This window comes from Flavobacterium sp. GW821-FHT11G01 (genome assembly GCF_058808175.1).
Genome location: NZ_JBXARK010000011.1, coordinates 106,783 through 164,453, shown reverse-complemented (window position 1 = coordinate 164,453; position 57,671 = coordinate 106,783). Strand labels below are relative to the sequence as shown.

Annotated in this window: 56 protein-coding genes (1 of these 56 running past the window's edge); 26 read left to right on the top strand and 30 right to left on the bottom strand. The window is 34.8% G+C overall.

Annotated features, from left to right (window positions below; translation table 11 throughout):
- The 5 genes from AC1RRN_RS18690 to AC1RRN_RS18670 all read left to right on the top strand — a co-directional run.
- Positions 1–173: the 3' portion of a phosphoglycerate kinase gene (locus AC1RRN_RS18690; RefSeq protein ID WP_492968757.1), read on the top strand. 1,015 nt of this gene lie to the left of the window's left edge; only the last 173 of its 1,188 coding nucleotides appear in the window; the start codon falls outside the window, past its left edge; it ends in the stop codon at positions 171–173.
- A 110-nt stretch (positions 174–283) separates the two neighbouring features.
- Positions 284–2,119, top strand: coding sequence for a LysM peptidoglycan-binding domain-containing protein (locus AC1RRN_RS18685; RefSeq protein WP_492968756.1), 1,836 nt, complete (start codon positions 284–286; stop codon positions 2,117–2,119).
- 46 nt (positions 2,120–2,165) lie between these two features.
- Complete coding sequence (locus AC1RRN_RS18680; RefSeq protein WP_492968755.1) at positions 2,166–3,134, top strand: DUF4837 family protein; 969 nt, start codon at positions 2,166–2,168, stop codon at positions 3,132–3,134.
- 47 nt (positions 3,135–3,181) lie between these two features.
- Complete coding sequence (locus AC1RRN_RS18675; protein ID WP_492968754.1) at positions 3,182–3,823, top strand: DUF1579 domain-containing protein; 642 nt, start codon at positions 3,182–3,184, stop codon at positions 3,821–3,823.
- A gap of 164 nt (positions 3,824–3,987) precedes the next feature.
- Entirely contained in the window at positions 3,988–4,437 is a 450-nt protein-coding gene (locus AC1RRN_RS18670; protein WP_492968753.1) for a GNAT family N-acetyltransferase, read from the top strand.
- A 131-nt stretch (positions 4,438–4,568) separates the two neighbouring features.
- Here the strand turns inward: AC1RRN_RS18670 and AC1RRN_RS18665 are convergent, their stop codons facing one another.
- The 4 genes from AC1RRN_RS18665 to rnpA all read right to left on the bottom strand — a co-directional run bounded on the left by AC1RRN_RS18665 (position 4,569) and on the right by rnpA (position 8,335).
- Positions 4,569–5,372, bottom strand: a complete 804-nt coding sequence (locus AC1RRN_RS18665) for an OmpA family protein (protein ID WP_492968752.1) — start codon at positions 5,370–5,372, stop codon at positions 4,569–4,571.
- A gap of 6 nt (positions 5,373–5,378) precedes the next feature.
- Positions 5,379–7,016 carry a S41 family peptidase gene (locus AC1RRN_RS18660; protein ID WP_492968751.1) on the bottom strand — a complete coding sequence of 546 codons (1,638 nt, stop codon included), beginning with the start codon at positions 7,014–7,016 and terminating at the stop codon, positions 5,379–5,381.
- Positions 7,017–7,019: 3 nt separating this feature from the next.
- A complete protein-coding gene (locus AC1RRN_RS18655) occupies positions 7,020–7,850 on the bottom strand; it encodes a DUF4349 domain-containing protein (protein ID WP_492968750.1) in 831 nt (276 codons plus the stop codon).
- An 80-nt stretch (positions 7,851–7,930) separates the two neighbouring features.
- Entirely contained in the window at positions 7,931–8,335 is a 405-nt protein-coding gene (gene rnpA / locus AC1RRN_RS18650; protein WP_492968749.1) for a ribonuclease P protein component, read from the bottom strand.
- A 126-nt stretch (positions 8,336–8,461) separates the two neighbouring features.
- Between rnpA and AC1RRN_RS18645 the strand changes: the two genes are divergently transcribed.
- The 3 genes from AC1RRN_RS18645 (at position 8,462) to AC1RRN_RS18635 (ending at position 11,114) form a co-directional block, all read left to right on the top strand.
- Positions 8,462–9,202, top strand: coding sequence for a lysophospholipid acyltransferase family protein (locus AC1RRN_RS18645; RefSeq protein WP_492968748.1), 741 nt, complete (start codon positions 8,462–8,464; stop codon positions 9,200–9,202).
- A gap of 53 nt (positions 9,203–9,255) precedes the next feature.
- Positions 9,256–10,248, top strand: a complete 993-nt coding sequence (locus AC1RRN_RS18640; protein ID WP_192186584.1) for an acyl-ACP desaturase — start codon at positions 9,256–9,258, stop codon at positions 10,246–10,248.
- A 212-nt stretch (positions 10,249–10,460) separates the two neighbouring features.
- Positions 10,461–11,114 carry an HD domain-containing protein gene (locus AC1RRN_RS18635; protein ID WP_492968747.1) on the top strand — a complete coding sequence of 218 codons (654 nt, stop codon included), beginning with the start codon at positions 10,461–10,463 and terminating at the stop codon, positions 11,112–11,114.
- 148 nt (positions 11,115–11,262) lie between these two features.
- On the opposite strand, the gene AC1RRN_RS18630 is transcribed toward AC1RRN_RS18635, so the two are convergent.
- The 5 genes from AC1RRN_RS18630 to AC1RRN_RS18610 form a co-directional block, all read right to left on the bottom strand.
- Positions 11,263–11,385 (bottom strand): FeoB-associated Cys-rich membrane protein, encoded by a 123-nt coding sequence (locus tag AC1RRN_RS18630; RefSeq protein WP_072969975.1) that lies wholly within the window; start codon positions 11,383–11,385, stop codon positions 11,263–11,265.
- Between the two features lie 6 nt (positions 11,386–11,391).
- Positions 11,392–13,491: a ferrous iron transport protein B gene (gene feoB, locus AC1RRN_RS18625; RefSeq protein ID WP_492968746.1), complete on the bottom strand. Its 2,100-nt coding sequence runs from the start codon at positions 13,489–13,491 to the stop codon at positions 11,392–11,394.
- Complete coding sequence (locus tag AC1RRN_RS18620) at positions 13,491–13,730, bottom strand: FeoA family protein (protein WP_026982352.1); 240 nt, start codon at positions 13,728–13,730, stop codon at positions 13,491–13,493. The genes feoB and AC1RRN_RS18620 overlap by 1 nt, the downstream gene beginning before the upstream one ends.
- Positions 13,731–13,834: 104 nt before the next feature.
- Positions 13,835–14,500, bottom strand: coding sequence for an SCO family protein (locus AC1RRN_RS18615; RefSeq protein WP_492968745.1), 666 nt, complete (start codon positions 14,498–14,500; stop codon positions 13,835–13,837).
- Between the two features lie 131 nt (positions 14,501–14,631).
- Positions 14,632–15,555 (bottom strand): DMT family transporter, encoded by a 924-nt coding sequence (locus AC1RRN_RS18610; protein WP_492968762.1) that lies wholly within the window; start codon positions 15,553–15,555, stop codon positions 14,632–14,634.
- A gap of 201 nt (positions 15,556–15,756) precedes the next feature.
- Here AC1RRN_RS18610 and AC1RRN_RS18605 point away from each other — a divergent pair, with 201 nt between their 5' ends.
- Positions 15,757–17,817 (top strand): M13 family metallopeptidase, encoded by a 2,061-nt coding sequence (locus tag AC1RRN_RS18605; protein WP_492968744.1) that lies wholly within the window; start codon positions 15,757–15,759, stop codon positions 17,815–17,817.
- Between the two features lie 51 nt (positions 17,818–17,868).
- Here the strand turns inward: AC1RRN_RS18605 and AC1RRN_RS18600 are convergent, their stop codons facing one another.
- From AC1RRN_RS18600 to hemA, 13 genes are all read right to left on the bottom strand, one after another.
- Positions 17,869–18,318 (bottom strand): GyrI-like domain-containing protein, encoded by a 450-nt coding sequence (locus AC1RRN_RS18600; protein ID WP_492968743.1) that lies wholly within the window; start codon positions 18,316–18,318, stop codon positions 17,869–17,871.
- Between the two features lie 92 nt (positions 18,319–18,410).
- Positions 18,411–18,809, bottom strand: coding sequence for a c-type cytochrome (locus AC1RRN_RS18595; protein WP_492968742.1), 399 nt, complete (start codon positions 18,807–18,809; stop codon positions 18,411–18,413).
- 2 nt (positions 18,810–18,811) lie between these two features.
- Positions 18,812–19,810, bottom strand: a complete 999-nt coding sequence (gene hemB / locus AC1RRN_RS18590; RefSeq protein WP_492968741.1) for a porphobilinogen synthase — start codon at positions 19,808–19,810, stop codon at positions 18,812–18,814.
- 125 nt (positions 19,811–19,935) lie between these two features.
- Positions 19,936–20,823 carry a fructose bisphosphate aldolase gene (locus AC1RRN_RS18585; RefSeq protein WP_492968761.1) on the bottom strand — a complete coding sequence of 296 codons (888 nt, stop codon included), beginning with the start codon at positions 20,821–20,823 and terminating at the stop codon, positions 19,936–19,938.
- 104 nt (positions 20,824–20,927) lie between these two features.
- Positions 20,928–21,830, bottom strand: coding sequence for an oxygen-dependent coproporphyrinogen oxidase (hemF, locus tag AC1RRN_RS18580; protein ID WP_492968740.1), 903 nt, complete (start codon positions 21,828–21,830; stop codon positions 20,928–20,930).
- The gene (locus AC1RRN_RS18575; RefSeq protein WP_492968739.1) at positions 21,820–22,371 is read right to left on the bottom strand and encodes a GNAT family N-acetyltransferase; all 552 of its coding nucleotides are present in this window, start codon (positions 22,369–22,371) and stop codon (positions 21,820–21,822) included. Before AC1RRN_RS18575 ends, hemF begins: the two co-directional genes overlap by 11 nt.
- Positions 22,372–22,373: 2 nt before the next feature.
- Positions 22,374–22,751, bottom strand: a complete 378-nt coding sequence (locus tag AC1RRN_RS18570) for a hypothetical protein (RefSeq protein ID WP_492968738.1) — start codon at positions 22,749–22,751, stop codon at positions 22,374–22,376.
- Between the two features lie 11 nt (positions 22,752–22,762).
- Complete coding sequence (locus AC1RRN_RS18565; RefSeq protein ID WP_492968737.1) at positions 22,763–23,125, bottom strand: hypothetical protein; 363 nt, start codon at positions 23,123–23,125, stop codon at positions 22,763–22,765.
- A 78-nt stretch (positions 23,126–23,203) separates the two neighbouring features.
- The gene (gene hemE / locus AC1RRN_RS18560) at positions 23,204–24,229 is read right to left on the bottom strand and encodes a uroporphyrinogen decarboxylase (RefSeq protein WP_492968736.1); all 1,026 of its coding nucleotides are present in this window, start codon (positions 24,227–24,229) and stop codon (positions 23,204–23,206) included.
- A 77-nt stretch (positions 24,230–24,306) separates the two neighbouring features.
- Positions 24,307–24,981: a uroporphyrinogen-III synthase gene (locus tag AC1RRN_RS18555; protein ID WP_492968735.1), complete on the bottom strand. Its 675-nt coding sequence runs from the start codon at positions 24,979–24,981 to the stop codon at positions 24,307–24,309.
- On the bottom strand, positions 24,981–25,904 hold the full coding sequence (gene hemC, locus AC1RRN_RS18550; protein ID WP_492968734.1) for a hydroxymethylbilane synthase: 924 nt from the start codon (positions 25,902–25,904) through the stop codon (positions 24,981–24,983). The genes AC1RRN_RS18555 and hemC overlap by 1 nt, the downstream gene beginning before the upstream one ends.
- 102 nt (positions 25,905–26,006) lie before the next feature.
- Positions 26,007–26,411 (bottom strand): GxxExxY protein, encoded by a 405-nt coding sequence (locus tag AC1RRN_RS18545; RefSeq protein ID WP_492968733.1) that lies wholly within the window; start codon positions 26,409–26,411, stop codon positions 26,007–26,009.
- Between the two features lie 106 nt (positions 26,412–26,517).
- On the bottom strand, positions 26,518–27,768 hold the full coding sequence (gene hemA, locus AC1RRN_RS18540; protein ID WP_492968732.1) for a glutamyl-tRNA reductase: 1,251 nt from the start codon (positions 27,766–27,768) through the stop codon (positions 26,518–26,520).
- 227 nt (positions 27,769–27,995) lie between these two features.
- Here hemA and AC1RRN_RS18535 point away from each other — a divergent pair, with 227 nt between their 5' ends.
- The 6 genes from AC1RRN_RS18535 to AC1RRN_RS18510 all read left to right on the top strand — a co-directional run bounded on the left by AC1RRN_RS18535 (position 27,996) and on the right by AC1RRN_RS18510 (position 33,672).
- Complete coding sequence (locus tag AC1RRN_RS18535; protein WP_115887709.1) at positions 27,996–28,868, top strand: helix-turn-helix domain-containing protein; 873 nt, start codon at positions 27,996–27,998, stop codon at positions 28,866–28,868.
- A 259-nt stretch (positions 28,869–29,127) separates the two neighbouring features.
- The gene (hemH, locus tag AC1RRN_RS18530; RefSeq protein ID WP_492968731.1) at positions 29,128–30,141 is read left to right on the top strand and encodes a ferrochelatase; all 1,014 of its coding nucleotides are present in this window, start codon (positions 29,128–29,130) and stop codon (positions 30,139–30,141) included.
- Positions 30,142–30,219: 78 nt separating this feature from the next.
- Positions 30,220–30,768: a CopD family protein gene (locus AC1RRN_RS18525; protein ID WP_492968730.1), complete on the top strand. Its 549-nt coding sequence runs from the start codon at positions 30,220–30,222 to the stop codon at positions 30,766–30,768.
- Between the two features lie 131 nt (positions 30,769–30,899).
- Positions 30,900–32,315 carry an ATP-binding protein gene (locus AC1RRN_RS18520; RefSeq protein ID WP_492968760.1) on the top strand — a complete coding sequence of 472 codons (1,416 nt, stop codon included), beginning with the start codon at positions 30,900–30,902 and terminating at the stop codon, positions 32,313–32,315.
- Between the two features lie 10 nt (positions 32,316–32,325).
- Positions 32,326–33,108: an enoyl-CoA hydratase/isomerase family protein gene (locus AC1RRN_RS18515; protein ID WP_492968729.1), complete on the top strand. Its 783-nt coding sequence runs from the start codon at positions 32,326–32,328 to the stop codon at positions 33,106–33,108.
- Between the two features lie 165 nt (positions 33,109–33,273).
- Positions 33,274–33,672 (top strand): hypothetical protein, encoded by a 399-nt coding sequence (locus AC1RRN_RS18510; RefSeq protein ID WP_492968728.1) that lies wholly within the window; start codon positions 33,274–33,276, stop codon positions 33,670–33,672.
- 201 nt (positions 33,673–33,873) lie between these two features.
- Here AC1RRN_RS18510 and AC1RRN_RS18505 read toward each other — a convergent pair whose 3' ends face one another.
- From AC1RRN_RS18505 to AC1RRN_RS18495, 3 genes are all read right to left on the bottom strand, one after another.
- Positions 33,874–34,527: a metal-dependent transcriptional regulator gene (locus AC1RRN_RS18505; RefSeq protein ID WP_492968727.1), complete on the bottom strand. Its 654-nt coding sequence runs from the start codon at positions 34,525–34,527 to the stop codon at positions 33,874–33,876.
- A gap of 86 nt (positions 34,528–34,613) precedes the next feature.
- On the bottom strand, positions 34,614–36,485 hold the full coding sequence (locus AC1RRN_RS18500) for an Nramp family divalent metal transporter (protein ID WP_492968726.1): 1,872 nt from the start codon (positions 36,483–36,485) through the stop codon (positions 34,614–34,616).
- Between the two features lie 74 nt (positions 36,486–36,559).
- Positions 36,560–36,952, bottom strand: a complete 393-nt coding sequence (locus tag AC1RRN_RS18495) for a Fur family transcriptional regulator (RefSeq protein WP_492968725.1) — start codon at positions 36,950–36,952, stop codon at positions 36,560–36,562.
- Between the two features lie 93 nt (positions 36,953–37,045).
- Here AC1RRN_RS18495 and AC1RRN_RS18490 point away from each other — a divergent pair, with 93 nt between their 5' ends.
- The 6 genes from AC1RRN_RS18490 (at position 37,046) to AC1RRN_RS18465 (ending at position 43,438) form a co-directional block, all read left to right on the top strand.
- A complete protein-coding gene (locus AC1RRN_RS18490) occupies positions 37,046–37,399 on the top strand; it encodes a MerC family mercury resistance protein (protein WP_492968724.1) in 354 nt (117 codons plus the stop codon).
- A gap of 11 nt (positions 37,400–37,410) precedes the next feature.
- A complete protein-coding gene (locus AC1RRN_RS18485) occupies positions 37,411–38,319 on the top strand; it encodes an NAD(P)/FAD-dependent oxidoreductase (RefSeq protein ID WP_492968723.1) in 909 nt (302 codons plus the stop codon).
- Positions 38,320–38,601: 282 nt separating this feature from the next.
- Complete coding sequence (locus AC1RRN_RS18480; RefSeq protein ID WP_492968722.1) at positions 38,602–40,863, top strand: TonB-dependent receptor; 2,262 nt, start codon at positions 38,602–38,604, stop codon at positions 40,861–40,863.
- A 167-nt stretch (positions 40,864–41,030) separates the two neighbouring features.
- A complete protein-coding gene (locus AC1RRN_RS18475) occupies positions 41,031–41,495 on the top strand; it encodes a thioredoxin family protein (RefSeq protein WP_492968721.1) in 465 nt (154 codons plus the stop codon).
- A gap of 218 nt (positions 41,496–41,713) precedes the next feature.
- Positions 41,714–42,874: a lycopene cyclase family protein gene (locus tag AC1RRN_RS18470; RefSeq protein WP_492968720.1), complete on the top strand. Its 1,161-nt coding sequence runs from the start codon at positions 41,714–41,716 to the stop codon at positions 42,872–42,874.
- Positions 42,875–43,027: 153 nt separating this feature from the next.
- Positions 43,028–43,438, top strand: a complete 411-nt coding sequence (locus AC1RRN_RS18465) for a BrxA/BrxB family bacilliredoxin (protein ID WP_026982321.1) — start codon at positions 43,028–43,030, stop codon at positions 43,436–43,438.
- Between the two features lie 132 nt (positions 43,439–43,570).
- Here the strand turns inward: AC1RRN_RS18465 and AC1RRN_RS18460 are convergent, their stop codons facing one another.
- Genes AC1RRN_RS18460 through AC1RRN_RS18450 form a run of 3 tightly spaced genes read right to left on the bottom strand, consistent with a single transcriptional unit; the run spans position 43,571 to position 49,272 of the window.
- A complete protein-coding gene (locus tag AC1RRN_RS18460) occupies positions 43,571–44,938 on the bottom strand; it encodes an efflux transporter outer membrane subunit (protein WP_492968719.1) in 1,368 nt (455 codons plus the stop codon).
- Positions 44,931–48,104 carry an efflux RND transporter permease subunit gene (locus tag AC1RRN_RS18455; RefSeq protein WP_492968718.1) on the bottom strand — a complete coding sequence of 1,058 codons (3,174 nt, stop codon included), beginning with the start codon at positions 48,102–48,104 and terminating at the stop codon, positions 44,931–44,933. The genes AC1RRN_RS18460 and AC1RRN_RS18455 overlap by 8 nt, the downstream gene beginning before the upstream one ends.
- Positions 48,105–48,138: 34 nt before the next feature.
- Complete coding sequence (locus AC1RRN_RS18450) at positions 48,139–49,272, bottom strand: efflux RND transporter periplasmic adaptor subunit (protein ID WP_492968717.1); 1,134 nt, start codon at positions 49,270–49,272, stop codon at positions 48,139–48,141.
- 247 nt (positions 49,273–49,519) lie between these two features.
- On the opposite strand from AC1RRN_RS18450, the gene AC1RRN_RS18445 reads away from it, so the two are divergent.
- The 5 genes from AC1RRN_RS18445 (at position 49,520) to AC1RRN_RS18425 (ending at position 55,377) form a co-directional block, all read left to right on the top strand.
- A complete protein-coding gene (locus AC1RRN_RS18445) occupies positions 49,520–50,482 on the top strand; it encodes a polyphosphate kinase 2 family protein (protein WP_492968716.1) in 963 nt (320 codons plus the stop codon).
- A gap of 73 nt (positions 50,483–50,555) precedes the next feature.
- On the top strand, positions 50,556–52,232 hold the full coding sequence (locus AC1RRN_RS18440; protein WP_492968715.1) for a SulP family inorganic anion transporter: 1,677 nt from the start codon (positions 50,556–50,558) through the stop codon (positions 52,230–52,232).
- A 193-nt stretch (positions 52,233–52,425) separates the two neighbouring features.
- On the top strand, positions 52,426–53,784 hold the full coding sequence (trhO, locus tag AC1RRN_RS18435) for an oxygen-dependent tRNA uridine(34) hydroxylase TrhO (RefSeq protein WP_492968714.1): 1,359 nt from the start codon (positions 52,426–52,428) through the stop codon (positions 53,782–53,784).
- A gap of 121 nt (positions 53,785–53,905) precedes the next feature.
- Positions 53,906–55,147, top strand: a complete 1,242-nt coding sequence (locus AC1RRN_RS18430; protein ID WP_492968713.1) for a peptidase U32 family protein — start codon at positions 53,906–53,908, stop codon at positions 55,145–55,147.
- Positions 55,147–55,377 (top strand): ferredoxin, encoded by a 231-nt coding sequence (locus AC1RRN_RS18425; RefSeq protein WP_492968712.1) that lies wholly within the window; start codon positions 55,147–55,149, stop codon positions 55,375–55,377. The genes AC1RRN_RS18430 and AC1RRN_RS18425 overlap by 1 nt, the downstream gene beginning before the upstream one ends.
- A 66-nt stretch (positions 55,378–55,443) precedes the next feature.
- Here the strand turns inward: AC1RRN_RS18425 and AC1RRN_RS18420 are convergent, their stop codons facing one another.
- Together AC1RRN_RS18420 and AC1RRN_RS18415 are read right to left on the bottom strand one after the other, a co-directional pair.
- Positions 55,444–56,421 (bottom strand): PorP/SprF family type IX secretion system membrane protein, encoded by a 978-nt coding sequence (locus tag AC1RRN_RS18420; RefSeq protein ID WP_492968711.1) that lies wholly within the window; start codon positions 56,419–56,421, stop codon positions 55,444–55,446.
- Positions 56,422–56,456: 35 nt separating this feature from the next.
- On the bottom strand, positions 56,457–57,671 hold a 1,215-nt coding region (locus AC1RRN_RS18415; RefSeq protein WP_492968710.1), incomplete at its 5' end, for a T9SS type B sorting domain-containing protein.

Sequence of the window (57,671 nt, the reverse complement as noted above, 5' to 3'; positions counted from 1 at the left end):
CGGAAGCTACGCAAAATGGTGCTTTTTCATTAGTAGGTGGTGGTGACTCTGTTGCTGCTGTAAAACAGTTCGGTTTTGAAGACAAAATGAGCTATGTATCTACTGGTGGTGGGGCAATGCTGGAAATGTTAGAAGGAAAAATTTTACCTGGAATCGCTGCGATTTTAGACTAAAAAATCACAATTAACATTTTTTTGCATATTTTTCATTGGTAATCTATTTAAGTTTGCAAAAATACGATTGCTATAATTGTTTGAATTATAGGATTTTAAAAAAATGTTATATGATTATAAAGAAAATCTCCTTAGCGGTTACAGCTCTTTTTTCGATAACGATGTTTGCGCAGGAAACTGCAACAACTTCGCTGGATATAAAACCAGAAGTAAAGCTGTCGTACTTAGATTCTGTTAAAAGTTCTTTCAAAAGAGACGAAGTGGCTACAAAAGTCGATAGTCTATGGATGAACGAATGTTTGAGTTTGGATATCTACAATGAATTTTCAAAAGATATTCAGACCGTAAATACAGATCAGGATGTTAATGCCGAATTGCCAACAGAGCTTTTAAAACAGCGTTTGCAGGCAATGAATGAGAAATCTCCTTTTAATATTGAATACAACCAGGGATTAGAAAACATAATAAAGTCATTTCTTAAGAATCGTAAAAAATCGTTTTCCCGATTAATGGCTTTATCAGAATATTATTTCCCAATTTTTGAAGAAGCTTTTGCCAAACAAAATATTCCTTTAGAAATTAAATATTTAGCTATTGTAGAATCTGCTTTAAATCCTAAAGCAGTTTCTAGAATGGGCGCCACAGGTCTCTGGCAATTTATGTACGGAACCGGAAAACAATACGCACTTAAAATCGATTCTTATGTCGATGAACGCAGTGATCCTCTAAAAGCAACTGCTGCAGCTTCAGATTATTTTTCTAAAATGTTTACTATTTTCGGCGACTGGGAGCTTGTTTTGGCTTCTTATAATTCAGGTCCCGGAAATGTTACAAAAGCAATTCGTCGATCTGGAGGTCAAACAAAATATTGGGATATTCGTAATAATCTTCCAAAAGAAACACAAGGTTATGTTCCGGCTTTTTATGCGACAATGTATCTTTTTGAATATCACAAAGAACATGGAATTAACCCTGAAAGAGCTCTCGTTAAAAACTTCGAGACAGATACCGTAAATGTTAAAAGCGAAATGTCATTCAAACAAATTGCCGATTTGTTAGACATGCCGCAATCTCAAATACAACTTCTAAATCCTTCTTATAAACTAAATGTTGTTCCATTTTATCAGGGCGAAGATCATTTTATTCGTTTACCAAAAGATAAAATCGCAACTTTCGTTTCAAACGAAGATAAGATTTATGCCTACGTTAGACATCAATCAGAAAATAAAACAATGCCAAGTCGTTTGGCCTTAAAAGTTACACCAAAAGCAAAAGCGCAACTAGACAAAGCAATTTATACAGATGTTAAATTGTACAAAGTTCAAAAAGGAGATAATTTAGGTACTATTGCTGAAAAGTATGATGTTAATATCAGTGATTTAAAGAAATGGAATAATCTTAAATCAAATTCAGTTGCATTAGGAAGAACATTAAAAATCAAATCTGATGTTGATCCGGTTAAAGTTCTAAAAGAACCTAAAGTAATTCCTTCAATAGAGAAAAAATCAGAAGAAGCTATTGCTGTTGTTGATGATAAAGAAAAAGCAGGAGTTCAGTCTCAGGAATATGTGGTTGCTGCCGGAGATAATTTAGGAAGCATCGCTAAAAAATTCGGTACGACTATTGCTGATCTAAAAGAGCTTAATAATCTAACATCAAACAATATTGGTCTGGGGAAAACTTTAGTAATTTCTAAAGAAATTCCAGCGGTTGAAGAAACGGCAACAGTTAATACAGCAATTGCGTCAAACGCTTCAGTTGATTCTTTCAAAAAGAAAACAGCTTCTGCTAAAAGTATGAGCGAAGATTATTACGTTAAAAAAGGAGATTCATTATATAGCATTTCTAAAAAATATCCTGGAGTTACAATTTCAGATATTAAAAAATGGAATGGCATTAAAAACGAAGATCTAAAACCGGGAATGAAGCTCAAAATAAACGGATAATAAAAAATCTTACCTAAATTTGGGTTTTATTTCATAAATTAAGAAAATGAATAAAACCCATTTTTTATTGGTACTAATCCCGTTTCTGTTGATTTCGTGTTTAAAAAACGAAAAACAACCGCAACCTGTTTCTGGTAAAACCAATACGATTTCTGTCATTATTGACGATCAGTTGTGGTATGGAGAAGTGGGTGATAGTATTCGAAATAAATTTGCCTCGCCAGTTTGGGGACTTACCCAGGAAGAACCTCTCTTTACAATCAATCAATATCCCGCCAGATTACTCGAAGGTTTTGTTACCGATAGCCGAAGTATTATTGTGGTTAAAAAAGCGGCAACAGATAAATTCGAAATTATCCGAAGCAAAGCATTACCTCATAATACCTTTCGGATCTACGGAAAATCAATAGATGATATTATTTGCAGTATCGAAATGAACGGTTCGCAAATCATTAAACTCATTCGTGATGCCGAAATTGAAAAAATTCAACAAGACAATAGTAAAGCGCTATTAAATCCTGCAGTGCTTAAAAACAAATTTCACATCAATCTGCAAATCCCGATTGGCTATGAATATATGTTGCACAAAAAGAATTTTATTTGGCTGAAGAAAGAAATTATCAGCGGCAATACAAGTCTTTTGATTTATCAGGTTCCCATCAAACAATTGACAAAAAGCTCCGACATTGTTGGGAATATTGTTAAAATGCGCGACTCAATCGGACTTTACATCAAAGGCCGTGAACCTAATACTCAAATGATTACGGGTGAAGCTTACGCACCTTATTTCTCGACTATTTCTTTGGATGGAAAAAAGACTTTTGAAACCAAAGGAACATGGGAACTTAAAAACGATTTTATGACGGGTCCGTTTATCAATTACGCCATTGTGGACGAAGCTTATAATCGAATTTTAGTTATCGAAGGTTTTTGTTACTCGCCATCCAATCAGGAAAGAGATTTAATGCTGGAATTAGAAGCGATTATAAAATCGGTAAAGATTGACAAAAGATAGTTTGCATTTTCATACTTTTGTTTTAACAAACATTAAATCAATTAATTATGAAAAGTTTTTATTTAGGATTATCAATGTTAGTGGTGTGTTTTGTTTCTTGTAAAAAGGAAGTAAAACCAGAAACGGAAGCCGTTACAGTTACGGATAGCGTTAAAACAGAAGAACCAATTGCAGAAAAACCTCTTGACTCTGCAACGCAAATGAAATTATGGACGGCATATGCAACACCTGGAACTGCCCACAAAATGATGGCAGATGAAACCGGAACCTGGAATTGTGATATGACTTTTTGGGAAGAACCTAACGGAAAACCTAGTAAAGCGACTTCTACGGCAAATGTCAAAATGATTCTTGGAGGACGTTATCAGGAAGCAATTTATAACGGAACCATGATGGGACAGCCATTCGAAGGTAAAAGTACTCTTGCTTACAATAATGCGAGTAAAGAATTCACCACTACTTTTATTGACAATATGGGTACCGGTATGATGGTGGCAATTGGAAAATATGATGAGGCCAGTAAAAGCATGAATTTAAAAGGAGAAATAGTGAGCCCATTGAATGGTAAGAAAACACCTTATCGAGAAGTGTATACTTTTGTTGACGCCAATACACGTAAGATGGAAATGTATGACACAAAAAACGGAGAGGAATATAAGAGTATGGAAATCACAATGACAAGAAAATAAGAATTGTTGAAGTCATTTAAATCGTATAATTAAGTCCCGATTGTAACCTGCAATCGGGATTTCTTTTGTGAATTGCTTCTTAAATATTGATTTTTGAATTAATTTAGTCGTTTCAAATTAAGTTTCTTCTAATTTGGAGAAAAATAGACATAAAGAATACTAGAATGGAATTAAAATGGAAAATAAAGCCGTTTGACGCATTAACGGTTCATGAGTTATATGATTTGCTCAAAGTGAGAAGTGAGATCTTTGTCGTGGAGCAAAATTGCGTTTATTTGGATCTTGATGGTAAAGACAAGAAAGCATTACATCTAATTGGTGAATACGATGGAAAAGTGGTAGCTTATTCTCGTTTGTTCGACGCAGGAATAAGTTTTGATAATGCCTCAATTGGAAGGGTAGTTGTTGATGCCAATTATCGTGATAAAAAATGGGGACACGATTTAATGCGTGAAGCAATTGCAGGAATTAAATCAAATTATGGAAAAGATAAAATTACAATCGGTGCACAATTGTATTTGAAGAAATTCTATGAAAGTCATGGTTTTGTGCAAACAAGCGAAATGTATCTGGAAGATGATATTCCGCATATTGAAATGATTCGTGGAAAATAATAAAATGAATTTCATCTTAAAGCAATTATGTTGCGATAAAATTCAGTATCAATTATTGTTTTTATAATGCGCTTTAATACAGTGAAATAACAACTTCGTTTAAAGTTTAACTTTAAGTATTTATAAAAGGTTTATATTTTAGTAATCAAAAACTCTACACGTCTATCAAAATCATCTCCAAGTCCTAAAGGATATTTATTGCCACAACCCTGATAAGTCATTCTGTTTTTGGAGATTTTTTTAGTGGCTAGATAATTAAAAACGGTTTTGGCACGGTTCCAGGAAAGTCTTCTTTCTTTAGTGTCTTTGTCAATTCCGTCACTATAAATTTCAGGAGTGCAACAAACGTGACCTCTAATTTCAAATTGAATTTTTTTGTCCGTTTGAAGTTTTACAGCGATTTTATCCAATTCTTTTTTTGATGCAGCAGTGAGTTTTGAACTGCCAATATCAAATAATATGTTGTCTAAGTATATTTTATCGCCAACTTTTAAATTATCTTTAAAAGAGGTATAAATACCTTTTCCAAAACTATTACGTTTCACAACAATCAAATCAACACGTCGATTTTTTGAACGCGTTTCATGAAGGTTTTCGACGGTGTCTGGTCTTAAAACAACACGTCCTTTTCCTTCTAAAATAACTATTTTACTTTGATTGAAGCCAGTCGAAACCAAGAGGTTCTGAATCGTATTGGCACGATTATTTGATAATCTAAAATTATAGTCATCATTACCGCGATCATCACAGTATCCGTAAATTTGTATCGACTCAACTCTTGTGGTGTCAATACTTTTAATGAAATTAGTTACAACTTCGGTTTGTTTGGGAGTAAGATCATATTTGTCAAACTCAAAATAAATGGTTTCAATAGGTTTTTGCTGCGCCGATAAATTGTAAATAATAAACAGAAATAGGGCTCTACAAATATTCATTATTTTTTACATTTTTAAAATCGTCTTGTACTCGGTTTGGTTATTTAAAATATTAACTGCTTTTTTAATTTCTGAATTGTTTTTAATATAAAACTGATATAATCCTTCCTGATATTGGTATCTTTTGATCAATTCTTCCTGAATTAATCCTCTGATCTCTTTTTGGTTTTTATCCAGTAAGGTCGTTTCGCTTTTTTCAAGTGCTGCTAATAATTGCTGATATTCCGGAGCAATTGTTTCGTCTATTTTTTCTGTTTTGGCTGCTGCCAAAGTGTTTTTTAAAGCCACTTCGGTTTCTGTATCAAAACTGATTTTGTTCGCTTTTAAGTACTGCTTAAAGCTTGTATAATCTGCATCGGTCAGTACCGGAATCTTATCACCTAAATTTGGATTTTTGTAATAATACGTTGTTGCGTAATCAAAAATTCCGTCATTTTTCATTAATGCGGTAGTAATCGGACTCATTTTGGTTTCGTCTAATTCTATATCCGGCAAGACACCTCCGCCATCATAAACCGTTCTGCCTTTTCGGGTTTTAAAAGCATTGAAATTTTTAGCATCCGTTTTTTGAGCGACACCGTTTTTGTCTTTATGCGCATAATCTAACGCCTGAATACAACGGCCTGATGGCGTATAATAACGTGAAATAGTAACTTTTAACTGTGTTCCGTAAGTAAGATCAACAGAACGTTGCACCAAACCTTTTCCGAAACTGCGGCTTCCTAAAATAACCGCGCGATCCAAATCCTGCAAAGCCCCGGAAACAATTTCTGATGCTGAAGCACTTCTTCCATTTACTAAAATTGCTAACGGAATCTGTGTATCAACCGGTTCTTTGGTCGTTTTATACGTGTTGTTGTGCTTTTCAATTCTTGATTTTGTAGTTACGATCACTTCATTCTTCGGAACAAATAAATTACAGATATCAATTGCTTCATTTAACAAACCGCCTGGATTTCCTCTCAAATCAAGAACAATCTGTGTGGCGCCATCAGCTTTCAGTTTTTCCAAAGCTTCTTTAACTTCAGCGGCAGCTTTTCGGCTAAAATGTGCCAAAACAATATAACCTGTTTTATCATCAATTTTTCCATAAAACGGAACCGATTTGATATCAACTTCGTTCAAAACCAATTCGGTTGTAAAGGTTTTTCCCTGACGAAGGTATTTGATCTGGATTTTAGTGTTTTTTGTTCCTTTTAATAATTGCGATGCATCATCTTTAAAATCGGCAATTAAAACATCTCCAATCTGGATAATTTCATCGCCTGCTTTTAGTCCGGCTTTATCGGCAGGATAATTTTTATAAGGCTCGCGAACAATTAAACGGTCTTTTTTACGAGAGATCAAGGCACCAATTCCGGTATATTCTCCGGTATTATTGATTTTAAAATTTACAACATCTTGTTCGTTAAAGTAAACCGTGTACGGATCTAAACTTCCCAACATGCTTTTAATGGCTTTGTCCATCAAATCACCCGGATTCGTTTCATCTACATAATTGGTATTAACGGCTTTGAACAAAGTCGTGAAGATTTCGATTTGCTTGGCTATCTCAAAGAAATCGTCTTTGAAACTGGTTCCAATAAATAAAAATCCTGCGGCAACGGCTGGTATAACGAACTTCTTTTTGAGATAAGGATACATGATTTATGCTTTTTTTCTTTTTAATCTTCTTCTAATAAAATAGGCAAATACACAAAATAAGATAATAAACGGCCAAACACTTAATAATGAAATCAATAAATCAGATAAACTAAAGAATCCTGATTTAATTGCAGTCCACAGTTTTGAGCCATACGATATTTTAACACCTTCTTTTTCGGCAATTGTTTTGTAAAATTCAATAGTAATCGTGCTTTCAGAGACGCGACTTTCCAAATATTTCAGCTGACCTTCTTTGGCTTCAATCTCTTCGCGAATAGTCGAAATTTGTTCTTCAATCTCTAAAATCTCACTTACTTTGTTTGCTTTTTTTAAGATTTCAAGATAACGTTCTTCGAGTTTTTTCTTCGTTTTTAATCTGGAAGTCAGATCAATAAACTGTTCCGTAACATCTTCGGCAGATATATTTTTAACTTCAAAATAAGAAACGCCTTTAGAAATATCACTTATAAAACGATCAAAATTCTGGCTTGGTACTTTGACCGTAAGATTCCTAAAAACAGTTGCAAAATCTTTTCCTTCAGAATCGTTTATTATTCTTGCTTTATTGGTAGAAACTGCTTTTTGAATTTGATTGAAAGTAGTTTCAAGATTATCGGTTTCAAATCTTAAAGTCGCTTCTTTTATGATTTTCTGTTCGATTTTTTGTTTGATCGCCGGAGCTACAGGATCTGGATTTTTGTCGTAAGAATCTGACTCGCTTTTAGGAGGAAGTTTTACCGTTTGAATAGACATTGCGCTTACTTCCGATTCGGCAGATTTGTTGCAGCCAGAAAGAATTAAAACAAAACAGAAAAAACAGAAAATATATCTCATAAAGTTTCAATTTAGAGCTAAAACTACAATTTTTTTATAATTTTTTGTCCAATTTGATAAACAAAGTTGTTTTTTGAGATTTAGATTTCTGTTTTAGTTTCAGAATCTGTCGTTTTGTTTATTTGTTGCAGAAATTTCTCAAACAACTGAATCGTTTTGTTGTTGATTTCTTCATAAGATAATTTGTCTTTGGTCTGATAGAAAAACATCAGAGAATAAGGCTGTTCCACATTATCCCAAAGCAAATGTTTGTTTAATCGATAGGTTTCTCTAAGAACGCGTTTGAAATAATTTCGGTCAACGGCTCTTTTGAAATATTTCTTAGAAACCGAAACACCAATTTTAATTTTTTCTTCTGAATCAGCTTCCGCTTGACGGTAAACCAAACGCAACGGATATTTAGAAACCGATTTTCCTTCAGAAAACAGTAAACCAATTGTCGTTTTGCTCTTTAAGCGTTCATTTTTAGGGTAAGTGAAGTTCATTTAATTCAGAAAAAAGTTGCAATTTTATAGGCAAAGGTACAATTAAACCATAAAAGCGGTTATTGTTTTCAATTTTTATACCGCTAAAAATTTATTTATTACTTTTGGCAATTAATTTTTTTAAGCATGCAAAAGATAATTTCGTATCCCATATCCGTAATTTACTATTTATGTTTTGGATTGTGTCTGATTGTTTTTCATCCGATACAATGGATTTGCCTAAATGTTTTTGGCTATCAGGCTCATAAAGTTAGTGTTGATTATTTGAATTTTTTCCTTTTAAGATGTACCAATCTTGTAGGAACCAGATATACCATCGAAAATAGAGAGACAATTCCCACGGGAGTTCCGTTGATTTTTGTGTCGAATCACCAAAGTATGTACGATATCGTCGCAATGATTTGGTACTTTAGACGTTTTCATTGTAAATTTGTAAGTAAGAAGGAGTTAGGTAGCGGAATCCCGAGCGTATCTTTTAATTTACGCCATGGAGGATCAGTCCTAATTGACCGTAAAGACCCAAAACAGGCAATTCCGGTAATCAAAGGCTTGTCTGAATATATTGAAAAGAATACAAGATCTGCAGTAATTTTCCCCGAAGGCACAAGAAGTAAAACTGGTAAACCAAAAGAATTCGCCCAAAGCGGTTTGAAAATTCTTTGTAAATATGCGCCATCAGCGTATGTAGTACCAGTGAGTATCAACAATTCATGGAAAATGGTAAAATACGGGTTTTTCCCGGTTGGTTTAGGAAATCACCTTACCTTTACCGCACATAAAGCAATGGCTGTAAAAGATTATGATTTTGCCGAGTTAATGCAGTTGACAGAAAAGGCAGTTGTTGAAGGAGTAAACGAGTATAAATAGATTTTTGTTTTCAGAAATAAAATGAAAATAGAAATCGCAATCTTAAATAAGTAATGTCTATAAAAAACATTAGATTAGAAGTAATGCAGTTTTTGGAAAAAAACGTGGATAGCTTCGTAGAACAGTATTTAATTCCAGTAGAAAAAATTTGGCAACCGTCAGATTTTCTACCTAATTCTGAAGGAGATAATTTCTTTGAGGAGGTTAGAGAATTACGTGAAATTGCCAAAGAATTACCATATGATTTCTGGGTAACTTTAGTAGGTGATACTATCACTGAAGAAGCTTTGCCTACTTACGAATCCTGGTTAATGGATGTTGAAGGAATCAATCAGGTTGAAAATGGTGGAAACGGTTGGTCTAAATGGATCCGTCAATGGACCGGAGAAGAAAACCGCCACGGTGATTTGCTAAATAAATACTTGTATTTGTCTGGTCGTGTGAACATGCGTGAAATCGAAATGACAACACAGCATTTGATCAACGACGGTTTTGATATCGGAACTGGATCTGATCCATACAAAAACTTTGTATATACCAGTTTTCAGGAATTAGCAACCTATGTATCGCACAATAGAGTAGCCCAAATGGCTAAGAAATTTGGTGATAACAAGTTGTCTAAAATGTGTAAAATGATTGCTGGTGACGAGATGCGTCATCACCATGCTTATAGCGAATTTGTTACACGTATTTTTGCAGTCGATCCAAGCGAAATGATGTTGGCGTTTCAATACATGATGAAACAAAAAATCGTTATGCCAGCTCATTTCCTGAGAGAATCTGGTCAAAAGATCAGCTCAGCTTTCGAACAATTTTCTGATTCTGCACAACGTATCGGTGTTTACACTGCCAACGATTATGTAGATATCATGCAGAAATTAATTGACAAATGGGAAATTGACAAAGTTTCTAATTTGACAGATGAAGCAGAAAAAGCACGTGATTACTTAATGAAATTACCAGCTCGTATGGCAAGAATTTCTGAAAGATTAGTAATCCCGCAGGAATCTCACATTTTTAAATGGGTTGAACCTGCGAGACTTTAAAATTTTAGATTGCAGATTTTAGATTTTAGATTGTTGATTAACGATTTTAAAATTGATTTTTGCAATTGATATTGATATTGTAAATATTGTTGATTGCTGAGGTTTTATAAACTTAAGCAATCAACATTTTTATTTAAAATAGAAAACAATCAGTGTAAATCTGCTTAATCCGTGTTATCAGCGTGCTATCAACATTACAAGAATTACAAACTATGAATAATCCAGAATTAATAAATAAAACAATTGCGTTCGTAAAAGAAAAATTAAATGATGCTGAAGGCGGACACGATTGGTTTCATATTGAACGTGTTTATAAAAATGCCCTTTTAATTGCAAAAGATACTGATTGCGATTTAGTTGTAGTTCAACTTGGCGCTTTGCTTCATGATATTGCCGACAGTAAATTTCACAACGGAGATGAAACCATCGGGCCAAAAACGGCAAGATTATTTCTGGAGTCTGAGAATGTTTCTGAGGAAATTATTCAACATGTCGTAAACATCATCGAAAACATCTCATATAAAGGCGGAAATTTTGAAAAGAGTTTCTCCTCTATAGAATTGGATATCGTTCAGGACGCGGATCGTTTAGACGCGATAGGAGCAATTGGAGTTGCAAGAGCGTTCAATTATGGCGGATTTAAAAATCGTGCCTTATATAACCCTGAAATCGCTCCAATAACAAACATGAGCAAAGAAGAATACAAAAAGAATAATGCGCCGACGATAAATCATTTCTACGAGAAGCTTTTGCTTTTAAAAGATAAAATGAATACCGAAACCGGAAAACAAATCGCTGCTGAAAGACATAAATTTATGGAAACCTTTTTAGCCCAGTTTTATGCAGAATGGGAGGGTGTGAAGTAATTTTTATTCCACAAAGATTCGCCAAGAAAACACAAAGCTTCACAAAGAAATTTAAATCTCTGTGAAGCTTTCTGTTTTTGTATATCCCTCTGTGAAACTGTTTCCAAAACCTTTGTCCCTTTGAGCCTTTGCAACTTTGAACCTTCCTCTAAGAACATCCACAATTCCCATCACCACAATCCTTTTTCTTTTTAGATTTCCAAAAGAATTTTTTGATCAAAAAAGCGACCGCAATAAGTAATATTCCAAAGGCAATAATTTCTTGTATCATGGCCATTTATTTTAAAAGTTGATAAGCTAGAAGTGCAACAAAATAAGCTAAACCACTCATTAAGAAAAGTTGCATTGCCGGCCATTTCCATGAATTCGTTTCTTTTTTGGTAATCGCTAATGTACTGGCGCATTGCATCGCAAAAGCATAAAATAATAGTAACGAAATTCCTGAGGCAAAATTGAAAATCTTTTGACCCGTTACCGGATTTACTTCTTTCTGCATTTTACTTTTAATGGTTGCTTCATTGTCGCTGTCTCCAACGCTGTAAATTGTGGCCAATGTTCCAACAAAAACCTCACGTGCGGCAAATGAACTGATAATGGCAATTCCAATTTTCCAGTCGTAGCCTAAAGGTGAAATGGCTGGTTCAATAGCTTTGCCCATAATCCCGATATACGAATTCTCCAGTTTTTGAGAAGCTACTTCATTTTCAAATTGAACTTCATTTAAAGTTGTGTTGGCAAATCTTTCTTTTACAATTGTTTCGGCTTCATTAAAATCTTTTCCAGGTCCAAAAGAAGCTAAAAACCATAAAATCACAGATATCGCTAAGATAATTTTACCCGCACCAACGACAAATGCTTTGGTTTTCTCCACAACATTAATTCCGACATTCTTTAAAAGTGGCATTTTGTAGCTCGGCATTTCGACTACGAAATAGGTTTTAGAATTAAATTTCAGAATCTTATTTAAGATATATGCTGATAAAATGGCGGTTCCAAATCCTAATAAATAAAGCAACATCAACGATAATCCCTGCAAGTTTAAAATTCCCAGAACACGTTGATCCGGAATAACCAGTGAAATAATAATCGTATAAACCGGAAGCCTCGCAGAACAAGTCGTGAACGGTGTTACTAAAATGGTAATTAAACGTTCTTTCCAGTTTTCGATATTTCGGGTTGCCATAATTGCCGGAATGGCGCAGGCAGTTCCTGATATTAAAGGCACAACGCTTTTTCCTGATAACCCAAACTTTCTCATGATTTTATCCATCAGGAAAACTACACGGCTCATGTATCCGCTTTCTTCCAAAATGGAAATAAACAAAAACAAAAAGGCAATTTGCGGAATGAAAATCAGAATTCCGCCAATTCCCGGAATAATTCCCTGAGAAAGTAAATCGGTTAAAATACCGCTTGGCAATTCTGAAGCTGTCCAACTGCTTAAAGAAGCAAAAGTGCTGTCAATGAAATCCATCGGGATTGTTGACCAGCTGAAAATCGATTGGAAAATCACAAATAAAATGGCTAAGAAAATAACGTAACCCCAGAACTTATGCGTTAAAACACGGTCAAGTCTGGCGCGAATATCTTTTGCCATTGATTCATCAACTTGCAAACCTTCTTTTAAAACATCGTTTATGAATTGATATCTTTTGATGGTTTCTTTTTGTTGTAAACGTTTTAATTCTGAATGTGATTTGGTAAAAGTACTTCGGATTTCATTACGCTCTAAATTCAAAAAATTCACATCCTGCGTAATGACCAACCACAATTTGTACAATAATTGATTCGGAAAAGCATGTTGCAGTTTTTCAAAATAGGCAGTATCAATAATAGAGGCATTTAAGCAAGGTTCATGCGGAATCGTTTTGTATGAAACGATTAATTCTTTTAATTCCTCGATTCCATGACCTTTACGGGAACTTACCAAAGCAATTTTGGTTTTTAATTTTTCTTCCAGATATGGAATGTCTAAAGTGATTCCTTTTCTTTCCATACGATCAGACATATTGATGACTAAAATCGTCGGAATTTCAAGGTCTTTTATTTGAGTGTAAATCAGTAAATTTCGTTTCAGATTTTCAACATCTGTTACCACTACTGCAACGTCCGGATATAATTTATCGTTTTTGTTTAGCAAAAGTTCAATCACAACACTTTCGTCCATCGAACTGGCATTCAAACTATAAGTTCCGGGTAAATCCAGAATATTAGCTTTAATGTTATGTGGAAGTTTGCAGAAACCTATTTTCTTCTCAACCGTAATCCCGGGATAATTTCCAACTTGCTGATTTAAACCGGTAAGCCGATTAAAAACAGAAGTTTTTCCTGTGTTAGGATTCCCGATTAGGGCAACATTGATATTTTGAATGCTCATTACAAATTGGTTTTGATAAGTTCAACTTCAATTTCACGAGCAGTTTCTATACGAATGGCGACATGAGAACCGTTAATATCTAAATATAAAGGATCTCCAAAAGGAGCAATTTGAAGTAATTCGACTAAGCTGCCCGGCAAACAACCCATTTCTAATAACTTTAGAGGAATAAGATCGATATCAAAATCTTTGATAATGGCTTTTTCGCCTTTTTTCAGAGTGTGAATTGTATTTTGCAAGCTTATTTAGATTGAATTTAGATTGCAAAAATAGGCAATAATTCTTTATTTCAAGGCAATTAACAGTTTTGATTGTGCCAAAATTTACTTAAATAAGCCAAAATTTACTCTTGCGATAAGAAATCGATGTCTTCGAGAAGACGTTTGATTTCTTCTTTATTTGTTCCGTCATAAAATCCGCGAACACGACGCTTTTGATCTACCAAAACAAAATTCTCTGTATGAACCATATCGTACAATTGGTCAGGGCGACCTAATTTCACCGCTAAATATGATTTTCGGGCCATCGTATAAATTTCTTTTTTATCGCCGGTAACCAAATTCCATTTGCTGTCTACAACTCCGTATTTTATAGCATAAGCTTTTAAAACAGAAACGCTGTCGACCTCAGGAAATACAGTATGAGAAAGGAGCAACACTTTTGGATTGTTTAAAACTGCTTTTTGAACTTCTGTTAAATTTGTTGACATTTTTGGACAAATAGATCCGCAAGTAGTGAAGAAAAAGTCGGCTACATAAATTTTTCCTTCGTAGTTTTTTTGTGTTATAGTATCGCCATTTTGATTTACAAAAGAAAAATCAGCAATGGTGTGGTATTTACTTTTGTATTGAATCGTACTATCAACCAGTTCAGGATTTACATCAGAAGGATTGTAAATAGGTAATGTTTTTTGTGGCTTTAAAGCGGAATAAAATAGGGATATAGTAACAACCGAAAATACTATTAAAACAATAAAGAATTTGCGGTATTTGTATAGTAAAGATTTCATAAACAGAATTTGCCGCAAAAATACGAAAAGGAGTTTTTAAAAAACTAATTCTGTATTCCTTTTAACACGGTTTTAATCGCCACGAATTCACAAATTAAATAATAATAATTCGTGAATTCGTGGCGATTAATTTAAACTTTAGTTTTTCTAATAGACTTGTTTACCAGATACAATCCAATTAAAGTTACTGCTGCGCCAATTGCAATAGCCTGCGTTAGTGTTTCACCAAAAATAAAAGATCCTAAAACCATGGCAACTATCGGATTTATATAGACGTAAATACTACTGATTTCCGTTGGAAGATGTTGTAGCGTATAAATAAAAGCAATGAAAGTTAAGACTGAACCGATAATGATTAAGTAAGCAATTGCCCACCAGGAATTTATTGAGATTTTACTCAACGGAATATTGGCTCCTGCGGCTTCTGTAATTCCAAATAAAAACACACTCGAAATCAACATTTGCAATCCTAAGCTAAAATACGGATTAAAACTTGATGCTTTTTTCTTGGTTTCTAAAATTCCGAAAGCCCAGGTAATAGTAGAAGCCGTCATCAAAATGATTCCGAATTGAAAATCAGGTCTTAAAAAATCAGATATATAATCCATGAAAATGATACAGATTCCGCCAAAACTAATCAGAATTCCGAACAAAGCCACTCTGGCGATTTTTATACCATTAAAAAAATTGATAATAATAATCCAAATTGGAAACAGAGCACTAATAATGGCACCTAATCCGCTACTGATATATTTCACGCCCCAAGTGCTTAAACCATTACTTAAGGCAAAATTCAGTATAGATAAAATAATAATCGTTTTCCATTGTTTGCCTTTTGGCCAGGGTTCTTTTTTGATTAAAAAATAGCCAACATAAAGCAAGCCTCCCAAAAACTGACGTATAGTGGCTACCTGAAGTCCGGGCATATGGCTAACTGCTTCTTTTGATGCCAGCCAGGTGGTTCCCCAAAAGAAACTGACCCAGCATAAAGCTAAAATTGGAAATCCTATAGCTTCAATTTTTCCTGAAAAGGCATTCTGAATTTTTGCTCTCACTTTTATATTTTTTCTTTTGACAAATATTCCAAAAACAATTTCAAATATTCCGAAAAAACGGACATAATATTCATGAAACTTTTCGCTTAAATCCATTCGGAAATTGAATGTAAATCCTCAGGCCAATTTATTGGTAAATTTTAACATAGTAATCAAAATAATAACAATATGTTTGTGTATATACTAAAACAATAAAGAAAAATGATTAAACAGCTTACTAAACCTATGTTTTGTGTAGTTTCTGCAATGTTCACTTTTAGTGCTGTGCAGGCTCAAGATGCAAAACCAAAAGAACCAGGTATCAATATTGCTAATATGGATACTAAAGTTAGTCCAGGTGACGATTTTTTTCGTTACGTAAACGGAACTTGGTTAGAAAAAACTGAAATTCCAAGTGATAGAAATTCATGGGGAAGTTTCAATGAACTACGCCAGAAAACAGACGAAAATTCATTAGCGATTTTAAAAGCCGCTTCAAAAGATCCAAAGTATAAATCAAATACAGATCAAGGTAAGGCAATTGCTTTATTTAATACGATCATGGATACTGTCGGAAGAAATAAAAGAGGTGTTACTCCGCTTCAGCCTTACTTGAAGAAAATTGACGCTATTAAAAATGTAGCTGATTTACAAAACTTCCTTACTGAAATGCAACCTCAGGGTGGCGCTGGTTTCTTTGGAGTTTTTGTTGGTGCTGATGCTAAAAACAGTAACAAAAACACGGTAAACTTAGGTCCGGGAAATTTAGGATTATCTGATAAGGATTACTACAATTCAGACGATAAAGATTCTAAAGAAAAACGTGAAAAATATGAGGTTCACGTGGCTCGAATGCTACAATATATTGGAGAATCTCCTGCAAAAGCAAAAGAAAGTGCAAAACAAATTTTGGCTTTAGAAGTTGAAATGTCTGCACCAAGATTAGATCGCGTTGAGCGCAGAGATCGTAGAAAACAATACAATCCAACGGCCGTTGCTGATTTAAAAAAGAATACACCATCTATTCAATGGGATAAATATTTTGCCGGAATCGGAATGACAAAATTGGATTCTGTGAATGTTGCCCAGCCTCGTTACATGATCGCTTTAGAAAAAACTTTTACTGAAAAGAAAGTAGAAGCGTGGAAAGAGTACTTAAAATGGTCTTTATTAAACAGAGCAGCATCAACGTTGAGTACAGATATCGAAAATGCTAATTTTGATTTCTACGGAAAAACATTAACAGGAGCTTTAAAACAACGTCCGCGTGAGGAAGTTGCTTTGCAGGTTATCAACACAACAACCGGAGAAGCGCTTGGAAAACTTTATGTAGAAAAATTGTTCCCGGCTGAAGCTAAAGCTAAAGCTAAAGACATGATTGCAAATGTAATGCAGGCGTACAGAAACAGAATCAATGCTTTGCCATGGATGTCAGCTGAAACTAAGACAAAAGCTATTGAAAAATTAAATAAGTTAACAGTTAAAATTGGATATCCTGATAAATGGAAAGATTATTCAGCTTTAGAACTTAAAAACGTTAGCGAAGGCGGAACTTATTTTGATAACATGAGAAGTTTATCAAAATGGTCTTACGCAGAAAACCTTGCTAAATTAGGTAAGCCAGTTGATAAAACGGAGTGGGGAATGTCACCACAAACGGTAAACGCTTATTTCAATCCATCTTATAACGAGATTGTTTTCCCTGCAGCGATTTTGCAACCTCCTTTCTACAATTACCAGGCTGACGAAGCTGTAAATTATGGTGGAATTGGAGCTGTTATCGGTCACGAAATCTCTCACGGTTTTGATGATTCAGGTGCACGTTACAACGCAGATGGAAATTTAGTTGATTGGTGGACTGCTGACGATTTAAAACAATTTACAACTCTTGGAGGTGAACTTGCTGCACAATACAGTGCTTTAGAGCCATTACCAGGAATTCATGTAGATGGTAAATTTACTTTAGGAGAAAACATTGGAGATTTAGGTGGTACAAATGCAGCTTATGATGGTTTGCAGTTGTATTTGAAAGCAAATGGAAATCCAGGTTTAATTGACGGATTTACTCCGGAACAACGTTTCTTTATTTCATGGGCTACAGTTTGGAGAACAAAATCAAGAGATGAGGCTATAAAAAGCCAGGTTAAAACAGATCCACACTCTCCTGGAATGTACAGAGCGGTGGTGCCAATTCAGAATTTGGATACTTTCTACCAGGCTTTTGGAATTAAAGCAGGAGACAAAATGTACATAGAACCAGCAAAAAGAGTTAAAATCTGGTAATATAATAAGCATAAAAAAACGGCGCTAATTTAGCGCCGTTTTTGTTTTTATCTATTTAATTGCAATGAAAATATCGACTTCGGGATTTTCAGGATTTTGGGATTTCTCTCCGTAAATTTCAAAATCAGCAGTAAAACTTCTGTCTAAATCTGAGTTCCAAATCTTCATCCATTCGTTAAAAACAATGCCTTCATGAAGATTTCCTTTCGCAGTAAACTTTTCATAAGTTGCTTTTTCAATAGTTTTTCCTGTCATCTCTTCCGGAATAGAATCTAAAGAACTTACCAGACATCCTAAAATGGTTGTGTAAGGTTTTGTGTGATCTTTTTCGTATTCGGTATAAACACAATAAAGAGAATTGTCGATTTTATTCGGAATTCTTTCAGCAATTCCTTCCGTCATAAATTTGTTCCAAAGAGCCGGAATATCTTTTCCTGATTGACCATTTTCGTTAGTCGTTCGTATTGAAATTCCAATAACACTAAATTTTTGAATATCCATTTTTAGTTAAATTATTTTGTTAATTTCAAATTTACGATGACAGTGCGACAACAGTGTGTCAGCAGGAAATTGAAAAAAGATAATTTAAGCCGTTATTTTGTGTTGCTGTAAATATAAGCCTCAATTGCTTTTAATTCTTCATCAGACATCGCCTGAGTTACCGGAAAATTAGTTTTCATAACCGAAAACTGACTTGGATCAACAATTGGATCTGCATTTCCTTTTAAGAAAGTAATAATATCACCTTTTTTGTCTTTATATGTTTTTCCGATTTCCTGAATACTCGGACCAATAATTTTTTGATCCACCTGATGGCAGGAAACGCAATTTCCTTTTCCCTCAAAAATGTCTTTTCCTAAAGCTTCCGGTGTTTTGGCTTCCGCCGATTCTCCTTCTGAATAGGTTTCTGTTGAGGTTGCAGGATTTTCAGTTGTTTCCTTTTTACAAGATGCGAAAGCTAGAACGGCAGATAAGAATAATACTTTTTTCATTTTTATTTCTTATTTAATAATATTGCAGCTTCTTTAGCAAAATAAGTCGAGATAATACTAGCTCCCGCACGCTTAATGCAATAAAGTTGTTCCATCATAATTTTATCATTATCCAACCAGCCTCTTTCAGCTGCCGCCTTAATCATGGCGTATTCTCCTGAAACATGAAAAACTGTTACCGGAACATTTACGGCATTTTTTACCTCACGTACAATATCCAGATAAGCAATTCCTGGTTTTACCATTACCATATCAGCACCTTCTTCTACATCCATAAGAGTTTCTCTGATGGCTTCGATACGGTTGGCATAATCCATTTGGTATGTTTTTTTGTCTTTTGGAACTACAACATCCGCTTCTCTGGGCGCACTGTCCAAAGCATCACGAAACGGTCCGTAAAATGCAGATGCATATTTAGCCGAATAACTCATGATACCCACATTATGAAATCCTGCGACATCCAATCCCTGACGCAAACGCAAAATACGTCCATCCATCATATCACTTGGGGCTACAAAATCGGCTCCGGCTTGTGCATGCGAAACGGCCATTTTTACCAATGCTTCGTTGGTAGCATCATTGGCAACATCACCATCTTCAATGATTCCGTCATGACCATAAATAGAGTAGGGATCAAGCGCAACATCCGGCATTACAATCATTTCAGGGCAAGCTGCTTTTATGGCTTTAATGGCATTTTGCATTAATCCGTTTGAATTCCAGGCTTCTTTTCCGGTATTGTCTTTTAGTGATTCGTCTACTTTTACATAAATATTGACAGCACGAATTCCTAAAGCAAAAATTTCTTTTACTTCTTCAACAGTTAAGTCAATAGAACGACGAAAAATTCCCGGCATAGATGGAATTTCAACTTTATAATTTTCGCCTTCTGCAATAAACATTGGAAACATAAAATCACTTGGACTCAATGTTGTTTCGCGAACTAAACTACGGATAGATTCATTTACTCGCAGTCTTCTGCCTCTTTGTAATGGGAACATAATTATTTTAGATTTTTGATTGCTGATTTTAGATTTTTGATTGTGGGTATTCAGATAGTTTGAAAACACAGTCCTTAATCATTAATCGACAATCCAATTTATTAGAATTTTTAATGTTTTTATTTTTATGTAATTGAAGCGGTATAAATTGCTTTTATGGTTTTATCAAGTTTTTGGTTAAATTCATCATTAGACTGACCAGCAGAAAGACCTTCAGACAATGCTCTCGAAAAACTGGCAATTAAACCGTGGTTTTGTGTCAGCTTAGCATTGGCTTCCTCTTCGGAATATCCTCCGGATAATGCCACAACACGCACAACATGCGGATCAGACATTAATTCTCTATAAAAGTCATTCACAGTCGGAATAGATAATTTCAGCATCACTTTTACCTCTTTATCCAACAAGTCAAGCTGTTTCTTAATTTCTTCTTTTAAAATCTCTTCAGATTTTTCTTTATCAGCACTATAAATATCAACTTCTGGTTCAATGATTGGTACTAATCCTTTTTTAAAGATTTGTAAACCAACTTTAAACTGCTGTTCAACAACTTCACGAATTCCTTCCGCATTTGCTTCTTTGATAACAGAACGCATTTTGGTTCCAAAAACGTTTTTTTCTACAGCTCGTGTCAACAACTCGTCTAAATTAGAAATAGGTTTCATCAGCTGTACGCCATTGGCAATATCAGCAAGTCCTTTATCAACTTTTAAAAACGGAACTATATTTTTCTTTTCCCATAAATAATCAGCAGTCCATTGTCCGTCAATTTTGCGATCCATGGTGTTTTCAAACAAAATAGCTCCCAGAATATATTCGCTATTGAATGCAGGACTTTTAATAATACGGGTTCTCATTTCATGTACGAGCGTGTACATTTCTTCTTCATTCGAATAGCTGCTTTCCTGTACACCGTATTGTGCCAGCGCTTTTGGTGTACTTCCTCCACTTTGATCTAATGCAGCAATAAAGCCTTTTCCGGAATGCATGCGATCTAATTGTGCAATGTTCATTTCTCTTTCCATACTATTTTAAATTTTAGATTGAAGATTTTAGAGTAAATTACAATTTAAATTTATGATTACAAAGAAGTTACATGAATATTGAATTCATTTTTTTAGATCCATTCACGCGGATTTTCCAACACGTTTACTAATTTTTCTTCTTCACTTCCTGCTTCGGCATGATGATCGTAAACCCATTGCACGTGCGGAGGCAAACTCATTAAAATACTTTCAATTCTTCCGTTGGTTTTTAAACCGAATAATGTGCCTTTATCGTGAACCAAATTAAACTCAACATAACGGCCACGGCGAATTTCCTGCCAATTTCTGTTTTGAGGAGTATAGGCTAAATTCTTTCTTTTCTCAACAATTGGAACATAGGCTTCTAAGAAACTATTTCCAACTTCGGAAACGAAATTGAACCAATCTTCCATTGACATTGACTCATTTGCTTTGCAATAATCAAAGAACAAACCGCCAATTCCGCGAGCTTCATTTCGGTGTGCATTCCAAAAATAAGTATCACATTGTTTTTTATATTTTGGATAAAACTCTGGATTATGTTTATCGCAAGCCGTTTTACACGTTTTATGAAAGTGAGTCGCATCTTCTTCAAATAGATAGTAAGGCGTTAAATCCTGTCCTCCACCAAACCATTGTTCGATTACTTTTCCGTGTTCATCATACATTTCAAAATAACGCCAATTTGCGTGAACTGTTGGTGTCATTGGGTTTTTCGGATGTAAAACCAAACTTAAACCACAGGCAAAAAAATCAGCTTCACCAACACCAAACATCTTTTGCATCGCTTCCGGCAATTTTCCGTGAACGGCCGAAATGTTTACACCACCCTTTTCGAAAACTGCGCCGTTTTCAATAACGCGTGTTCTTCCGCCACCGCCTTCCGGACGTTTCCAAAGATCTTCACGGAATTTTGCAGTTCCGTCAACAGCTTCTAATCCAGCACAGATTTGGTCTTGTAGATTTTGTATGTATGCGTAAAATTTATCTTTCATGAGTATTGTATTCTGATTTAAGCAATCCGAAATAAACAGTATTCTGCAATTCGCCGTCACCATTTCTAAATTCGTCTCGTAAAATTCCTTCTTGTTTAAAATTGTGTTTTAGTGCAACTCGTTGACTTGCCAAATTAATTTCTGATGTGCAGATGAAAACTTTATTAAGATTCAATTCATTGAAACAGAAATCAAGTGCATGAGAAACCATTTTTGATGTAACTCCTTTTCCCTGAAAATTTTCATCGGTAAAATAACCTAATTCACATTTTGAAATTCGGTAATCTATAGTTTTCACACATAAATAACCAATTAAGTCATTGGTTTTAATAGCTCTTGCGAAAAAGTAAAAACCTTCATTGTTTTTTTCTTTTTCAAGATTGACAGCCATAAAACCTTCTGCTTTTTTTAAAGAATCAGAATTGGCCAGTGTTACGGGAAAAGTTTTTTGAATGTGATTTTTATTTTTATCGACTAGCGTGAAAAACTCTTCAGGAGTAACATGTTCAATTCTATCTATTTTCCAATCTGTAAAACTCATGGTTATTTGTTTTTGGCCGAGGCAATTTTGGCATTTATTCCAAAAGAAAAAATATTGCTTTCTCGCTGAATATATTGGTAAAGAGCTAAAGACTTATTTTCAAAATCATAGCTTTCTACTTTTGAAAATTCCATCAAAAAATCAGCAAATTGCTCTAATTGATTGAAATCTAAATGGCGACGTACTAATAAAGTTATTAGTTCTTCATTTTGATAATCGACTAAAGTTTCAATGTTTAAACCAAATTCTTTTAATTGATTTTCAATATCAAATTTTTCATCATCAGTTAAAGGTTGAGGTACAAAGTCAAGAGAGCGTAACGTTTTGAGAACGTTATCAATTCTGATGCTTTCTTCGTCTCTTAGGCCTTTGTTTAACATTATAAATTATTTTATACGAAATATACTCTATTGTCAATAGTTGCTAAATTATAGCAGATCGTTATTAAAAAAATTACGCTTGGAAGCCAGGCTAATCCAATAAGTTTAAAATACAATGACTGTTTTTTTATTTTGGAGTATTGAACATGAGCCAAAATATAAAAAGTATATAGCAATGGTAAAACAAATGAACCAATATTATAAATAAATATTTCAAACATTTGCTTTTCACCTGAAAGTGAATAATTACCAAAAATGATTGCACTGATTACGTTATACCACCAAATTATAAAAAGGAACAATACCATGATATTAAATCCAATGAAATTAAAACTAACTTCTTCAATTTCTGAAATATCATTCTTTTGTTTCATAGGTGCTTAAACTATTAATGTTCAGCGGCAGTTTTCAGTTTTGAAGTAAGACTGAAAACTGCGACTGATCACTGCATACTATTGATTGTATTCCTTAACCGCGTCAATAAACGCTTTAGCGTGATCAACAGGAATATTTGGTAAAATTCCGTGACCTAAATTTACAATATATTTATCTTTTCCGAATTCGTCGATCATTTCGTGAACCATTTTTTTGATGGTCGGAATTGGAGAAAGTAATCTTGACGGATCGAAATTTCCTTGTAAAGTAATGTTTCCGCCAGACAAATAACGAGCATTTCTAGCCGAACAAGTCCAGTCAACTCCTAAAGCAGAAGCTCTACTTTTACCCATTTCGCCAAGAGCAAACCAACATCCTTTTCCGAAAACAATAACCGGCGCGTGATCAGCCAATGCTTCTACGATTTGGTTAATGTATTTCCATGAAAATTCCTGATAATCAACTGGAGAAAGCATTCCGCCCCAAGAATCAAAAATCTGAACGGCATCAACTCCGGCTTTTATTTTTTCTTTTAAGTATAAAATAGTAGTATCTGTTATTTTTTGTAATAAAGTATGCGCTGCTGCTGGATTTGAAAAGCAGAAACCTTTTGCAGTATCAAAACTTTTAGAACCTTTTCCTTCAACGGCGTAACAGAAAATTGTCCAAGGCGAACCAGCGAAACCAATTAACGGTACTTCGTCATTCAGCATTTCTTTAGTCAATTTAATGGCATCCATTACATAACCTAAACTTTCCTGAATGTCCGGAACATAAACTCTGTGAACATCAGCCAATGAACGAATTGGATTTGGTAAAAATGGACCAAAATTTTCTTTCATTAAAACTTCGATTCCCATTGCTTGCGGTACAACCAAAATATCTGAGAATAAAATCGCTGCATCCGGTGCAATTCTACGGATGGGCTGAACTGTAATTTCTGCTGCTAATTCCGGAGTCTGACAACGGGTAAAGAAATCATATTTATCACGCAAAGCGATGAATTCCGGTAAATATCTTCCTGCCTGACGCATCATCCATACTGGTGGACGTTGAACAGTTTCTCCTTTTAATGCTTTTAAAAATAGGTCGTTTTTTAACATTGTTTTTTTGCTTTAGGCTTTAAGCTTTAGGCTTTAAGCGTTTGTTTGTCTTTATTTTTTTGCTTATTGCCTAAGGCTTAAAGCTTATTGCTGTATTCAACAATTACATCTTCAATTACATCTTCAACTGTAGGCTGATCAGCAATAATGATGTTTTTGGTAATTTTATTTAGAGCGTCTGCAGTGGTTTCTCCAATGCAAAAGCAGGTTTCTTTTTTGATGGTATTGTCTTTTAAATAACTTTCAACGCCAGACGGACTGAAAAATAAGATTGCGTCAACAGTAGTTTTTATTTTCTGAGGCGTTAATGATGTGTCGTAAACCTGAATTTCATTGAATTTTACATCGGCATCTTTTAATACTTTTGGCAACGTTTCTCTTCTTAGATTTCCACTAAAAAAAGTAAAGGTTTCAGAGCGATAAATCAAAGTGATAATTTCGGCTAAATCTGAAGCATAACCAGTGTAAGCCACAACATTAAATCCGCTTTCAGACAAAAGAATTTTGGTTTTTAAGCCAACGCAAAAAACGTTTTTACTTTTCAGTTCTTCCGCTTTTGGATGTGATAAAATACTGTGAACAGCATTTTGACTCGTAAAAATCAGATTATCGTTGAGGTCTTTTAATTCGAAAGATTTATTTTGAGTCTGAATGAAATCGGTATCAATAACTTCTAAATTAGCATCAGTTAATGCCTGTTTTTGTTCGCCCGACAGCTTTTTTGTAGATAATATCTGAATTGATTTTGCCATTATTTTTTTAGAGATTCTTTTATAGATGCCATCAATTCGGTTCCACCATTGTTTAAAATTTCCTGAGCGGAATGAAAACCTAATTTTTTCCATTCTGAAATATCAACTGTTTTGTTGATTTCGAGTTTTTGTTTTCCATCAACAGAAAGTAAAACACCTTGAAAATTTAAAGTGTCTTCATCTTCATTATAACGAACTAAAGCTCCAATTGGCGCCGTACAACCACCTTCTAAAGTTCTCAAAAACTGACGTTCAATATACGTACAAATTTCAGTTTCAATATGATTTAATTGCGAAACTGCATCAAGCGTAAAATTGTCATTTTCCATTGCCACAACAAGCATTGCTCCTTGTGCCGGTGCCGGAATCATCCAATCTAGATTGATATAATTTTCTGGTTTTATATTGATGCGCTCCAAACCTGCAGCGGCAAAAACAGCTCCGTCCCAGTTATTGTCTTGTAATTTTTGCATACGTGTGTTTACGTTTCCGCGTAAATCAACCACCGTATGGTTAGGATATTTATTGAACCACAATGCCTGACGACGCAAACTTCCGGTAGCAATTGTACTTGGCTGGTCAAAATTCGGATTTCCTTTGTGTACCAAAATGTCTAAAACATTGGCTCTTTCTAAAACCGCAGCCTGAACTATTCCTTTTGGCAAAGCCGTTGGAACATCTTTCATTGAATGCACTGCAATATCAATATCGCCATTGATCATGGCGATGTCAAGCGTTTTGGTAAAAATTCCGGTAATTCCAAGCTCGTAAAGGGGTTTATCCAGAATAATATCGCCTTGCGATTTAACCGCAACTATTGAGGTTTTATAACCCAAATCGTTTAGTTGTTTCTCGACATTATGCGCCTGCCAAAGTGCCAATTCGCTATCGCGAGTTCCAATTCTGATTGTTTTTTCAGCCATGTTTTATTATTTTACCATTAAGATATTAAGGTAATTAAGCTTTTCTTCGTCAAAGGACATTAAACTTAACTTTGCTAATATCTTAAGGGTTCAAACTTTTATTTAATCTATTAATCTTGCAAAATGATCATTTACAAGAGGTTTCATTGATTTTGTAATATTTATTGTGTTGAAATTGATTAATAAACCTTGAGGTCTTTGTAATAATTTCATGTACGTTAATAATTGCGCTTCGTGAATTGGCAATAAATTTTCTATCGCTTTTAATTCAACAACAACACAATCGTTTACTAATAAATCTATTCTCAGATCAGACTCTAATTCAAGATCGTAATAATCTATTTTTACAACTAATTGTTGCTTAACGTCGTATCCGTTTTGTTCTAATTCATATTTGAGGCATTGTTCATAAATGCTTTCTAAAAGTCCAGGTCCTAAAGCTTTATGTACTTTAATAGCAAAACCTGTAATTTCATAAGCCAATTGTGTAACCTCTTTTTTTGTCATAGAACTTATTATTGTTTTTACCATTAAGGTATTAAGTTAATTAAGCTTTGTGTTCACAAAAAGCTTGACTTAATTCTCTTAATGCCTTAATGGTAAAAATTAAAATTTAAGATGCTTTTATTTTGAAGACTTTTTCGATCCATTCGATGCTTTCATCGACCATGGTGTTGTCGTCTTTTAAGTGGTTTGCGAAATGAGTAGTGATTTTTTGAATGATTCGGTTGCTGATGATTTCCGCTTGTTCTTCGTTGAAATCAGCAATTTTTTTGCTTTGAAAATCTAATTCTGAGTTTTTAATGGCGTTTAGTTTTTCTTTTAAGGCGTTAATTGTTGGGGCAAATTTTCGGCCTTTCATCCAAATTAGAAATTCTTCTTTGATTTCTTCGATAATCGCTTCCGCCGCCGGAATGTGTAATTTTCTGTTTTCCAAAGTTTCATCTGTCAATTGCGACAAATAATCCATATGAATTAAAGTTACACCTTCTAAATCTTCAACATTTTCGTGAACGTTTTTCGGAATAGATAAATCCAGAATCAACAAAGGTTTTTTAAGATTTAAAATCGCTTTGTCAACTGTCGGGTTCTGCGCGCCGGTTGCAACAACGACAACATCCGCTTTTTGAAGTTCTAAGTGTAATTCAGAATAATCTTTAACAATCAAATTTAGTTTTCCAGCCAATTTCTCAGCTTTGTCTTTCGTTCGGTTGATTAAAGTAATATGTTCGTTTTTAGTGTGTTTTACTAAATTTTCACACGTATTTCTTCCGATTTTTCCAGTTCCGAAAAGCAAAATATTTTTATTGCTGATGTCCTCAACATTCTTCAAAATATATTGTACGGATGCAAAAGAAACAGAAGTAGCACCAGAACTGATCTCCGTTTCGTTTTTAATTCTTTTACTCGCCTGAATCACCGCATTCACCAATCTTTCCATGAAATTATTGGCCAATCCCATTGATTTTGAATGAACAAAACTAGTTTTGATTTGAGATATAATTTCAAAATCGCCCAGAATCTGACTATCTAATCCAGTTCCCACGCGAAATAAATGATTTATTGCTTCTTGATTTTTGTAAACGAAACCAACTCTTTGAAAAGCATCAACAGAACCGTTGCTGTTATCGCAGATAAGTTTTATTAATTGAAATGGATGTTCAGCAAAACCGTAAATTTCGGTTCTGTTGCAAGTTGAAGTAACTAGTAAACTTTCTATTCCATCGTTTTTAGCTTGTTCCAACAAACGCGTTTTAGCAATTGCATCCAAACTAAATTGACCTCTGACCTCAGCATCAGCTTTTTTATAACTCAGACCAACTGAGTAAAAATAAAGGTGTTTCGGTACGTTATTGTTTTCCATAAATTCACTTTCATAAAAGTGCAACAAAATTATTACTATAGTGTTTATAAAAGTAACGCTAAAAGTACTATTTATATCGCTGTATGTTTTTTTGAACCTAAATAGGTGTTTTTGAGTAAAAAGGACTATTTTTGTAGCAAAATCAACTCATTTGAAGTGATTTGTTTAGAGTGATTCTAAATAACATTTTGCGTTTGTTTTGATTTTCGTTAAAAAAAAATATCGCTATGAGTTCTCAAGAAGTTATAAAAATTGAAGACGACTTTACGCTGATCCGTTTTCAAAATGACAGTTTAGAGCCTTTTTCTGCACAGCACGAAATTGGTACTGGCTTGATACAGTTTCACTTCGGGATAAAAGGCAATGCGAAATTCTTATTCAATCAAGGTTCTTATGCTTTAGATTTGAAGGAAGAAAAATCGTTGCTTTTGTATAATCCACAGAAAGAATTACCGCTTAATTTAGAATTGGCTCCAAACTCGTGGGTGATTTCGGTAATTGTTTCGATTAAAAAATTTCACGCGTTGTTTTCTGCTGAAGCCGATTATATTACTTTTTTAAGTCCTGATAATAAGGACAAAAAGTATTATAACGAAGGAAATATTAGTCCGTCGATGGCAATTGTTTTGAGTCAGTTGTTTCATTATAATCTTCATCCGTCTATAAAAAACCTTTATTATAAAGGAAAAGGATATGAATTATTGAGTTTGTATTTTAATAGAACCGAAGATCCAAATGCAGAACAATGTCCGTTTTTGATTGATGAAGACAACGTGCTAAAAATCCGAAAAGCCAAAGAAATTATTATCGCCAATATGGCCGAACCGCCAGGATTACAAGAATTGGCAGATGAAATTGGTTTGAATTTGAAGAAACTAAAAATGGGTTTCAAACAAATTTATGGCGACACGGTTTATGGTTTCCTTTTCGATTATAAAATGGATTTCGCCCGAAAACTATTAGACAGCGGTTCGTATAATGTAAACGAAGTTGGATTGAAAATTGGTTATAGTACCGGAAGTCATTTCATCGCGGCGTTCAAGAAAAAGTTCGCGACAACTCCAAAGAAGTATTTGATGTCGATTAATGCGAATGTTTAGTTTTTTTAGCCACGACCCGAGCGATAGCGAACAGGCAAAGCAATTCACGAATTAATCTGTGAACATCTGCTCTAATCTGTTTGGATCTGCGTGAAAAATTTCACGAATTGTTCAAATCGATTTTAAATATTCTACAATAACTAAAAAGTAATAATTATCATATTTCTAAAAAGTACAATAGAATACTTTTGACGAAATTTTTAAAAACAAATAAAAAGCTTAAAGCCTAGCGCTTAAAGCCTAAAGCAAAAAAATAATAATGAAAGGCGTATTATTAGTAAACTTAGGATCTCCTGAAAGTCCAACACCAAAAGATGTAAAACCATATTTAGATGAATTTTTGATGGATAAATACGTGATCGACGTTCCGTATTTGTTGAGAGCTTTTTTAGTTCGTGGTATTATCCTAAGAAAAAGACCAGAAGAATCAGCGCATGCATATGCTAAAATCTGGTGGGAAGAAGGTTCGCCTTTAGTTGTTCTTTCAGAAAGAATGCAGAAAAAAGTACAACCTTTAGTAAATGTTCCTGTTTCTTTAGCAATGCGCTACGGAAGCATGACCATCGAAAAAGGTCTTCAGGAATTGCACGAAAAAGGAGTTACAGAAGTAATGCTTTTTCCGTTATATCCTCAATATGCAATGGCTTCTACTTTGACGATTTTGGTTAAAGCAGAAGAAATCCGTAAAAAGAAATTTCCACACATGACATTTACTGATGTTCCAGCGTTTTACAACAAACCGGATTACATCAAGAATTTAGCCGATTCCATTCAGAAACATTTAGTTGGTTTTGACTACGATCATTTATTGTTCTCGTATCACGGTATCCCGGAGCGTCATATTCGCAAAACTGATGTAACGAAATCACATTGTAAAATTGACGGTTCTTGTTGTAACACACCTTCACCGGCGCATGATTTCTGTTACCGTCACCAATGTTATGAAACCACAAGACAAGTTGTAAAACTATTAGGACTTCCTGCAGATAAATACAGTCTGACTTTTCAATCGCGTTTAGCGGGAGACAAATGGTTAGAGCCTTATACAGATGTTGAAATTGACAACATGCCAGCAAAAGGAATCAAGAAATTAGCGGTTGTAACGCCTGCTTTTGTGTCTGATTGTTTAGAAACTTTAGAAGAAATCGCAATGCGCGCCAAAGAAGATTTTGAAGCAAAAGGAGGCGAAGAATTCTTAGCTATTCCATGTCTGAATGATGATGATGAGTGGTGTCAGACGGTTAGTAACTGGATTAACGACTGGGCTAAATAATATTTGTTTCAAGTTTGAGGTTTTAAGTTAGAATCAACTTTAAGAAAAACCTGAAACTTGAAACCTGAAACAAAAATTATGGAATATTATAATTATTTAAAATCACTGCATCTTATATTTGTAATAACCTGGTTCGCAGGTTTGTTTTATATTGTGCGTTTGTTTGTGTATCAAATCGAAGCCAATGAAAAACCATCTCCTGAAAAAGAAATTTTGCAGGCGCAATACAAAATAATGGCCTACCGTTTGTGGTACATTATTACGTGGCCTTCAGCAGTTTTGGCCAGTATTTTTGCTTTTTGGATGTTGTTTTTTACCGATTTAGGAAACGCCTGGCTCAAAATGCCCTGGATGCATGTTAAGTTGTGTTTCGTTTTCTTATTGTATTTGTATCATTTAAAATGCCATCAAATTTTCAAACAATTGCAAAATGATGAGGTGAAATATTCCAACAATTTCATGCGTTTATGGAATGAAGGTGCAACAATTATACTATTTGCGGTTGTCTTTTTAGTAGTTTTAAAAAGTGCCATCAACTGGATTTTCGGCGTAATCGGAATTATTTTATTTTCGGTTTTAATCATGCTGGGATTCCGTTTTTATAAGAGAATACGAGAAAAAAAGTAATTAGTAAAAAGTGATTAGTCATTAGCTTTAAGCTTTTGCTATTCACTAATTACTATTCACTAATCACTAAAAAAATGCTAAACAACTTCAAAATGTCAATGCTTTCCCTTCGTACCAGGATTTTCCTGTCGATGATTGTATTGATTGTTGTGGCATCTTTTTTATTGGCTTCGATTTCGATTATTCAGTTTAAAACTGAGGCAAAAGAATACCATCAGGAACGTTTAGAACGTAAGGAAAATGCGGTAAAAGAGCACATCAATTATGTGCTTTCTACAACAACATACCCGCTTAAGACGGCAAATTTGGATTTGATTTTTAAAGACAAAATCCACGAATTGGCTCAAATTCACAAAATTGAAATCAATATTTACAGCCTTGACGGGAAATTGTTGAAATCGTCTAAAGAATCTTTTGCGGTTGATAAAGTGGCGCCTCCGGTTCCGGATTATATTCTGAAATTGGTTCGTTCTTCTATCGAAAAACGTTTTGTAGATATTAAAACGATTGATGGAGTTAAAAATAGATCGTCGTATAGTTTAATTAAAGACGAAAAATTCAAACCACTCGGAATTTTAAATCTTCCTTATTTAGAAGACGATGGTTATTACGATAACGAATTAAATACTTTCCTGATTCGTTTAAGCCAGGTATATTCTTTTATGTTGATTGTGGCTTTTGCTTTGGCTTATTTCCTTTCAACTTACATTACAAAATCACTTAAAACCATTTCTGACAGATTAGAGGAAACCAACTTAGATCAGAAAAACGAGAAAATTGTTTTAGAAGCAAATAGTAAAGAAGTCAACTTCCTGATTAAAGCTTATAACGGAATGGTCGACAAACTTGAAACGAGTGCCATAAAACTGGCTCAAAGTGAACGTGAAGAAGCCTGGCGTGAAATGGCGAAGCAAGTTGCGCACGAAATTAAAAATCCGCTTACGCCGATGCGCTTGACCGTGCAGAGTTATCAACGAAAGTTTGACCCGACTGCTCCAGATGCAAAACAGAAACTAAATGATTATTCTGAGACTTTAATCCAGCAAATTGATACAATGACCGCTGTAGCTTCGGCATTTTCGAATTTTGCCTCGATGCCGGCACAGCAAAACGAAACCTTAAATGTGGTTGAAGTTGTAGAATTGGCGTTGGATATTTTCAATGAAGATTATATCTCTTTTGAAAGTGATGAAGAGGAAATCATTTCCAAAATGGATCGTACGCAACTAATCCGTGTGATTACGAATCTGGTTAAAAACGCAACGCAGGCCATTCCGGAAAGTCAATTTCATAAATCAATTGTCGTTACTGTGAAAAGGCGAAACAACAATGTCGAAATTGCCGTAAAAGACAACGGAATCGGAATTCAGAAACTGGATATTGGCAGAATTTTCGAACCAAAATTTACCACAAAAACCAGTGGAATGGGTCTTGGACTCGGAATTATAAAAAACATCATCGAAAATTACAAAGGAACAATTACCTTTGAATCAACTTTCGGAAAAGGAACCACATTCACTGTTTCTTTGCCTATCACAAACTCATAAAACCACTGTCATGAACTACGAAAATCTTTTAATTTCTATTGAAGAAAAAATTGCAACCGTAACCATAAATAGACCTACGAAACTGAACGCTTTAAACAAAGCAACCATTAGTGACCTAAATAAAGCAATCAAATTATTGGGTAAAAATGATGAGGTTCGCGTTATTGTTTTGACCGGAAGCGGCGAAAAAGCTTTTGTAGCTGGTGCTGATATTTCAGAATTTGCAAATTATACCGTAGTTGAAGGCGCACAATTGGCTGCCGAAGGACAAGAATCACTTTTTGATTATATAGAAAATTTGAAGAAACCTGTAATTGCTGCCGTTAATGGTTTTGCATTGGGTGGAGGATTAGAATTGGCAATGGCTTGTCATTTTAGAGTAGCATCTGATAATGCAAAAATGGGATTGCCGGAAGTAACTTTAGGATTGATTCCGGGTTACGGGGGAACACAGCGTTTACCACAATTAGTGGGTAAAGGCCGAGCTATGGAAATGATTATGACCGCAGCCATGATTTCTGCCGATGAAGCAAAACAATACGGTTTAGTAAATCACGTAGTTCCTCAGGCTGAACTTCTTGAATTTACAAACGGAATCGCTCAAAAAATCATTAAAAATGCTCCTTTTGCCATTGGAAAAGCGATAAAAGCCATCAATGCAAACTATACAGACGGAAAAAATGGTTTTGATACGGAAATAAAATCTTTCGGAAAATGTTTCGGAACTCAGGATTTTAAAGAAGGAACAACAGCATTTTTAGAGAAAAGAAAAGCTGAATTTACTGGGAAATAAGTTATTCCACAGAGTTGCACAAAGATTTCACAGAGACTCACAAAGAAATTTTATCTAAAGCTTTGTGTAACTTTGCGAAATCTTTGTGCAACTTTGCGGTATAATATTAGGCAAAGGCTAAAACTTAGAACCTTAGCATCTCAGAACCTTAGAACCTTAAAAAAAATGTACGAACCAATATTTGCTCTTTTTTGCGAACGTGTCAAAGAAAGCATCAAAGCCGGCACTTTTGCCAAACTTACTCTTGCCAAAACCATCGGCGACACCGAGATTAAAAACATTTATTTCCGACTGGTTTTGAATGAAGACAATACTTTTTCTATTTCACTGATTTCTCGTTACAAAACCGAAGAAATTGAAAGCATTCATACTTTAGATGAAGCCTTAATGGTTTTAGGAACGTATATTAAAAATCCGTTTTTGACAGCGCTTTTGTTTACGACAGATAACGATGTAACTTTCAAAGTAAATAAGAAAAATGCGGGCAGTATTATCGAACAAGAACCGACATTTAAAAATGCATCGCCCGTAATGTTAGAAATGATAGAGAAAGGAATTGTTTAGTTTTAGGAGCTAATCCCGTTTTCAAAAGAAAGTTTATTGGCTAGTTTGTCATTTCGACGAAGGAGAAATCTCCGCAAGTAACTCCGCAACGATAATTCAATCTTTGTCGAGCCTCGCGCAGATTTCTCCTTCCAAATTAAAATAATTAAAATCTTCGTGTATCTCTGTGAAATCCTCCGCGAATCTCTGTGAAACAATACTCTAAACAAGCTTCACAAACAAATTAGAAGCAATTTTATTAGAAATAGATAATTCCCTTCCATCCACCTTAATTTTAACCGATAAATCGAAAGATTCTTTAGATAGAAATTCAATTCGAGAACCCAAGGCAATTTCCTGCTTATCCAGATATTTTAAAAATTCTGATGAAGTATCTTTTACACCTACGCAAACCCCAATTTGATGTTCTGTTAATTCAGAAAGCAAATGTTTTTCGATTTTAATAATTCTACCATTCGCATCCGGAATAGGATCTCCGTGCGGATCTTCCGTCGGATTTCCAAGAAAATCATCCAAACGGTTAATTAATTGTTCCGATTTGATATGTTCCAATTGTTCGGCAATATCATGAACCTCATCCCAGCTAAAGTTTAGTTTTTCCACCAAAAAAACTTCCCACAAACGATGTTTTCGAACAATCATTTTAGCAGCCAATTTTCCGTTTTCAGTCAATGAAACACCTTGGTATTTTTTATAATTTACTAAATCTTTATCTGCCAACTTTTTAAGCATATCCGTAACCGATGAAGCTTTGGTTTCCATCATTTCGGCAATAGCGTTCGTACTCACTTCAGTTTCTAAAGAAGCCGTAAGATGATATATCGATTTTAGATAGTTTTCTTCTGAGAAAGTCATTTTTTTCTTTTTGAGGGACAAAGGTTCAAAGGAACAGAGGTTCAAAGTAAAAACCTTTGTCCCTTTGAACCTCTGAGCCTTTGTTCCTATTTCTTAACAATTAACAAAGGTATCGAAATTTTATGTCTCAATTTGTCTACGGTTGTACCAAATAAAATGTCTTTTAATCCGGTGTGGCCGTGCGTTCCCATAACTAAAATGTCAAAATTTCCTTCGTTTATAATTTTTGGGATTACTTTGTTTGGTTTTCCAAAACCAAGTTCCGTTTTGATGTTGAATCCCTTTTGCGAAAGCATTTCCTGATATTCTAATAATAATTTTTCGTCGATAGTGGTTTCATGATCATCAACATGACCTCCGTACATTAAAGCGCCAACGGTTTCAACAATGTGAATTAAAGTATATTGAGTGTTAAGTCCGCCTAATTCAAAGGCTCTGTTCAATGCAGATTCATCAGCTTTTGAAAAATCTACAGAGATCGCGATATTTTTATAGCTCTGACTTTCTTTTGGAGAAAACTGGAGTTTTAAGTTATGTGGAGAATGATTGACAAATTTTGCCTGTGCTTTTATGATAAATGGTTTTGCTATAATGTAAAGCAACAAAGCCAGAAACCCGAAAGCAAGCGGTATAACGGTAAACCAAAGTACCACTGGATTCTCTGAACTTGCAAGCCATGATGTTATTTCATCATAAACTAATTTGGCGTTTAAAGACACAATGATAGAAGCAATAATCCAGGAAACAACCTGAGTGGTTTTTGAAATATGAAAACCATTCATTTTTGATTTATCGCTTACAAAATGAATTAGCGGAATGATCGCAAACCCTAATTGCAAACTCAAAATTACCTGACTTAGAATTAATAGTTTTCCAGTGACGCTTTCGCCATAAATATAAATTACAATTAAGGCAGGAACAATCGCAATTAAGCGCGTAATGATTCGGCGAACCCAAGGCTGAATTCGTAAATGAAGATAACCTTCCATCACAATTTGACCTGCCAATGTTCCGGTTACTGTTGAGCTTTGTCCTGCAGCAATAAGAGCAACGGCAAATAGAATCGGCGCCCATTTGGTTCCTAATAAAGGTTCCAGAAATTGATGAGCATCCTGAATTTCGGCAACTTCAAACATTCCGTTTTTATGAAAGGTTGCAGCGGCTAAGATTAAGATAGCGGCGTTTACGAAAAACGCCAGGTTCAGCGCAATCGTTGAGTCAATCAGATTATATTTTAAAGCTTGTTTGATTCCGGCTGGGCTTCTGTCAAATTTTCTGGTTTGTACTAAAGAAGAGTGTAGGTATAGGTTGTGCGGCATCACGGTCGCTCCAATAATTCCGATGGCAATGTATAATGCGGCAGAATTTGGTATTGAAGGAACAAGACCTGCAATTATTTTAGAAACTTCCGGTTCGGCAAAAATCATTTCAAAAATAAATGAAAAACCAATAATCGCGACCAAAGCAATAATAAAGGCTTCCATTTTTCGAATTCCTTTATTAATAAGAAACAATAAAAGAAAAGTATCTAAAACGGTAATTAAAACGCCTTCCATCAAAGGAATTCCGAATAGAAGATTGATACCGATGGCCATTCCCAAAACTTCGGCTAAATCGCAAGCAGCAATGGCTATTTCTGCCAGAAAATATAAAATGTAGTTGATGAATTTCGAATAGGTTTCTCTCGAAGCCTGAGCAAGATCGCGCTGTGTTACAATTCCAAGACGCGCACTTAAACTTTGCAAAAGCAAAGCCATTAAGTTACTCATTAACAAAACCCACACTAAAGTATAGCCAAACTGGCTTCCGCCGGCAATATCTGTCGCCCAGTTTCCGGGATCCATATAACCAACGCTTACTAAGTATGCGGGACCTAAAAAGGCTAATATTTTACGAAAACCGGTCTTTTTATGCTCTGTTGCAACCGATTGGTTAACTTCTTCTAAAGATTTGGTCATTTTAATACTGTTGTTTTAACAAATGTATATAAAAATTACATTCGCGCAACAATATTTTTAGACGAGTCTAAATCTTAAATGTTAGAATTGGAACAATTTGGACATATTCCTGACAAAGTAAAGTTTATGTCATTGACTTTATAGTTGTGCGGAATAATGTAACTCGGCTTTACATTTTCAAGGCAGGTTATTTCAAGACACTTTTCACAACTGAAGTGAGCGTGATTATGAATGTGAACTCGCTGTGCATGATGATGACATTTTGCATATTTTATAGTGCCATCCAAATCAACAATTTTATGGACAATATCATCATTAACCAAACGATCTAAAATTCTATAAACAGTTACGCGATCGCAAATATCTTCGATTTGTTTGTAAATTTCTGTATGGGACAGCGCGATTTTAGTTTTTCCAAAAATCTCTAAAACGGCTGTCTTTGCTGTGGTGTTTCTCGTTGTTTTCATTTTTTTTGAAATAAAAATAATAACGCAACAATGTTGCATTTGATTTTTATATGTATATTTGCAACAAAATTGCATTAAGCAAATGTAAACCAAATGAAGAAAACTACAACACCTTTTTACGATATTTTAGGAATTTCAAGTGCAACGATTTGTTTAGTGCATTGCTTGGTTTTTCCGCTTTTAACTATTCTCCCTTTGGGATTAAATCACAATCCGTTTATTGATTTACTTTTCGCTACGATTGGACTTTTTGCAATTTTTAAAATTATAAAAAAATCGGGACTTTTAATAGCTACGATTTTGGTTGTTTCAATGACATTGATTTGGATTAGTGTTTTAAGTGAAATCATTTTAGATATTCATCTCGATTTAATTTTCATTGGCGGAATCGGAATGATCATTGGACATTTTTTGAATTATAAATCGCATAAAATTATAAATCATTAAATCAGATAGTTATGATACAACAAAATAATTTTGAAGTAATTATTGTTGGCGGAAGTTATAGTGGACTTTCTGCAGCCATGAGTTTAGGACGTTCTTTACGCCAGGTTTTGATTATTGATAGCGGTTTGCCTTGCAACAGACAAACGCCGCATTCGCATAATTTTATTACGCAGGATGGCGAAGTGCCCGCTGTCATTTCGGCGAAAGCCAAATTACAAGTCGACTTTTATAAAACGGTTCAGTTTTTTAAGGGAATTGCTGTTCAAGCTCTTAAAACTAAAGAAGGTTTCGAAATCAAAACAGATTCAGGAGAAGTTTTTGCTTCAAAAAAAATAGTATTCGCAACCGGTGTAAAAGATTTGCTTCCTGAAATGAAAGGTTTGGCTGAGTGTTGGGGAATCTCGGTTTTGCATTGTCCTTACTGCCACGGTTATGAAGTAAAAAGAGAGAAAACAGCCATTATTGCCAATGGAGAAATGGCTTTTGAATATGCAAAACTAATTTCAAATTGGACAAAAGACTTAAGATTACTGACCAATGGAAAATCAACTTTGACATCGGAACAAAAGATAATGCTTCAAAAGCATCAAATTGAAATAATTGAAGAAGAGATTGAATTTTTAGAACATGAAAACGGAAATATTAAGCAAGTAATCTTTAAAAACCAATCTAAAACTACTGTGAAAGCGATTTATTTCAGGCCTCCATTTGAGCAACATTGTTCTTTGCCTTCAACATTAGGTTGTACGTTATCAGAACAAGGTTTGATCAATGTTGATATGATGCAGAAAACGAATATTTCAGGAGTTTATGCAAGCGGAGATTGTACAACTCAAATGCGATCTGTTGCAATTGCAGTTTCAACAGGATCATTCGCGGGTGCTGCGATTAATAAGGAACTTATTGATGAGAATTTTTAATATTTGAATCGTCAGGTTAGTAAGCCTTATTGTATAGCCCCTAGCTTCAGCTAGGGAGAGTTAGGTTTGAATTAGAAAAGGGCTTTAGCCAAATTTTCAGATTTGGCTAAAGCCCTTTTTGTTTCCCAATATATTTTTTTCATCCAGCTGAAGCTGGACGCTATTCAACCTTATAAAATAGAAATATAACATATTGATTTAAATTGAATTAAAAATTTTAGTTTTAGAAACATTATTTGTCAAATTTAATTTTTAGTTTTGTCTAAATTTAATTTTATAATAATGAAAAACTCAATAGTAATATTGATTCTGTTTACTTTACAATTTTCTTATGCACAGGAAACCATTACCGTTTCTGGTTCTGTTTCTGGCGAAGGTAGAAAAATACAAGCCGCGAATGTGCATTTATTAGGTACAAAACATAAAGCAGTTACAGATAGTTTGGGATATTATGCTTTAGAAAATGTTGCTATTGGGAATTATACTATTCAGATTTCTCAAATGGGTTTTCAAACTTTGAAGAAGAAAATTGAAGTTGTAAAAGATTCCGTTAATTCCTTTGATATTGAATTGACCGATAATGAGAATCAACTTAACGAAGTTGTCGTTTCAGGAACTTTAAAAGCGGTAAAACGATTAGAAAGTGCTGTTCCGGTTGAGGTTTATTCGCCGGTTTTCTTCAAGAAAAATCCAACTCCGAGTATTTATGAAGCACTTCAAAACATCAATGGCGTTCGTCCACAGTTAAATTGTGGTGTTTGTAATACGGGAGATATTCATATTAACGGTTTGGAAGGGCCGTATACTTTGGTTTTAATTGATGGGATGCCAATTGTGAGCAGTCTTTCGACGGTTTATGGATTATCCGGAATTCCTAATTCTTTGGTCGAACGAATTGAAATCGTAAAAGGCCCGGCTTCCTCTTTGTACGGAAGTGAAGCCGTTGGAGGTTTGATCAACATTATCACTAAAAACCCAACCAATGCGCCGGTTTTTGCTGCTGATGTTTTTACGACAACCTATTTAGAAACGAATGTTGATTTGGGAATGAAATTCAGTCCGACCAAAAAATCAATGACACTTTTGGGAGTCAATTACTTTAATTACAATGAAGTTGTCGATAAAGACAAAGACAATTTTACAGATGTAACCTTATCTGAACGAATATCGGTCTTTAATAAATGGAGTTTTTTGAGAAATGAAAATCGGCTTTTTACAATCGCCGCCCGTGGAATGTATGAGGATCGTTGGGGTGGAGATGTGCGTTGGGAGAAAAAGTACCGAGGTGGAGACGAAATTTACGGCGAAAGTATTTACACTAAAAGAGCCGAGTTAATAGGAAGTTACCAATTGCCGTTTGAAGAAAAACTGATGCTTTCGTTTTCCGGAAATGTGCATTATCAGGACAGTCGTTACGGAACCACTTCGTATATCGCGAATCAGAAAATTGGTTTTTTACAATTGACTTGGGATAAAAAGCTCGGAAGAAACGATTTGCTTGCCGGAATTGCCAATCGCTATTCGTATTATGATGATAATACAACGGCAACGAAAGAAGCCGAAAGTACGTGGTTACCGGGAATTTTTGTTCAGGATGAAATTACGCTTTCGCCGAAAAGTCAGGTTTTGTTGGGAATGCGATATGATTATAATTCGATTCATGGTTCGATTTACACGCCGAGAGTGGCCTATCGATGGAAGAAAAACGAAAACACGATTTTCAGATTGAATGCCGGAACCGGATTTCGTGTTGTGAATTTATTTACAGAAGATCACGCAGCGCTGACAGGCTCACGCGACGTTGTGATTCAGAATGATTTGAAACCCGAACAATCTGTGAATGCAAATCTGAATTATATTCAAAAAATAAACTTCACAAACGGCACTTTTATCGGAATTGAAACAACGGCTTTTTATACCCGTTTCAGTAATAAAATCATATCGGATTACGAAACAGATCCGAATAAAATTATTTACGACAACATCAATGGTTACGCTATCAGCCAGGGAATTAGTACGAATGTCGATGTCAATTTTCCTTCGGGATTAAAAATGATTTTAGGCGCTACTGTTTTAGATAATAAAAATGTAGAAAACGGGGTTTCAGAAAGACCTTTTTTAACTGAGAACTTTACGGCAACCTGGAGCGTTTCGTATAAAATAGAATCGCTAAATTTATTGTTGGATTACACCGGAAATGTTTACAGTCCGATGAACTTGCCTTTGCTGAGCGAATTAGATCCGAGAAGTCCGAAATCGCCTTGGTTCAGTATTCAGAACATTCAATTTACCTATTTTGGATGGAAGAATTTTGAACTTTATGGCGGAATCAAGAATTTACTGAATTTTACACCGATGCAGAAAAATCCGTTTTTGATTTCGAGAGCCAATGATCCTTTTGATAAAAACGTGCAATACGATTCGGCCGGAAAAGTTTTAGTAACACCTGATAATCCTTACGGTTTGACTTTTGACACGACTTATGTTTACGGGCAAAACCAATCGATTCGTGGTTTTTTTGGATTGCGATATACTTTAAGATAAAAATTTAAACGCATAGAGACATAGATTTTCATAGCTGTTGAAAGGCGTTTCACTTGCATTAACAAACATAGTTGCTATGTGTGAAAGCTAGCTTTTTAAAATAATCTTAATTTGGTCATTAAAATCTATGTTTCTATGTGTTTAAATAATAGTCCAATTAAAAAACTATGAAAAAGCTATTTCTATTAATCTTCTTCTTCGGAATTTCAGCAACAGGTTTCTGTCAGTCGAAAAGTTATTCTTTTGAAGAAATCGATAGCTTGCAGCAAATTCAAAAGCGAAAAATAATCGTTTTCATTCATACTGATTGGTGTCAGTATTGCCAAAGAATGAAACAAACGACTTTTAAAAATCCTGAAATCATTCAAAAACTGAACTCAGATTTTTATTTTATTGATTTTAATGCAGAAGAAAAACAAGATATTTTCTTTAATGGAAAAAATTTTAAATACAAACCTTCGGGAAATAATGTTGGGGTTCATGAATTGGCTTTACAGCTCGGAACAATTAATAATCAGATTGTATATCCGATTTTATGTGTTTTGAATGAGAAAAACGAAATCATTCTGCAGTATAATAATTATTTAAGTCCGAAGGATTTTAAACTTCTTTTAGAAAAATTGAAAGAATAAAATTCAACTTTTGGGCAGACTATTTTTAACACATAGAAAAATCATAGATTTTGTAAACTTATAAAAGGCGTTTCACTTGCATTAACAAACATAGCTATGTGTGAGAAACTAGTTTCTTTTGGTATTCTTTTTTTAATATTTAAAACCTATGTTTCTTCTATGTGTTAAATTGTTTTTTTCGAATTACACTCAACGGTTAAAATTCCTTATTTTTGAGAATGAATTCTTCGCAAATCCAACACTTCAATTACATCTTTACAGGAACAGGTTTATCTGCTTTGATGACCGTTTATAAAATGGTATTGTCTGGAAAGTTTACAGATAAAACAATTTTACTATTAGATGAAAATGCAAAGAAAACCAATGACAGAACTTGGTGTTTTTGGGCAAAAGAAGAAACAATCTGGAATTCGATTATCTCTAAAAAATGGGATTTGGCTTTGTTTGCTAATGAAGATTTCAAGAGAGATTTGGAGTTGAAACCTTATCAGTACAACCAAATTCGAGGACTGGATTTTTACAATTTTGTTTTCGAGGAAATATCTAAACATCCAAATATTACTTTTTTAAAAGAAAAAGTAACGGATATTAACGAATTAGAAAACCATGTTTTTGTGGGAACTGACGAAAACAGATATACTTGTGATTATTTATTCAATAGTATTTACACCAAGAGTTTAGTTCAAAGTCAAACCAAATATCCGGTTTTGAAACAACATTTTATAGGTTGGTTTGTAAAAACTGAAATTGCCGTTTTCAATCCGGAAGAAGCTACTTTCATGGATTTTTCGGTAGAACAAAAAGGAAATACAAGATTTATGTATGTTTTGCCGAATTCTAAAACCGAAGCTTTGGTCGAATATACTTTGTTCTCAGAAAATCTTCTTCCGAAAGAAGAATATGAAAAAGAGATTCGGCTTTATTTAGAAAAACTAGGAGCAGATAAATTTCAAATTACAGAAAAGGAGCAGGGAAGCATCCCAATGACGAGTTACCCTTTTTGGAAAAAGAATACCAAAAAAGTTTTAAATATCGGAACCGCTGGCGGATGGACCAAGGCCAGTACCGGTTTTACTTTTAGAAATTCGGATAAAAAATCATCAGAATTGGTTGAATTTCTTCAAAACGAAAACTTCAAAATGTCAACATTCCATAAAAAAAGCCGATTTTGGTTTTATGATTTATTGCTTTTGGATATTCTACATCATCATAACGAATTAGGAAGCCCTATTTTCTCCTCTTTATTTAAAAAAGGTAATCCAACATTGGTTTTTAAGTTTTTGGACGAAGAAACGAGTTTAATAGAAGATTTGCGAGTTATTTTAAAATGTCCGAAAATGCCATTTATAAAAGCCTTGTTTAGGGTTCTATTTAAATAAAAAGAAGGTGTAGTTGTAACTTTCGACTTTATGACTTTCCAACTTTTGACTTTATCAATCGAACTATAACAAAACTTTATACTTCAAATTAAGTAGTTGCGAGTAAACTTTGTAACTTTGCAGTTCAAAAGTAAAATTTAAAAAATAAACAATATGTATCCAGAAGAAATGGTAAAACCAATGCAAGCTGAATTGACTGCTGCAGGTTTTCAAGATTTACATAGTGCTGACGCTGTAGATAATGCTATCAAAGCTGAAGGTACCACTTTAGTTGTTGTAAACTCTGTTTGTGGTTGTGCTGCAAGAAATGCACGTCCGGGAGCAAAAATGAGTTTAGAAGGTGCTAAAAAACCAGATCACTTAATTACAGTTTTCGCTGGTGTTGACAAAGAAGCGGTTGATGCTGCAAGACAACATATGTTTCCTTTTCCTCCATCGTCGCCTTCTATGGCTTTGTTCAAAAACGGAGAATTGGTTCACATGTTAGAGCGTCACCACATCGAAGGTCGTCCAGCTGAATTAATCGCTGAGAATTTACAAGACGCTTTTAACGAATTTTGTTAATTCGTCAGGTTAAAAGAGACAAAGGTACAGAGGTACAAAGATTAAAAAAGCACTATTTTCATAGTGCTTTTTTGTTTTTTATTAAATCTGCGAAGAAACCTTTGAACCTTTGCCTCTTTGAACCTTTGAGCCTTATAAGCTCCATCCCCCGCCAAGTGCTTTGTACAATTCAACCATTGAGCTTAATTGTCTTTCAGATAATTGTGCGAGACTTAATTGCGCATTGAACAAGTTGGTTTCAACATCTAAAACTTCTAAGTAAGAAACGTAGCCGCTGTCATATCTTTCGCGGGAAAGATTAAAGTTTATTAAGGCCGCCTGAACTTGTCTGTTGCGGGCTTTCCATTCTTCTTTATACGTTTTGATGTTTTGAATAGATTGTTCTACTTCTGAAACGGCGCCAATGTAGGTTCTTTGATAAATGAATTTGAATTGCTCTGCTTGTTGTCTGTTGATTTCGACTCTTCTTTTGTTTTTTCCAAAGGCAAAAATTGGACCTGCAATTCCTGCCGATGCATTTTGCGAATAGGAACTTCCCAGAAATAAATTGCTTAAATCGGCACTTGCAAATCCGGCTATTGCGGCTAGATTCAGAGATGGAAAACGCATTGCCTGAGCAACACCAATTCTTTCATTTGCTGCTTTGTATCGTAATTCGGCGGCTTTTACATCGGGTCTGTTTTCTAACAAAGCTGATGGAAGCGAAAGCGGAATTTCACTGACAATTCGCAGTTCTGTATTGCTTTTTCCTCTTGGAATTTCAGTAGGAAGCTGTCCCGTAAGCAAGGCAATTGTATTTTCCTGATAGGTTATTTGTCTTTGAATGTTCGGAATTGCGGCTTCTGCAATCGCTACTTGTTGTTCAATTTGTACTTTGTCAACTTCAGAAATATAACCGCTTTTAAATCTTTCGTTTATAATGTCATAGTATTTCTCTCTGGTCGTAAGTGTTGACTTTGTAATTTCTAGCTGATCATCTAGATTTCGCATTTGAAAGTACGCAGTAGCAATGTTTGTTACAATTTCTGAAAGCACAACTTTGCGAGCTTCTTCAGTAGCTAAGAGTTCGGCTTGTACAGCATTGTTTTCGTGGCGGTATTTTCCCCAAAAATCAAGTTCCCAAGACATACTTGCTCCGACATTTGAAGGTGTAAAGTTTTTCTCATTGCTGTTTATCGTTGCTCCGTATTGAAATGTTGGAAACAAATCGGCTTTAGCATAACCTAATTCGGCGCGAAGCTGATCGATTCTGGAAACTGCGATTTTTAAATCGTAATTATTTTCCAGTCCTTTTTTGATCAGGTCTTTTAAAACATCATCATTAAAAAGATCAAACCATTTTAAATTGGTTACGTTTGCCAGACTGTCTAAGTTTCTTTCGTTTTTATAAGAATCTGATTTTTGCTGTTCTGGTTTGCTATATTTTGGCCCAACCATGCAGCCCAAAGGAAATAGTATGAGGATAAATATAACAACGATTATTTTATGTCTCTTAATCATGGTCAGAAGTATTTGATTCCACATTATGTCCTTCAGTCAGAGTTGTATCATCTTTCTTTTTTCCGATGTTTTCAATCATTACAAATAGACCAGGTACAATTAATACACCTAAAACGGTGGCGATTAACATACCGCTGAACACTGCCATTCCCATTACAATACGGGCTTGCGAACCCGCACCAGTTGCTGTCAATAATGGAACAACGCCAAGAATGAATGCAAACGCTGTCATTAAAATTGGCCTGAAACGCAGTTTAGCCGCAGTCATTGCCGATTCGTAAAGCGGTTTTCCTTTTTCGTATTCTTCTTTGGCGAATTCCACAATCAAAATCGCATTTTTGGCGACTAATCCGATTAATAATACGAGACCAATCTGGGCAAAAACATTGTTTACATAAGCATCACTTGCAAATCTTGCCAAAAAGAGCCCCAAAAATGCACCAAAAACAGCAAAAGGAGCTCCAAGTAATACGCTGAAGGGTAGTTTCCAGCTTTCATATTGTGCAGCAAGAATTAAGAATACAAAGACCAAAGCCATAGCAAACACCATTCCTCCTCCCGGAGAATGTTTTTCCTGATAAGAAAGATTGATATAATCGTAACTCATATCAGAAGGTAGTGTTGATTTTGCGACTTCTTCTAAGGCATCAAGTGCTTGTGCACTACTGTAACCGTCATTTGGCGCGCCTCCAATTTCTGCCGACCTAAATAAATTAAGACGATTAGTAAAATCAGGTCCTGAAACTTTTGTAGCAGTAACTAAAGTGGATATTGGCAACATGTCGCCTTTGTCGTTTTTCACATAAATCAAATTCAGATTTTCAGGTTTGACGCGGTCAACGGCTTCACCTTGTAAATATACTTTGTACTGACGACCAAAACGGTTGAAATCATTCACATAAGTTCCCCCTAAAAACGTACCTAATACTTCGGTTATTTTTGAAACAGGTACGCCTAATTTCATGGCTTTATCATTATCAATCTCTAATTTAATTTGAGGCGTTCCTGCATTAAACGTAGTGTAAATTCTTTTTATTTCTGGGCGTTTTTGGGCTTCGGCAATAAAAGCCTGAGTTTGCTGCGCCAGATATTGAGGTGTATTTCCGCCTCTGTCCTGCAACATCATACTGAATCCGGCTGATGCTCCTAATCCCTGAATGGCCGGCGGACCAAAAGCCATTACCGTAGCACTCGTAATTTTAGTTGCAAATTGACCATTGATTTTATCAGCAATTTGTTTCGCTGTCAGCGTTCTTTCTTCCCAAGGTTTTAAGGCAATAAATATGAAAGCATTAGCAGGTAAATAAGAACTTGTTAGTAAGCTATATCCATTAATGGTGGTGTAGCAATCCAGTGTTTCTTCTTTGGATAAAATAGATTCAATTTTTCTCGTTACTTCATCAGTTCGCTGTAAAGAGGAAGCAGGAGGAGTGTTGACATTTACAAGTACATATCCCTGATCCTCCTCGGGAATGAATCCTAACGGAACTTTCTTACCTAAGAATACAACTGCGACTAAAATAACGGCCAGTAAAATAATAATACGTATTGCTTTTTTAGCAAAGAAAGTGGCTCCGGTTATGTATTTCCCGGTAACTTTTTCGAAGATTCTATTAAAACCTGTAAAAAATTTGGCAAGCCATCCAGTTTGCTCTTCTACGGGTTTTGTCGGTTTTAATAGCATTGCACAGAGCGCCGGACTCAGCGATAATGCACTAAATGCCGAGAACGCGACCGAGACGGCAATGGTTATGGCAAATTGCTGGTAAAATCGTCCGGTTATTCCCGGTGTCATCGCAACCGGAATAAACACCGCACATAAAATTAAGGCAATCGCAATTACGGGTCCAGATACTTCTCTCATGGCCTGAATGGTTGCTTCCCGAGGTGTTTTTCCATGTTCAATATGATGCACGACAGCTTCTACAACCACAATTGCATCGTCGACGACAATACCAATTGCCAATACTAATCCTAATAATGAGAGTGTATTGATGGAGAATCCTAATAATGGGAAAACGGCGATGGTTCCAATTAATGATACCGGAACAGTAATTAACGGAATCAATGTAGCGCGCCAGTTTTGAAGAAATATAAATACAACCAAAATAACTAATAAAATGGCTTCAAAGAGTGTGTGAATAATATCTTCAACCCCTGCAGTAATGGCTGTTGTAGTATCTAAAGAAACTTGGTATTCAACGTTTGAAGGGAATCTTTTAGAGATTTCTTCCATGGTTTCTTTTGCTTTTGCAGCAACATCCAAAGCATTACTTCCCGGCATTTGGAATATTCCGATCGCCGCACTTGGTTTTCCGTTTCTGCGAGCAGTTGAACTGTAATTTTCGGTACCAAGTTCAATTCTGGCGATATCACTAAGCATTACTTTTGACCCGTCTTCTTTGCTTTTTACAATAATTTCTGAGAATTGTTTTTGAGTTACAAGTCGGTCCTGAAGTGTTACGCTATAAGTGAAATCTGTTCCAAGCGGAGCAGGTTCAGCACCAAATTTTCCTCCTGGCGTGATCATATTCTGATCGTTTAATGCTTTTTTAATCTCATCAACAGTAATTCCAAGACTGCTCATTTTACTCGGCTGAAGCCAAATTCTCATAGAATATTCACTTCCGGCAAAAAGGATACAGTCTCCAACACCTTTTATTCTGGCAAGAGCATCAATAACATTGATATAAGCATAATTATTTAAAAAGACACCATCGTATTTAGGGTCTGATGATGTTAGGGTAAAAATCATCATCGGAAAGGAAAGTGATTTTTTAATAGAAACACCTTGTTGTTTAACACTTTGTGGTAAAAAAGGTTCTGCCTGCTTTTCCTTGTTTTGGGTCAGCATGTTGGCATTGTCCAAATCTGTACCAACATCAAAAGTTACTTCAACCGTAAGTGCTCCGTCAGAAGTATTGATAGATTTCATGTATAACATGTTTTCTACACCATTTACTTTCTGTTCGATGGGTGTCGCTACAGCTTGTTCTACATTTATGGCATTTGCTCCTGTAAAAGAAGTAGTAATTTTTACTAAAGGCGGAACAATATCTGGATATTGAGCTACCGGTGTTTTCTGTAAAGCCAGTAATCCAAGTATTATAATAATGATACTGATTACCATGGCAACAATTGGTCGTCTAACAAAAAATTCTCCCATAATGATGTTTCTAAATTATTTAGTTAGTACACAATTAGTTAATTGCTTTTCCCGGTACCCATTCTTTAATTTGAGGCGTTACAACATTGCCGCTTTTTAATTGAGAAGTTCCTCCAAGTGCAATTTTGTCATTGGCTGTTAATCCATCAGTAATGATGTAGGAGTCTTTGAATGCAGGACCAAGTTTCACTTCTTTCATTTCTACTTTATTGTTTGCACCCAAGACATAGACTTGGGTAATTCCTTGCATTTCAATAACAGAACGTTGAGGTATGATCAAAGCATTTTTATGAATATCGGTAACAACATGAATTTTTACATATTGACCCGGACGAATTAATTGTTGTGGATTTGCAAAGGCAGCTTCAAAAGTTACTGCACCTGTAGCGGGATCAATTTGTCTGTCTGCAAAACTGATTTTTCCTGTTTCCGGATATGGTGAACCATCTGATAATAGAATGGATATTGTTTTCCCTTCTCCTTTTAAATCAGAGTTTTTCTTGGACATTTCTCTAAATATTCGAAGGAATTCCTGTTCGCTCATAGTAAATCGAACTCTTACATCACCTAAATCAGAAACAGTATTTAAAACAGAAGTCGGTCCTGGACGAACGTAATCGCCTACTCTAACTTTTGATATTCCGATTAATCCGGAAATAGGAGCAACAATATTACAATAACTCAATTCTATTTTTGAATTTTTCACATTGGCGGAGGCCGCTTTAATTGAAGCTTGTGAAGCATTATAAGAAGCTTTTGCACCTATAAATTCCCTTTGGCTGATGGCATTCATTTTTGCTAATGGCTCCATCATTTCATAATCAGATTTAGTTTTAGCTAATCTGGCCTGCATTTCAGCGAGTCTGCCTTCTGCTTCTGCAACTTTATTTTGAAACGGTAATGGATCTATTGTGTATAGTAACTGCCCTTTTCGTACTAAACTGCCTTCTTTGAAATTAAGACTTTGTATAACACCATCTACTCGTGGATTAATTTGAATGTCTGATTGTCCGTAAGTTTGACCTGTAAATTCTGATTCTAATTTTACATCTTGCTGTAATACTTGAACAATCGGAATTTCAAGAGGCTTGGGTTGTGGTGGGGCTTCTTTTTTGCAGGATAAGAATAGAAAAAGTAAGAAAATTGCCGGAGGGTAAATTTTGTTCATTTTTAATTTTTTATTAAATTTTATTAAAACTCAACTAACTAAAAACCAAATAATTCCTTAGCTAAGTTAGCGTTTTTTTAATTAATATTTTAAATATTATTTTCATTTTGATTTTTTATTAAATTTATATTGAATTGATATTCAGATGTTAATAAGATCGACTAAAAGACGTAAAATGTCGTTCAATTGCATTTTTTGTAAGAATTGTGTTTTGTGACTTTGTCTTTTAATTTAAAATATTATAATTATGTCAAAAAAGAAGAAAATAAAAACAGATGATTTGGAGTCCGTTTCAGGGAAATTAAAATCATTAAATAAAAAAGAATTACTGCATCGGGCTAAGAAATTTTCAGAGCAATATTATGTTGGCGACGATAATAATTTTACGCTAAAAGACAAATCCACGTCGTATTTTGGCAATGAACCAAAATCAGCCATCAAAGAAACTTTGCAAATGGGAGTAAAAGCATTGGCCGCAATGCAAGACATTCTATATGCTCAGGATAAATGGTCGGTTCTCATAATATTTCAGGCAATGGATGCCGCAGGAAAAGACGGCGCAATCAAACATGTAATGTCTGGTATAAATCCGCAGGGTTGTCAGGTTTCATCTTTTAAAGGGCCAAGTTCTGAAGAATTAGATCATGATTATCTTTGGCGTTGTCAAAAACATTTGCCGGAAAGAGGACGCATCGGAATTTTTAATCGCTCGTATTATGAAGAGGTTTTAGTAGTTCGTGTACATGAGCAGATTTTAAGAAGTCAAAAAATCCCTGAAAAATTGATTACCGAAGATATTTGGGATCAACGTTTTCAAGACATCCGAAACTTTGAAAAATATTTGAACAGAAACGGAACGGTTGTAATCAAGTTTTTTCTAAATGTTTCCAAAGAAGAACAAAAAAGAAGATTTATTGAAAGAGTTGATAACCCTGATAAAAATTGGAAATTCAGCGCCGCCGATGCTAAAGAAAGAGGATATTGGAATGATTATATGTTCGCTTACGAAGAATTGATTAAAAATACATCAACTAAGAAATCGCCATGGTATGTAATTCCGGCCGATAATAAATATTATGCCCGCATCGCCATTGCTTCGGCAATAATTCACGCTTTGGATGAAATGGATCTAGAATATCCAAAAGTAAGCGAAGAAAAAATCGCAGAATTAAATGCAGTGAAGCAGGCATTATTAAATGAAAAGGATTAATTTTTTGTTTTATAAATTCGAAAAGCTTTTAAGCACAATACGATATTCATAATACCTGCAACCATCCTGAATTATGGCTTCTAAACTTATACCCGCTTTAGACTGGATTAAAGATTATAAAAAACAAAATCTCAAAAGCGACTTTTTGGCCGGAATTACACTAGCTGCTTATGGAATTCCTGTTTCCTTAGCTTATGCTACTCTTGCTGGATTGCCACCACACTACGGAATTTACGGATATCTTATAGGTGGTGTTTTTTATGCTTTTTTAGGAACCAGTAAGCAACTTGCTATAGGTCCAACGTCGGCTATTTCATTGTTAATCGGTACAACAATAGCGGCTATTTCGCATGGAAACTTACAACGATGGTCAGAGATTGCCTCGCTCACCGCTTTGGTTTTTGCGGGAATGGCGTTAATTGCTTATTTGCTGAAGTTGAGCGGAATTATAAATTTTATTAGCGAAACTGTTTTGGTAGGATTCAAGGCCGGTGCGGCTATTACCATTGGTTTAAGTCAATTGCCCGAATTGTTAGGCATAAAAGGTGGCGGCCACAATTTTCTGGAAAGTTGTATTGCGCTTTTTCAGCAGATACAAAATCTCAATACTGCTGTTTTTCTTTTTGGTATAGTTGCGATGATATTGTTAATAGCAGGAGAGAAGTTTGCGCCGGGACGTCCCATTGCTATTTTGATAGTGGTATTATCGATAATTTTTATTTCTGTAACATCTTTAGAAAGTAGAGGATTTGATACCGTTGGCCTGATTCCAAAAGGACTTCCTGAATTCTATGTTCCTTCAATTTCAATTCATGATATAGATAAAGTATTGCCTTTAGCAATGGCTTGTTTTCTGCTTTCTTATATCGAAAGCATTTCGGCAGGTAGAACATTGGCACAAAAAAATGGTTATGTTATTGATCCCAGACAAGAACTTTTGGCGTTAGGAATTGCAAATGCAGCGGTTGCACTTGGACAGGGTTATCCTGTCGCAGGAGGACTTTCACAATCTGCGGTTAATGATACGGCGGGTGCCAAAACCCCATTTTCACTTTTATTTTGTTCGGTGACAATAGCTTTTTGTTTATTGTTTTTAACAGATTTTATTCAAAATTTACCAACAGTAATTTTGGCCTCGATTGTTTTGATTTCGATTAGAGGTTTAGTAGATATAAAAGAGATGAGGTTTCTTTATAAAATCGACAAGCAAGAATTTGCTGTGGCCATGATTGCACTAGTTGGCGTTCTTATTTGGGGAATTCTCGCAGGTGTTTTAGTTGCTTCAATAGTTACTTTGTTATTGTTGTTAAAAGCAGCTTCAAAACCTAATGTGGCTTTTTTGGGCAGAGTTCCTGGTACTAAGGTTTATACTGATATGCAAAGACATCCTGACAATGAAAAGATCGATAATGTGCTCATTGTTAGGATTGAGTCTTCTATATTTTATTTTAATGCAGCTTATATTCGGGAAAAGATTTGGGAAAAAATCTATATGGAACAGGCTTCATTAAAAACAGTAATACTAGATCTTAATTCTTCTCCAACAATTGATATTGCTGGTGCGCGTTTCCTGAAACAGCTTTTTCTTGATTTGAATGCCAAAAATATTACACTAAAAATAGCCGAAGCCCGTTCTGAAGTTCGGGATAGCCTCAGAGCAGAAAATATGGAGGCTTTGGTGGGACATATTAGTCGCTCTGTTTCGGTTGATGATATGGTTGTTCGCGCACTTCAAGATAATAATAAGTGAAAATTTGATAACGGTAAACTTGTATTTTTGCCTGTGGAAGTAAAAAAGAATCTTAAGTCATTTCTGAAAGTTGTTAAAAAAATCAGATAATTGGCATAATGCAATTTTTAATCTCAAAATAAACCCTAAATTTGCCGCAGATTTTAGAGAAAATCTAAAAAACATACATTCTTAACTTAAAACTGTTTATAGCATGCAACTGTATAACACTTTGAGCGCAGAAGAAAGAGCTATCATGATCGATGATGCAGGTAAACAACGTCTTACGTTGTCTTTCTATGCGTATGCCAAAATTCAAGATCCCAAAAAATTTCGCGATGATTTATTTCTAGCCTGGAACGCACTCGATGCTTTAGGCCGAATTTATGTTGCCACAGAAGGAATAAATGCTCAAATGAGTATTCCTGAAGAAAATTTGGAGACTTTTAGAGCAACTCTTGAAGTTTATGATTTCATGAAAGGCATTCGTTTGAATGAAGCCGTAGAACATGATGACCATTCCTTTTTAAAATTGACCATTAAAGTTCGTGATAAAATCGTTGCCGACGGTTTAAACGACGAAACTTTTGATGTAACTAATATTGGTGTTCACTTGAAAGCCAAGGAATTCAATGAAATTTTAGACGATCCAAACACAATTGTGGTTGATTTTAGAAATCACTACGAAAGTGAAGTTGGACATTTTAAAAACGCGATTACTCCAGATGTTGAAACATTTAGAGAAAGTTTGCCAATTATCAATGAACAACTTCAAAATCACAAAGAAGATAAAAATCTGGTAATGTATTGTACCGGAGGAATTCGTTGTGAGAAAGCAAGTGCTTATTTTAAACACCAAGGATTTAAAAACGTATTTCAATTAGAAGGCGGAATCATCAATTACGCCAAACAAATTGAAGCGGAAGGTTTAGAAAGTAAATTCATTGGAAAAAATTTCGTGTTTGATAATCGTCTTGGTGAAAGAATCACAGATGATATTATTTCGCAATGTCACCAATGCGGAAAACCTTGCGACAACCATACAAACTGCGAAAATGACGGATGTCATTTGCTGTTTATTCAATGTGATGAATGTAAAACCGCAATGGAAAACTGCTGTTCTACAGAATGTTTAGAGATTATTCACATGCCTTTGGTTGATCAGGTTCGTTTGAGAACCGGAAAACAAGTTGGAAATAAAGTGTTCAGAAAGGGAAAATCTGAAAATCTAAAATTCAAGCATTCAGGAGAATTACCAGAAACGGCTTTGGCCACAGCACAAAAACCAGCTGATATTCGTCAAAAAGTAAAAGTAAAAAAAGTACTTCTTGGAAAAGCAGAGCATTATTATGTGAAAGCACAAGTTGGACAGTTTACAGTTGAAAATCATGAGCTAAACATTGGAGATAAAATCTTAATTTCTGGGCCAACTACTGGTAATCAGGAATTAGTTTTAGAAAAAATGATTGTGAATGAAGTTCAAGCTTCAACTGCGAAAATTGGAGATAAAGTTACTTTTGAAGTTCCTTTCAGAATTAGATTGTCAGATAAAATATATAAGATTTTAGAATAATTCTAAGGCTGTAAAAATCGATTGTTTTTTAACAATATACTTAGTGCGAAACTTTAGCACGTTCAAATACCACATAAAGTTAATTTTAAGAGAAAAGAGTAAGTTTTAAAATTAATTCACAATGACATTTCATAAAAAAATTGAACTCATGGCTCCCGCAGGGAGCTTTGAGTCACTTCAGGCTGCACTTGATAATGGTGCGGATTCTATTTACTTTGGGGTAGAACAACTCAACATGCGCGCGCGTTCAACGGTGAATTTCACGATTGAGGATTTAAAAGAAATTGCGAATCGCTGCGAACTTAAAAACGTTCGAAGTTATCTTACTTTAAATACTATTATTTACGATCACGATTTATCAGTCGTAAAAACATTATTAACTAAAGCTAAAGAAGAAAACATTACAGCAGTAATTGCATCTGATCAGGCTGTAATTGCTATGGCACGATCAATCGGAATGGAAGTTCATATTTCAACCCAATTGAATGTAACGAATATCGAAACCATAAAATTCTATAGCTTATTTGCTGATACTATGGTTTTAAGCCGAGAATTAAGCTTACGCCAAGTAAAAAATATTACTAATCAAATTGAAAAAGAACAGATTAAAGGACCAAATGGTAATTTAATAGAAATCGAAATTTTCGGCCATGGCGCTCTGTGCATGGCTGTGTCGGGAAAATGTTATTTGAGTCTGCATTCAAACAATTCATCTGCAAATCGCGGTGCATGCAAACAAAATTGCCGAAAAAAATATACCGTTATCGATCAGGAAACAGGTTTTGAAATTGAGCTCGATAATGAATATATGATGTCACCAAAAGATTTATGTACTTTGAATTTTTTAGATCAGGTTATTGATTCAGGAATTCAGGTTTTAAAAATCGAAGGTCGTGGACGTGCGCCAGAATATGTGGCAACAGTAACTAAAACCTATCGTGAAGCAATTGATGCCTACTACGATGGAACTTTCTCAAAAGAAAAAATTACAGTTTGGATGCAGGCCTTAGAAACAGTTTGCAATCGTGGTTTTTGGTCTGGATATTATTTGGGACAAGAATTAGGAGAGTGGAGTAACATTCCTGGATCTGCAGCAACGCAGAAAAAGGTTTATGTTGGAAAAGGAACTCATTATTTTCCAAAAGCAAATGTTGGTCAATTCAAAATTGAAGCTTATAATATCAAAATTGGAGATAAAATTTTGGTAACGGGACCAAGTACTGGCGCTCAGGAAATGATTATCGACGAAATGTTTGTAAATAATCTTACAGCAGAAAAAGCAACAAAAGGCGACGATTGTACTTTTAAATTGCCTTTTAGAATCCGAATGTCGGACAAATTATACAAAATTGTTGAGGCATAATGGTTATTGTTACGCTACAAAGAGATAAATGCATCGGTTGCAGTTATTGTGTCGAAATGGATCCAGTTCATTTTCAAATGTCAAAAAAAGATGGAAAATCAGTTTTGATTCATTCGGTAAATGCAAAAGGCTTTTTTACTTTAAAATCTCAGAATCATACCATTCTTGAGAATTGTGAATTGGCTGCGAAAGCTTGTCCGGTGAAAATTATTACTGTTAAAGAAACTTAGAAAAAGCAAAATAAAAAAGCCTGTTTTGTGGGGGCAAAACAGACTTTTTTCAACATGTAATTTCGATTAATAATGAACAGGACCTTGAGTACAAGGACAATTGCTTATCCCTTGAAGAAAATCCAGTCCGATCGTGATAACATGTGTTCCGGAATTGTACGCTCCAATTTGATTTAAAGATGCTTGATACGAATAACCAAAGTAAAAATTTGATTTTTTAAAACCAGCCATTGGTCCCAAAAGTAAAGGACTCAAAATCTGATCATTTAGGAATCTATAGGAAACTCCAATCCAAAAATAATCTTCATATCGATTAAATTGTCGGTATTTGAAATTTAAATCAGTGCTGGAACGTCCATCGCTGGCAAATTGCTGAAAATATACCGAAGGCTCTAACTCAACTCGGTCATTGTCTGGCGCTTTAAAAATATAACCTGTATACACTTGGTAATTTCGAAGTAATGCAGGTTCATTAGACGTAAACATATTAGTTTTTTTATTCAGTATATTGGCAATGTTTAAACTTAGATAAAAACCTCTGTTTCGATACAAAATACCAGTGTCAAAATTGTTGTTAGACACAGATCTGTTATTGGTAACACTTGGATCTGAAGAATAATTGTTGCCAGTTCCCGAAGTAAAATTATTAATATCAATTTTAAAATTGTTGATATTATATGACAGTCCAAAAGACAAGTATTGTTTTGTATAATAATCTAATATTAAGTGGTGCGCAAAAGAAATTTTAGCTCCAGTTTGCCTTGTATTACCATTTTTGTCATTGTAAAGAGAAATCCCAACTCCCGAACGATCTAAAACTCTAAGATCAGCATAAAGAGATTGATTGTTTGGGGCATCTTTTATTCCAACCCATTGTGTTAATCCATTGGCTCGTATTCTTAAATTATCTCCAATACCTGCAAATGTCGGCGAAACAATAAATGAATTATCAGCCAAATATTGAGTAAAAACAGGCAAATTTAATTCCTGGCAGTAACCTGAATTTACTCCCAAAAGAAGCAATAGTATTATAATCTTTTTCATTTTTTATTAATTTTAGATAACCTGATTTTTAATCGTTATCTGTAAAGTGTAAAGTGTCCGACAAATTCTCTGTTGTCTTTAGGGTCATTTAGTTTTATTACATACCAATAGTCCCCAGAGGTTAATTCGGCACCATTATATTTCCCATCCCATTTTTGACCATAATGATAGTCCGCTACTTTTCGGCCATATCTGTCAAAAATGGAATATGTTAAGTTTTTATAATTGATACTGCAATCAGGACCCCATTCATCGCTAATTCCGTCTCCGTTAGGAGTAAAGTAATTTGGAATGCATACATCTACATAGTTCAAATATCTTGAAGCGGTAGCGGTACATCCATTTTTGTCGGTTACTGTTACGGTATATGTTCCTGATTTGTAAATGATTAATTTATTATTCGAAGATTGTTCACCTTCAAATGAGAATTGATAATTTCCATAGCCACCAAATCCTGTAGCAACAACTTCATTTAATTCTCCATCAGAAAGTAAAATGCTCAGCGGTTCCACTTGATTTACAGTAAATGGCCTTGTAGATTGTATACAGCCACTTAAATGTCTTGCTGTTACAGTATGTTCTCCTGAAGGCACATTTGTAAAAATATTATCTGATTGGAAAGTGCCATTATCAAGAGCATAATCAACATTGTCAAGATCTGTAATGTGAGAGTCGAGTTTAATTTTAATAGAATTAATTGCCTCACAGCTATAATTGATTTCAGCGACAGGGTTGAGTTGAATAGCATCTGGCATATTTACGTCTAATTGTGTAGTACAGTTAAGCGCATCTCTTATATAAACAATTTGTCTATTACCAGTAATTGAATTAAAAGTATATTCATTTTCTGTTACTTGTTCATAGACCTCATTGCTGTTATTTAAACTTACCTCGTAAGGTTTAATTCCTCCTGTGATTTCAATGGTAAATGAACCATTACGATCATTATAACAAAGTTCTGGGATGATCATTTCGGTAATAAGTGAAGAATTTAAAGGTAAGGCTACTGTCAGATTCAGTACCTGATCCGGCGTACATCCGTCATTGTTAATTCTAATTTCGCTCTGTGAAGTTGAATAAGTCACGTTGTCAACCCATTTATAGGATTCTCCGGCACAGATTGACAATGTTGTAATTACATCCGAAGGTTTCGTTCCGACAGTCAGTTCCAAAATCTGATCAGCCGTACATCCATCATTATTCACGGCGTAAGTTCCAGATGCGGTATAAATTTGTCCGTTTACAGTCCA

Excerpts from the sequence above, each read along its gene's own strand:
- rnpA (WP_492968749.1), bottom strand. The coding sequence starts at position 8,335 with ATGAACTTCACTTACCCTAAAAATGAACGCTTAAAGAGCAAAACGACA.
- AC1RRN_RS18490 (WP_492968724.1), top strand. The coding sequence starts at position 37,046 with ATGAAGAAAACTACAACACCTTTTTACGATATTTTAGGAATTTCAAGT.
- AC1RRN_RS18685 (WP_492968756.1), top strand. The coding sequence starts at position 284 with ATGATTATAAAGAAAATCTCCTTAGCGGTTACAGCTCTTTTTTCGATA.
- AC1RRN_RS18535 (WP_115887709.1), top strand. The coding sequence starts at position 27,996 with ATGAGTTCTCAAGAAGTTATAAAAATTGAAGACGACTTTACGCTGATC.
- AC1RRN_RS18525 (WP_492968730.1), top strand. The coding sequence starts at position 30,220 with ATGGAATATTATAATTATTTAAAATCACTGCATCTTATATTTGTAATA.
- AC1RRN_RS18655 (WP_492968750.1), bottom strand. The coding sequence starts at position 7,850 with ATGAGATATATTTTCTGTTTTTTCTGTTTTGTTTTAATTCTTTCTGGC.
- AC1RRN_RS18670 (WP_492968753.1), top strand. The coding sequence starts at position 3,988 with ATGGAATTAAAATGGAAAATAAAGCCGTTTGACGCATTAACGGTTCAT.
- AC1RRN_RS18660 (WP_492968751.1), bottom strand. The coding sequence starts at position 7,016 with ATGTATCCTTATCTCAAAAAGAAGTTCGTTATACCAGCCGTTGCCGCA.
- AC1RRN_RS18460 (WP_492968719.1), bottom strand. The coding sequence starts at position 44,938 with ATGATTAAGAGACATAAAATAATCGTTGTTATATTTATCCTCATACTA.
- trhO (WP_492968714.1), top strand. The coding sequence starts at position 52,426 with ATGCAACTGTATAACACTTTGAGCGCAGAAGAAAGAGCTATCATGATC.
- AC1RRN_RS18430 (WP_492968713.1), top strand. The coding sequence starts at position 53,906 with ATGACATTTCATAAAAAAATTGAACTCATGGCTCCCGCAGGGAGCTTT.
- AC1RRN_RS18555 (WP_492968735.1), bottom strand. The coding sequence starts at position 24,981 with ATGGCAAAATCAATTCAGATATTATCTACAAAAAAGCTGTCGGGCGAA.
- AC1RRN_RS18520 (WP_492968760.1), top strand. The coding sequence starts at position 30,900 with ATGATTGTATTGATTGTTGTGGCATCTTTTTTATTGGCTTCGATTTCG.
- AC1RRN_RS18500 (WP_492968726.1), bottom strand. The coding sequence starts at position 36,485 with ATGACCAAATCTTTAGAAGAAGTTAACCAATCGGTTGCAACAGAGCAT.
- AC1RRN_RS18605 (WP_492968744.1), top strand. The coding sequence starts at position 15,757 with ATGATTAAACAGCTTACTAAACCTATGTTTTGTGTAGTTTCTGCAATG.
- AC1RRN_RS18495 (WP_492968725.1), bottom strand. The coding sequence starts at position 36,952 with ATGAAAACAACGAGAAACACCACAGCAAAGACAGCCGTTTTAGAGATT.
- AC1RRN_RS18505 (WP_492968727.1), bottom strand. The coding sequence starts at position 34,527 with ATGACTTTCTCAGAAGAAAACTATCTAAAATCGATATATCATCTTACG.
- AC1RRN_RS18455 (WP_492968718.1), bottom strand. The coding sequence starts at position 48,104 with ATGGGAGAATTTTTTGTTAGACGACCAATTGTTGCCATGGTAATCAGT.
- hemA (WP_492968732.1), bottom strand. The coding sequence starts at position 27,768 with ATGGAAAACAATAACGTACCGAAACACCTTTATTTTTACTCAGTTGGT.
- AC1RRN_RS18445 (WP_492968716.1), top strand. The coding sequence starts at position 49,520 with ATGTCAAAAAAGAAGAAAATAAAAACAGATGATTTGGAGTCCGTTTCA.
- hemC (WP_492968734.1), bottom strand. The coding sequence starts at position 25,904 with ATGGCTGAAAAAACAATCAGAATTGGAACTCGCGATAGCGAATTGGCA.
- hemF (WP_492968740.1), bottom strand. The coding sequence starts at position 21,830 with ATGAAAGATAAATTTTACGCATACATACAAAATCTACAAGACCAAATC.
- AC1RRN_RS18450 (WP_492968717.1), bottom strand. The coding sequence starts at position 49,272 with ATGAACAAAATTTACCCTCCGGCAATTTTCTTACTTTTTCTATTCTTA.
- AC1RRN_RS18565 (WP_492968737.1), bottom strand. The coding sequence starts at position 23,125 with ATGAAACAAAAGAATGATATTTCAGAAATTGAAGAAGTTAGTTTTAAT.
- AC1RRN_RS18675 (WP_492968754.1), top strand. The coding sequence starts at position 3,182 with ATGAAAAGTTTTTATTTAGGATTATCAATGTTAGTGGTGTGTTTTGTT.
- hemB (WP_492968741.1), bottom strand. The coding sequence starts at position 19,810 with ATGTTCCCATTACAAAGAGGCAGAAGACTGCGAGTAAATGAATCTATC.
- AC1RRN_RS18420 (WP_492968711.1), bottom strand. The coding sequence starts at position 56,421 with ATGAAAAAGATTATAATACTATTGCTTCTTTTGGGAGTAAATTCAGGT.
- AC1RRN_RS18515 (WP_492968729.1), top strand. The coding sequence starts at position 32,326 with ATGAACTACGAAAATCTTTTAATTTCTATTGAAGAAAAAATTGCAACC.
- AC1RRN_RS18630 (WP_072969975.1), bottom strand. The coding sequence starts at position 11,385 with ATGATACAAGAAATTATTGCCTTTGGAATATTACTTATTGCGGTCGCT.
- AC1RRN_RS18640 (WP_192186584.1), top strand. The coding sequence starts at position 9,256 with ATGTCTATAAAAAACATTAGATTAGAAGTAATGCAGTTTTTGGAAAAA.
- AC1RRN_RS18575 (WP_492968739.1), bottom strand. The coding sequence starts at position 22,371 with ATGAGTTTTACAGATTGGAAAATAGATAGAATTGAACATGTTACTCCT.
- AC1RRN_RS18645 (WP_492968748.1), top strand. The coding sequence starts at position 8,462 with ATGCAAAAGATAATTTCGTATCCCATATCCGTAATTTACTATTTATGT.
- AC1RRN_RS18440 (WP_492968715.1), top strand. The coding sequence starts at position 50,556 with ATGGCTTCTAAACTTATACCCGCTTTAGACTGGATTAAAGATTATAAA.
- AC1RRN_RS18570 (WP_492968738.1), bottom strand. The coding sequence starts at position 22,751 with ATGTTAAACAAAGGCCTAAGAGACGAAGAAAGCATCAGAATTGATAAC.
- AC1RRN_RS18665 (WP_492968752.1), bottom strand. The coding sequence starts at position 5,372 with ATGAATATTTGTAGAGCCCTATTTCTGTTTATTATTTACAATTTATCG.
- hemE (WP_492968736.1), bottom strand. The coding sequence starts at position 24,229 with ATGTTAAAAAACGACCTATTTTTAAAAGCATTAAAAGGAGAAACTGTT.
- hemH (WP_492968731.1), top strand. The coding sequence starts at position 29,128 with ATGAAAGGCGTATTATTAGTAAACTTAGGATCTCCTGAAAGTCCAACA.
- AC1RRN_RS18470 (WP_492968720.1), top strand. The coding sequence starts at position 41,714 with ATGAATTCTTCGCAAATCCAACACTTCAATTACATCTTTACAGGAACA.
- AC1RRN_RS18615 (WP_492968745.1), bottom strand. The coding sequence starts at position 14,500 with ATGAAATCTTTACTATACAAATACCGCAAATTCTTTATTGTTTTAATA.
- AC1RRN_RS18635 (WP_492968747.1), top strand. The coding sequence starts at position 10,461 with ATGAATAATCCAGAATTAATAAATAAAACAATTGCGTTCGTAAAAGAA.
- AC1RRN_RS18585 (WP_492968761.1), bottom strand. The coding sequence starts at position 20,823 with ATGAACATTGCACAATTAGATCGCATGCATTCCGGAAAAGGCTTTATT.
- AC1RRN_RS18480 (WP_492968722.1), top strand. The coding sequence starts at position 38,602 with ATGAAAAACTCAATAGTAATATTGATTCTGTTTACTTTACAATTTTCT.
- AC1RRN_RS18475 (WP_492968721.1), top strand. The coding sequence starts at position 41,031 with ATGAAAAAGCTATTTCTATTAATCTTCTTCTTCGGAATTTCAGCAACA.
- AC1RRN_RS18485 (WP_492968723.1), top strand. The coding sequence starts at position 37,411 with ATGATACAACAAAATAATTTTGAAGTAATTATTGTTGGCGGAAGTTAT.
- AC1RRN_RS18510 (WP_492968728.1), top strand. The coding sequence starts at position 33,274 with ATGTACGAACCAATATTTGCTCTTTTTTGCGAACGTGTCAAAGAAAGC.
- AC1RRN_RS18545 (WP_492968733.1), bottom strand. The coding sequence starts at position 26,411 with ATGACAAAAAAAGAGGTTACACAATTGGCTTATGAAATTACAGGTTTT.
- AC1RRN_RS18465 (WP_026982321.1), top strand. The coding sequence starts at position 43,028 with ATGTATCCAGAAGAAATGGTAAAACCAATGCAAGCTGAATTGACTGCT.
- AC1RRN_RS18595 (WP_492968742.1), bottom strand. The coding sequence starts at position 18,809 with ATGAAAAAAGTATTATTCTTATCTGCCGTTCTAGCTTTCGCATCTTGT.
- AC1RRN_RS18600 (WP_492968743.1), bottom strand. The coding sequence starts at position 18,318 with ATGGATATTCAAAAATTTAGTGTTATTGGAATTTCAATACGAACGACT.
- feoB (WP_492968746.1), bottom strand. The coding sequence starts at position 13,491 with ATGAGCATTCAAAATATCAATGTTGCCCTAATCGGGAATCCTAACACA.
- AC1RRN_RS18425 (WP_492968712.1), top strand. The coding sequence starts at position 55,147 with ATGGTTATTGTTACGCTACAAAGAGATAAATGCATCGGTTGCAGTTAT.
- AC1RRN_RS18680 (WP_492968755.1), top strand. The coding sequence starts at position 2,166 with ATGAATAAAACCCATTTTTTATTGGTACTAATCCCGTTTCTGTTGATT.